48 protein-coding genes (2 of these 48 cut by a window edge) are annotated in these 55,411 nt (G+C 69.9%); 25 read left to right on the top strand and 23 right to left on the bottom strand.

The genetic code is table 11. The features are described 5' to 3' along the window. Nucleotides 1–433 carry the 5' portion of a tRNA epoxyqueuosine(34) reductase QueG gene (gene queG / locus AB3X08_RS09360; RefSeq protein ID WP_369937813.1) on the bottom strand. 695 nt of this gene lie to the left of the window's left edge, so only the first 433 of its 1,128 coding nucleotides appear in the window; it begins with the start codon at nt 431–433; its stop codon lies off the left edge, out of view. A 23-nt stretch (nt 434–456) separates the two neighbouring features. Between queG and AB3X08_RS09365 the strand changes: the two genes are divergently transcribed. The 6 genes from AB3X08_RS09365 (at nt 457) to AB3X08_RS09390 (ending at nt 8,051) form a co-directional block, all read left to right on the top strand. Further along, complete coding sequence (locus AB3X08_RS09365; RefSeq protein ID WP_369937815.1) at nt 457–1,941, top strand: NAD(P)H-hydrate dehydratase; 1,485 nt, start codon at nt 457–459, stop codon at nt 1,939–1,941. Further along, the gene (gene tsaE / locus AB3X08_RS09370; protein WP_369937816.1) at nt 1,938–2,417 is read left to right on the top strand and encodes a tRNA (adenosine(37)-N6)-threonylcarbamoyltransferase complex ATPase subunit type 1 TsaE; all 480 of its coding nucleotides are present in this window, start codon (nt 1,938–1,940) and stop codon (nt 2,415–2,417) included. The genes AB3X08_RS09365 and tsaE overlap by 4 nt, the downstream gene beginning before the upstream one ends. 81 nt (nt 2,418–2,498) lie before the next feature. Beyond that, nucleotides 2,499–4,127 carry an N-acetylmuramoyl-L-alanine amidase gene (locus AB3X08_RS09375; protein ID WP_369937817.1) on the top strand — a complete coding sequence of 543 codons (1,629 nt, stop codon included), beginning with the start codon at nt 2,499–2,501 and terminating at the stop codon, nt 4,125–4,127. Nucleotides 4,128–4,274: 147 nt separating this feature from the next. Next, nucleotides 4,275–6,140: a DNA mismatch repair endonuclease MutL gene (gene mutL, locus AB3X08_RS09380; protein WP_369937818.1), complete on the top strand. Its 1,866-nt coding sequence runs from the start codon at nt 4,275–4,277 to the stop codon at nt 6,138–6,140. Further along, a complete protein-coding gene (locus AB3X08_RS09385) occupies nt 6,140–7,069 on the top strand; it encodes a DUF1684 domain-containing protein (RefSeq protein WP_369937820.1) in 930 nt (309 codons plus the stop codon). Before mutL ends, AB3X08_RS09385 begins: the two co-directional genes overlap by 1 nt. A 16-nt stretch (nt 7,070–7,085) precedes the next feature. Beyond that, nucleotides 7,086–8,051 (top strand): TraB/GumN family protein, encoded by a 966-nt coding sequence (locus AB3X08_RS09390; RefSeq protein ID WP_369937822.1) that lies wholly within the window; start codon nt 7,086–7,088, stop codon nt 8,049–8,051. Between the two features lie 206 nt (nt 8,052–8,257). Here AB3X08_RS09390 and AB3X08_RS09395 read toward each other — a convergent pair whose 3' ends face one another. The 4 genes from AB3X08_RS09395 to gluQRS all read right to left on the bottom strand — a co-directional run bounded on the left by AB3X08_RS09395 (nt 8,258) and on the right by gluQRS (nt 11,512). Next, the gene (locus AB3X08_RS09395; protein WP_369937824.1) at nt 8,258–8,890 is read right to left on the bottom strand and encodes a VOC family protein; all 633 of its coding nucleotides are present in this window, start codon (nt 8,888–8,890) and stop codon (nt 8,258–8,260) included. A 196-nt stretch (nt 8,891–9,086) separates the two neighbouring features. Next, nucleotides 9,087–9,602, bottom strand: coding sequence for a polyhydroxyalkanoate synthesis repressor PhaR (phaR, locus tag AB3X08_RS09400; RefSeq protein ID WP_369937827.1), 516 nt, complete (start codon nt 9,600–9,602; stop codon nt 9,087–9,089). A 204-nt stretch (nt 9,603–9,806) separates the two neighbouring features. Beyond that, entirely contained in the window at nt 9,807–10,547 is a 741-nt protein-coding gene (phbB, locus tag AB3X08_RS09405) for an acetoacetyl-CoA reductase (RefSeq protein ID WP_184410257.1), read from the bottom strand. Nucleotides 10,548–10,603: 56 nt separating this feature from the next. Next, nucleotides 10,604–11,512 carry a tRNA glutamyl-Q(34) synthetase GluQRS gene (gene gluQRS / locus AB3X08_RS09410; protein ID WP_369937829.1) on the bottom strand — a complete coding sequence of 303 codons (909 nt, stop codon included), beginning with the start codon at nt 11,510–11,512 and terminating at the stop codon, nt 10,604–10,606. Between the two features lie 103 nt (nt 11,513–11,615). On the opposite strand from gluQRS, the gene htpX reads away from it, so the two are divergent. Continuing rightward, complete coding sequence (gene htpX, locus AB3X08_RS09415; RefSeq protein ID WP_369937830.1) at nt 11,616–12,500, top strand: protease HtpX; 885 nt, start codon at nt 11,616–11,618, stop codon at nt 12,498–12,500. Between the two features lie 188 nt (nt 12,501–12,688). Here htpX and AB3X08_RS09420 read toward each other — a convergent pair whose 3' ends face one another. The 3 genes from AB3X08_RS09420 to AB3X08_RS09430 form a co-directional block, all read right to left on the bottom strand. Beyond that, nucleotides 12,689–14,761: an EAL domain-containing protein gene (locus AB3X08_RS09420; protein WP_369937831.1), complete on the bottom strand. Its 2,073-nt coding sequence runs from the start codon at nt 14,759–14,761 to the stop codon at nt 12,689–12,691. Nucleotides 14,762–14,963: 202 nt separating this feature from the next. Next, nucleotides 14,964–16,160 carry an NAD(P)/FAD-dependent oxidoreductase gene (locus AB3X08_RS09425; protein WP_369937833.1) on the bottom strand — a complete coding sequence of 399 codons (1,197 nt, stop codon included), beginning with the start codon at nt 16,158–16,160 and terminating at the stop codon, nt 14,964–14,966. Next, the gene (locus AB3X08_RS09430; RefSeq protein WP_369937834.1) at nt 16,157–16,702 is read right to left on the bottom strand and encodes a YaeQ family protein; all 546 of its coding nucleotides are present in this window, start codon (nt 16,700–16,702) and stop codon (nt 16,157–16,159) included. The genes AB3X08_RS09425 and AB3X08_RS09430 overlap by 4 nt, the downstream gene beginning before the upstream one ends. 42 nt (nt 16,703–16,744) lie before the next feature. Here AB3X08_RS09430 and AB3X08_RS09435 point away from each other — a divergent pair, with 42 nt between their 5' ends. The 3 genes from AB3X08_RS09435 (at nt 16,745) to AB3X08_RS09445 (ending at nt 19,353) form a co-directional block, all read left to right on the top strand. After that, the gene (locus AB3X08_RS09435) at nt 16,745–17,650 is read left to right on the top strand and encodes a pseudouridine synthase (RefSeq protein ID WP_369937836.1); all 906 of its coding nucleotides are present in this window, start codon (nt 16,745–16,747) and stop codon (nt 17,648–17,650) included. A gap of 570 nt (nt 17,651–18,220) precedes the next feature. Next, on the top strand, nt 18,221–18,430 hold the full coding sequence (locus AB3X08_RS09440) for a cold-shock protein (RefSeq protein ID WP_033483465.1): 210 nt from the start codon (nt 18,221–18,223) through the stop codon (nt 18,428–18,430). 227 nt (nt 18,431–18,657) lie between these two features. Further along, entirely contained in the window at nt 18,658–19,353 is a 696-nt protein-coding gene (locus AB3X08_RS09445) for a glutathione S-transferase family protein (RefSeq protein ID WP_369937838.1), read from the top strand. Between the two features lie 69 nt (nt 19,354–19,422). On the opposite strand, the gene AB3X08_RS09450 is transcribed toward AB3X08_RS09445, so the two are convergent. Continuing rightward, on the bottom strand, nt 19,423–20,319 hold the full coding sequence (locus AB3X08_RS09450) for an alpha/beta hydrolase (RefSeq protein WP_369937840.1): 897 nt from the start codon (nt 20,317–20,319) through the stop codon (nt 19,423–19,425). A gap of 591 nt (nt 20,320–20,910) precedes the next feature. Here AB3X08_RS09450 and AB3X08_RS09455 point away from each other — a divergent pair. Then, on the top strand, nt 20,911–22,464 hold the full coding sequence (locus AB3X08_RS09455) for a protein adenylyltransferase SelO (RefSeq protein ID WP_369937842.1): 1,554 nt from the start codon (nt 20,911–20,913) through the stop codon (nt 22,462–22,464). Nucleotides 22,465–22,591: 127 nt separating this feature from the next. Here AB3X08_RS09455 and AB3X08_RS09460 read toward each other — a convergent pair whose 3' ends face one another. Further along, complete coding sequence (locus AB3X08_RS09460; RefSeq protein WP_369937843.1) at nt 22,592–23,296, bottom strand: TetR/AcrR family transcriptional regulator; 705 nt, start codon at nt 23,294–23,296, stop codon at nt 22,592–22,594. Nucleotides 23,297–23,358: 62 nt separating this feature from the next. Here AB3X08_RS09460 and AB3X08_RS09465 point away from each other — a divergent pair, with 62 nt between their 5' ends. From AB3X08_RS09465 to AB3X08_RS09480, 4 genes are all read left to right on the top strand, one after another. Beyond that, entirely contained in the window at nt 23,359–24,513 is a 1,155-nt protein-coding gene (locus AB3X08_RS09465) for an efflux RND transporter periplasmic adaptor subunit (RefSeq protein WP_369937845.1), read from the top strand. A gap of 6 nt (nt 24,514–24,519) precedes the next feature. Then, a complete protein-coding gene (locus AB3X08_RS09470; protein ID WP_369937847.1) occupies nt 24,520–27,633 on the top strand; it encodes an efflux RND transporter permease subunit in 3,114 nt (1,037 codons plus the stop codon). A gap of 81 nt (nt 27,634–27,714) precedes the next feature. Beyond that, nucleotides 27,715–28,272: an adenine phosphoribosyltransferase gene (locus AB3X08_RS09475; RefSeq protein WP_369937849.1), complete on the top strand. Its 558-nt coding sequence runs from the start codon at nt 27,715–27,717 to the stop codon at nt 28,270–28,272. 744 nt (nt 28,273–29,016) lie between these two features. Then, nucleotides 29,017–29,361: a hypothetical protein gene (locus AB3X08_RS09480; RefSeq protein ID WP_369937851.1), complete on the top strand. Its 345-nt coding sequence runs from the start codon at nt 29,017–29,019 to the stop codon at nt 29,359–29,361. Between the two features lie 123 nt (nt 29,362–29,484). Here the strand turns inward: AB3X08_RS09480 and AB3X08_RS09485 are convergent, their stop codons facing one another. The 4 genes from AB3X08_RS09485 to AB3X08_RS09500 all read right to left on the bottom strand — a co-directional run bounded on the left by AB3X08_RS09485 (nt 29,485) and on the right by AB3X08_RS09500 (nt 32,740). Further along, nucleotides 29,485–30,003 carry a DUF6985 domain-containing protein gene (locus tag AB3X08_RS09485; protein ID WP_369937853.1) on the bottom strand — a complete coding sequence of 173 codons (519 nt, stop codon included), beginning with the start codon at nt 30,001–30,003 and terminating at the stop codon, nt 29,485–29,487. Beyond that, a complete protein-coding gene (gene dbpA / locus AB3X08_RS09490) occupies nt 30,000–31,376 on the bottom strand; it encodes an ATP-dependent RNA helicase DbpA (RefSeq protein ID WP_369937855.1) in 1,377 nt (458 codons plus the stop codon). Before dbpA ends, AB3X08_RS09485 begins: the two co-directional genes overlap by 4 nt. A 197-nt stretch (nt 31,377–31,573) precedes the next feature. Further along, complete coding sequence (locus tag AB3X08_RS09495) at nt 31,574–32,263, bottom strand: alpha/beta fold hydrolase (protein ID WP_369937856.1); 690 nt, start codon at nt 32,261–32,263, stop codon at nt 31,574–31,576. A 117-nt stretch (nt 32,264–32,380) separates the two neighbouring features. Further along, a complete protein-coding gene (locus tag AB3X08_RS09500) occupies nt 32,381–32,740 on the bottom strand; it encodes a hypothetical protein (RefSeq protein ID WP_369937858.1) in 360 nt (119 codons plus the stop codon). Between the two features lie 17 nt (nt 32,741–32,757). Here AB3X08_RS09500 and AB3X08_RS09505 point away from each other — a divergent pair, with 17 nt between their 5' ends. Next, nucleotides 32,758–34,647, top strand: a complete 1,890-nt coding sequence (locus tag AB3X08_RS09505; RefSeq protein WP_369937860.1) for an ATP-binding cassette domain-containing protein — start codon at nt 32,758–32,760, stop codon at nt 34,645–34,647. Between the two features lie 779 nt (nt 34,648–35,426). Here AB3X08_RS09505 and AB3X08_RS09510 read toward each other — a convergent pair. Both AB3X08_RS09510 and AB3X08_RS09515 read right to left on the bottom strand, forming a co-directional pair. Beyond that, a complete protein-coding gene (locus AB3X08_RS09510; protein ID WP_369937861.1) occupies nt 35,427–35,924 on the bottom strand; it encodes a barstar family protein in 498 nt (165 codons plus the stop codon). Further along, entirely contained in the window at nt 35,921–36,394 is a 474-nt protein-coding gene (locus AB3X08_RS09515; protein ID WP_369937863.1) for a ribonuclease domain-containing protein, read from the bottom strand. Before AB3X08_RS09515 ends, AB3X08_RS09510 begins: the two co-directional genes overlap by 4 nt. A gap of 332 nt (nt 36,395–36,726) precedes the next feature. Here AB3X08_RS09515 and AB3X08_RS09520 point away from each other — a divergent pair, with 332 nt between their 5' ends. Continuing rightward, complete coding sequence (locus AB3X08_RS09520) at nt 36,727–37,338, top strand: superoxide dismutase (protein ID WP_369937865.1); 612 nt, start codon at nt 36,727–36,729, stop codon at nt 37,336–37,338. Nucleotides 37,339–37,398: 60 nt separating this feature from the next. Here AB3X08_RS09520 and AB3X08_RS09525 read toward each other — a convergent pair whose 3' ends face one another. After that, a complete protein-coding gene (locus tag AB3X08_RS09525) occupies nt 37,399–37,887 on the bottom strand; it encodes a helix-turn-helix domain-containing protein (protein WP_369937866.1) in 489 nt (162 codons plus the stop codon). A gap of 143 nt (nt 37,888–38,030) precedes the next feature. Further along, on the bottom strand, nt 38,031–38,429 hold the full coding sequence (locus tag AB3X08_RS09530; RefSeq protein WP_369974768.1) for a hypothetical protein: 399 nt from the start codon (nt 38,427–38,429) through the stop codon (nt 38,031–38,033). Between the two features lie 183 nt (nt 38,430–38,612). On the opposite strand from AB3X08_RS09530, the gene AB3X08_RS09535 reads away from it, so the two are divergent. Continuing rightward, nucleotides 38,613–41,612 carry a sensor histidine kinase gene (locus AB3X08_RS09535; protein WP_369937869.1) on the top strand — a complete coding sequence of 1,000 codons (3,000 nt, stop codon included), beginning with the start codon at nt 38,613–38,615 and terminating at the stop codon, nt 41,610–41,612. Nucleotides 41,613–41,709: 97 nt separating this feature from the next. Continuing rightward, on the top strand, nt 41,710–42,276 hold the full coding sequence (locus AB3X08_RS09540) for a response regulator (protein ID WP_369938500.1): 567 nt from the start codon (nt 41,710–41,712) through the stop codon (nt 42,274–42,276). A gap of 24 nt (nt 42,277–42,300) precedes the next feature. Here AB3X08_RS09540 and AB3X08_RS09545 read toward each other — a convergent pair whose 3' ends face one another. From AB3X08_RS09545 to AB3X08_RS09555, 3 genes are all read right to left on the bottom strand, one after another. Then, nucleotides 42,301–43,215, bottom strand: coding sequence for an endonuclease/exonuclease/phosphatase family protein (locus AB3X08_RS09545; RefSeq protein WP_369937870.1), 915 nt, complete (start codon nt 43,213–43,215; stop codon nt 42,301–42,303). 64 nt (nt 43,216–43,279) lie between these two features. After that, the gene (locus tag AB3X08_RS09550; RefSeq protein WP_369937872.1) at nt 43,280–46,279 is read right to left on the bottom strand and encodes a glycoside hydrolase family 3 C-terminal domain-containing protein; all 3,000 of its coding nucleotides are present in this window, start codon (nt 46,277–46,279) and stop codon (nt 43,280–43,282) included. A gap of 79 nt (nt 46,280–46,358) precedes the next feature. Beyond that, entirely contained in the window at nt 46,359–48,131 is a 1,773-nt protein-coding gene (locus AB3X08_RS09555; protein ID WP_369937874.1) for a M14 family metallopeptidase, read from the bottom strand. 179 nt (nt 48,132–48,310) lie between these two features. Between AB3X08_RS09555 and AB3X08_RS09560 the strand changes: the two genes are divergently transcribed. Further along, nucleotides 48,311–49,867 (top strand): oligopeptide:H+ symporter, encoded by a 1,557-nt coding sequence (locus tag AB3X08_RS09560; protein ID WP_369937876.1) that lies wholly within the window; start codon nt 48,311–48,313, stop codon nt 49,865–49,867. 9 nt (nt 49,868–49,876) lie between these two features. After that, nucleotides 49,877–50,512, top strand: coding sequence for a rhomboid family intramembrane serine protease (locus AB3X08_RS09565; protein WP_369937877.1), 636 nt, complete (start codon nt 49,877–49,879; stop codon nt 50,510–50,512). A gap of 185 nt (nt 50,513–50,697) precedes the next feature. On the opposite strand, the gene AB3X08_RS09570 is transcribed toward AB3X08_RS09565, so the two are convergent. Further along, nucleotides 50,698–50,898, bottom strand: a complete 201-nt coding sequence (locus AB3X08_RS09570; protein ID WP_369937879.1) for a hypothetical protein — start codon at nt 50,896–50,898, stop codon at nt 50,698–50,700. Nucleotides 50,899–51,197: 299 nt separating this feature from the next. Here AB3X08_RS09570 and AB3X08_RS09575 point away from each other — a divergent pair, with 299 nt between their 5' ends. From AB3X08_RS09575 to AB3X08_RS09590, 4 genes are all read left to right on the top strand, one after another. Next, nucleotides 51,198–51,485: a GNAT family N-acetyltransferase gene (locus AB3X08_RS09575; protein ID WP_369937881.1), complete on the top strand. Its 288-nt coding sequence runs from the start codon at nt 51,198–51,200 to the stop codon at nt 51,483–51,485. 98 nt (nt 51,486–51,583) lie between these two features. Then, on the top strand, nt 51,584–52,417 hold the full coding sequence (locus tag AB3X08_RS09580) for a DUF3298 and DUF4163 domain-containing protein (RefSeq protein ID WP_369938501.1): 834 nt from the start codon (nt 51,584–51,586) through the stop codon (nt 52,415–52,417). Nucleotides 52,418–52,427: 10 nt separating this feature from the next. Continuing rightward, nucleotides 52,428–53,546, top strand: coding sequence for a cyclopropane fatty acyl phospholipid synthase (gene cfa, locus AB3X08_RS09585; RefSeq protein WP_369937882.1), 1,119 nt, complete (start codon nt 52,428–52,430; stop codon nt 53,544–53,546). A 78-nt stretch (nt 53,547–53,624) separates the two neighbouring features. Next, on the top strand, nt 53,625–54,122 hold the full coding sequence (locus AB3X08_RS09590) for a MarR family winged helix-turn-helix transcriptional regulator (protein ID WP_369938502.1): 498 nt from the start codon (nt 53,625–53,627) through the stop codon (nt 54,120–54,122). A 111-nt stretch (nt 54,123–54,233) separates the two neighbouring features. Here AB3X08_RS09590 and AB3X08_RS09595 read toward each other — a convergent pair whose 3' ends face one another. Beyond that, on the bottom strand, nt 54,234–55,411 hold the 3' portion of the coding sequence (locus AB3X08_RS09595) for a M3 family metallopeptidase (RefSeq protein ID WP_369937884.1). Its footprint extends 1,024 nt past the window's final position; 1,178 of the gene's 2,202 nt are visible here — the last part of the coding sequence; its start codon lies beyond the right edge, outside the window; the stop codon is at nt 54,234–54,236.

Consider the following 55,411-nt stretch of genomic DNA (forward strand, 5'->3'; position numbering starts at 1 on the left):
CCGAATCGACGAAGACGCGATGGCCGAACGCGCCGATCTCGGCCTGGATGCGCTCGGCCAGTTTCTGCAGGCGGTTGCGCATCAGCTTGTGGTAGTCGCGGCCCAGCGCGTAACGGGCGACGTAGGCGCGCTCGCCGTCGTGCAGCGTGTCCCAGGCCGAATCGTCGTCGTTGCGCCCGTAGTCCAGGCCGACCGAGATCACCCGCAACGTGCCCGGAATCAATTCGGCCGGCCGCGCGCGCTTGTCCCCATGCTGCGCCATCCACTGCATCGTGCCGTACAGGCCCTGCGCCAGCCAGTCGCGCAGGTGCACTTCGTCCTGTTGCAGCTCGATCCCGGCGATGCCGCAGCGCTGGAAGCCGAACTCGCGCGCCAACGTACGGATGCGCGCGGCAACGGTGGGGGGATCGGCGGGGGCGACGCTGCTGGACATGGCGCAAGTATAGAATCCCGCGCATGTCCGACTCGTTCGATCTCTACGATACCGCCGCCGCGCGGCGCATCGATGCGCAGGCCACGGCCTTGCTCGGCGGCGACGGCTACACGCTGATGCAGCGTGCCGGCCAGGCCGCCTGGCAGGCGTTGCTGCAGCATTGGCCGCAGGCGCAGCGCATCCTGGTGGCGTGCGGCACCGGCAACAACGGCGGCGATGGGTATGTGCTGGCGCGGCTCGCGCATTGCGCCGGACGCCGCGTGCGCGTGCTGCATCTGCCTGGGCGCGGCCCGCAATCGGCGTTGGCGCAACGCGCCTGCACCGACTACATCGGTGTCGGCGGCCGGATCGAGGTGTTCGATGCGGCGCTGGGCCCGGCCGACGTGGTCGTCGACGCGTTGCTCGGCATCGGCCTCAATCGCGCGCCCGACGCCGAACTGGCCGCGCTGCTCGGCGCGCTTTCCGGACTCGGTGCGCCGGTCCTGGCGCTGGACGTGCCCAGTGGCGTGGATGCCGAGCACGGCACCGTGCCGGGCGCGGTGTTGTCGGCGACGCGGACCGTGCAGTTCATCGTCGCCCATGCCGGATTGCATACCGGGGCGGCGCTGAACCATGTCGGCGATGCCGCGCTGGCGACACTGGACGTGCCGGCCGCCGCATTCGACGGCTGTGCGGTGCAGGCGCAGGCCTGGACGGGCACTGCCCTAGCCGCACGCCTGGCGCCGCGCAGGCGCGACAGCCACAAGGGCGATTCCGGGCACGTCCTGTGTCTCGGCGGCAACCTCGGCAGCGGTGGCGCGGTCATGCTCGCTGCCGAATCTGCGTTGCGCAGCGGCGCCGGCCTGGTCAGCGTGGCGACCCGCGATGCGCATGTCGCGCCGTTGCTGGCGCGTTGTCCGGAGGCGATGACGCATGCGGTCGAGGATGCCGACGCGCTGGCGCCGCTGCTGCGCAAGGCGAGCGTCCTCGCGCTGGGTCCCGGACTGGGCCAGGACGCATGGGCGCAGGCGCTGTGGCAGCGGGCGTTGGCGGCCGAATTGCCGGCGGTGATCGACGCCGATGCGTTGAACCTGCTGGCACAGGCGCCGCGCGCATTGCCGGACGCGGTGCTGACGCCGCATCCGGGCGAGGCCGGGCGGCTGCTCGGCCTCGCCACCGCCGATGTGCAGCGCGACCGCTTCGCCGCCGCCGCGGCGCTGGCCGAGCGTTACCAGGCGGTGGTGGTGTTGAAGGGCGCCGGCAGCATCGTCGCTGCGCCGGGGCGGATCCCGCGCGTCATCGCCGCCGGCAATCCGGGCATGGCGGTGGGCGGGATGGGCGATCTGCTGACCGGCGTGATCGCGGCGCTGCGTGCGCAAGGCCTGGCCGGCTTCGAAGCGGCCAGCGTCGGCGCGTTGTTGCATGCGGCCGCCGGCGATCGTGCCGCCGCCGCCGGCCAGCGCGGCCTGCTGCCCTCCGACCTGCTGCCGGCGCTGCGCCACCTGGCCAATCCGGAAGCGAACCGATGATGCGACTTCACCTGCAAGACAGCGACGCCACCGAACGCCTCGGCCAGGTCCTGGCCGCCACGCGCCCGGCGCAGGCGATGGTGCATCTGCGCGGCGATCTCGGCGCCGGCAAGTCGACCCTGGCGCGGGCGTTGCTGCGCGCGCTGGGCGTGCAGGGCGCGATCCGCAGTCCGACCTATACCTTGGTCGAGCGCTATCCGTTGGCCGAAGGCGAGGCCTGGCATCTGGACCTGTATCGCATCGGTGCCGCCGGCGAGTTGGATTTCCTGGGATTGGACGAGGCCTCGGTGACCCTGTGGCTGGTGGAATGGCCGGAACGCGGCGGCGACGTGCTGCCACCGGCCGACTTGGTCGTGGCCCTGGCGCTGCACGACGAGGGACGCGCCGTGCAGCTGCAGGCCAACACCGCGGTCGGCGTGGCCTGGTTGTCGCGGATGGCCGACCGGGACGACTTGCGGGGTTTTTCTGCCGGCTGACACTAGGAAGTGCAGGCAGGTTATGGATTATTAAGGGAAAACCGCTTGTGTTTATGTGCGCGGGATGCTTGAATCGCCTTCATGCGCCTGGGGACCCGTTTTTTCGCCTGTTCCGCCATCGCCGCAGGCTGGTGCCTAGCGGCGCAATCGGCGTTTGCAGGCCAGGTCCAGGCGGTTTCGCTCGGTAACGGCGCCACCGGCACCCGTGCCGAAATCCGGCTGCAGGGCAGCGGCGGCTTCACCACGCTGACCCTGGCCAACCCCAACCGATTGGTCGTCGATCTTCCCGAATCCTCTGCCGCGCAGGGCCTGAAGCTGCCTGCGGGCAACGGTGTGGTCACGGCCGTGCGCACCGGTCACCCGGTCCCCGGTACCTTGCGCATCGTGTTCGACCTGAGCAGCCCGGTGGTGGCGTTCAAGCCGCAGATGCAGACCGTGGCCGGCAGTTCGGTGCTGGTAATCGAGTGGCCGGGCGATGCGCCGTCGGCCAAACCGCTGGCCAATGCCGGCAATGGTGCGGCGTCGCCCACGCCGACGCCCTCCGCGGCGCCGGCCGCGGTGGCGGTCGAACCCAAGCCGGCACCCGATCCGCGGCTGGAAGCGGCGCGCGCGACGGCGGCGCTGACCTCGTCGGTGCTGCAACGCGCAGCGCCGCCGCCGGCACCGGCTCCGGTCCAGCAGACAGCGACCACGACCGCGACGGGCCGTCCAGGCATCGTGCCCGCGCCGGCCGCAGCACCCGCCAGCGCCGTTGCCTCGATGGCGCCGACCGCATCCGCCTCTGCATCGGTTAGCGCTGCCGTGCCGGCGCAGCAAGGCGCTGTCGCGGCCGCGCCGACGTCCGAGCGGCCCGACGCGGCCAGCGACGACGATGTGGCCGTCGCCGCCGCTGCCGAGGCGCGCCCGGTGATGCCGAGCGCATCGTCGCGGGTGACGATGAAGCCGGGCATGCGCCCGTTGATCGTGGCCATCGATCCCGGCCATGGCGGCCAGGATCCCGGCGCGATGGGGCCGACCGGCAAGCGCGAGAAGGACGTGACCCTGGCGATCGGCCGTGAGCTGGCGCGGCAGATCAACGCCACGCCGGGCATGAAGGCCTACATGACCCGCGATACCGACGTGTTCATCCCGCTGCCGATGCGCGCGCAGAAGGCGCGCGCGGCCAAGGCCGACATCTTCATCTCGATCCACGCCGACGCGGCCGAAAACCGCAGCGCGACCGGCTCCTCGGTCTATGTGCTGTCGACCAAGGGCGCGTCCTCGCAGCGCGCGCGCTGGCTGGCGGACAAGGAAAACGCGGCCGACCTGGTCGGCGGCGTGCGCCTGCAGAAGACCGACAGCACCTTGGCCAGCGTGTTGCTGGACCTGGCGCAGAGCGGCCACATGAAGGCCTCCGAGGACGCGGCCGGCCACGTGTTGGGCGGGCTCAAGCGGATCGGCAACAACCACAAGCCGGAGATCGAGCGCGCCAACTTCGCGGTGCTGCGCACCTCGGACATGCCGGCGATGCTGGTCGAGACCGCTTTCATCTCCAATCCGGACGAAGAGCGCCGGCTGACCGATCCCGGCTACCAGCGGCGCCTGGCCGGCGCGGTGCTGGACGGGGTCAATACGTTCTTCACCCGCCAGCCGCCGCCGGGCACGCTGTTCGCCGCGCGCGCGCAGGCCGAGGCGGAAGCGGCCAGCACCGTAGCCGGCGGCGGCCGCTGAGGCGCTCGGCTATCATCGCCGGCTGATCCTGATGGCGGCGTCCGCGCCGTAAGCCGTGCCGATGTCCCGTAACCGTTTCTGTTCTCTCGTTTCCGAGCCCGGCGCGATCGCGCGTCGGCCGCGTCGCGCGTGCGCGCAGGGGCCGGCATGAGCATTCGCCAATTGCCCGAGATCCTGATCAACCAGATCGCCGCGGGCGAAGTGGTCGAGCGTCCGGCCTCGGTGGTCAAGGAATTGGTCGAGAACGCGCTGGATGCCGGCGCGCATCGCGTGGACATCGACCTGGAAGAGGGCGGCGTGCGCCTGATCCGGATCCGCGACGATGGCGGCGGCATTGCGCCCGAGGAACTGCCGTTGGCGGTGTCGCGGCACGCGACCAGCAAGATCGCCTCGCTCGACGACCTGGAATCGGTCGGCACGCTCGGCTTCCGCGGCGAAGCGCTGCCGTCGATCGCCTCGGTCAGCCGCTTCACCCTGGCCTCGCGCCGCGCCGGCGACGAGCACGGCGCCGCGCTGCAGGTCGATGGCGGCAAGGTCGGACAGGTGCAGCCGCGCGCGCAGGCGCCGGGCACTACCGTCGAGGTGCGCGAGCTGTTCTACAACGTGCCGGCGCGGCGCAAGTTCCTGCGCGCCGAGCGCACCGAGCTCGGCCATATCGAGGAATGGCTGCGTTCGTTGGCGCTGGCGCGCCCGGACGTGGAGCTGCGCGTGTCGCACAACGGCAAGCCGTCGCGGCGCTACAAGCCGGGCGACCTGTATTCGGACGCACGGCTGGGCGAGACCCTGGGCGAGGACTTCGCGCGGCAGGCGCTGCGCGTGGACCACAGCGGCGCTGGGCTGCGCCTGCACGGCTGGATCGCGCAGCCGCACTATTCGCGCGCCAGCGCCGACCAGCAGTACCTGTACGTCAACGGCCGCTCGGTGCGCGACCGCAGCGTCGCGCATGCGGTGAAGATGGCCTATGGCGACGTGCTGTTCCATGGCCGGCAGCCGGCCTATGTGCTGTTTCTGGAGTTGGAGCCGTCGCGGGTCGACGTCAACGTGCATCCGGCAAAGCACGAAGTGCGCTTCCGCGATGCGCGGCTGATCCACGATTTCGTCTATCGCACGCTGCAGGGCGCACTGGCGCAGACCCGCGCCGGCAGCACGCCGATCGCGGGCGATGCGGCGCAGGCGGCGCCGCTGGCGTATGCCGGCGGCGCGTTGCCGATGTCCGGCAACCCGAGCGGCGGCGGTTCCGGCGGCCAGGGCTACGGCGCGCAGTGGCGACCGGCGCAGTCGCCGCTGGGCCTGCGCGTCAACGAGGCGCCGGCCGCCTACGCCGCGCTGTACGCCGCGCCGGCGGGCGCCGCAGATGCAACGGCGGGCATGCCGTTGCAGGCTCAGGATGCGGCCGGCGGGCTGCCGGAAACGTCCCCCGACAGCGGCGTGCCGCCGCTGGGCTATGCGATCGCGCAGCTGCACGGCATCTACATCCTGGCCGAGAACGCCGAAGGCCTGATCGTGGTGGACATGCACGCCGCGCACGAGCGCATCGGCTACGAGCGGCTGAAGCACGCGCACGACGGCATCGGCCTGCATGCGCAGCCGTTGCTGGTGCCGATCACGCTGGCAGTGGGCGAGCGCGACGCCGACACCGCCGAACGCGAGGCGGAAACGCTGGCCGCGCTCGGTTTCGAGATCACCCGCAGCGGCCCGCAATCGCTGCACGTGCGCAGCATTCCGGCGTTGCTGGCCCAGGCCGAGCCGGAAGCCTTGCTGCGCGACGTGCTGACCGACTTGCGCGAACACGGCCACAGCCGCCGCGTCGCCGGCGCGCGCGACGAGCTGCTGTCGACGATGGCCTGCCACGGCGCGGTGCGCGCCAACCGGCGCCTCACCGTGCCGGAAATGAACGCGCTGCTGCGCGACATGGAGGCCACCGAGCGCTCCGGGCAGTGCAATCATGGACGCCCGACCTGGGCGCGTTTCACGCTGGGCGAGATCGATCGTTGGTTCTTACGGGGGCGCTGATGGCCAAGTGGGGAAGGGCGGCGGCGCTGCTGGCAGCGCTGCTCGCGTTGGGCGCGTGCGGCAAGCAGGCACCGGTGCCGGCCGCGCCGGCGGTCGCCGACAAGGCGTTCCTGGCCGACCAGCAGCGCTGGCGCGAGCAGCGCAAACAGGAACTGCAGGCCGCCGACGGCTGGACCAGCCTGGTCGGCCTGCACTGGCTGGAACTGAAGGAGCACTACATCGGCAGCGGCCCCGGCAGCGGCATCCGCCTGGCGGTCGGACCGGCGCGGATGGCGCTGGTGTCGCGGGTAGGCGCGCAGGTGTTCCTGACCCCGGAACCCGGCGCAGCGCTGAGCATGGACGGCAAGCCGCTGCAGCGACGCACGCGCCTGTACAGCGACCACGACGCGACGCCGAGCGTGATCGACTTCGAAGACGGCAAAGGCAAGCTGAGTTTGATCGAGCGCGGCGGCCGCTATGCGCTGCGGGTCAAGCATGCCGATGCGCCGACCCGGCTCGGCTTCGCCGGGCTGAGCTACTGGCCGGCGGCCGAATCCTGGCGCATCCGCGGCCGTTTCGTCCCCAACGCGCCGGGCAAGACCCTGCCCATCGTCGACATCATCGGCGTCACCACCGAGTCGCCCAATGCCGGTGCGCTGGAATTCGAGCGCGACGGCAAGCGCTTCCGTCTGGAAGCGATCGGCGAGCCCGGGCGCCCGCTGTTCGTGGTATTCGCCGACCGCACCAGCGGCCGCGGCAGCTATCCGGCCGGACGTTTCCTGGACGTGCCGGCGCCCGACGCCGACGGCAGCGTGGTGCTGGATTTCAACCGCGCCTACAACCCGCCGTGCGCGTTCACCCCGTTCGCGACCTGTCCGCTGCCGCCGCCGGAGAACCGGCTGGACCTGGCGGTGGAAGCCGGCGAGAAGACCTACGCCGCCGCACACTGAACCGAGAGCCCCGACGATGCCGATCCCGCGCCTGCTGCGCTGCCTGCTGTTGTGCCTGACCCTGTTCGCCGCCGTGCCGGCACCGGCGCGAACGCCACCTGCGGCGGCAACGCCCAGCGCGACGCCCGCCCCGCCGACGCCGCTGCTGTGGAAAGTCAGCGGGCCGCGCGGCGCGCTGTACCTGCTCGGTTCGTTCCATCTGCTCAAGCCGGACGACTATCCGCTGGCGCACGAGGTGGACGCGGCCTATGCCGCGTCGCCGCGGCTGCTGTTCGAACTGTCGCCGCAGGACGTGGAATCGCCGCAGCTGGGCGCGCAGATGCTGCAGGCGGCGCAGCGCCAGGACGGCAAGCGCCTGCAGGACGATCTGGACGCGGCCACCTGGCAACGCCTGCGCCGCCACGCCGCTGGCCACGGCCTGCCGCTGGAGCAGATGGGCGGCTTCGAGCCCTGGTTCGTCGGCCTGAGCATCAGCATCGCCCAGATGAAGGCGCAGGGGCTGCAGGCCGATGCCGGCCTGGATCGGCACTTCATGGACATGGCGGTGCAGGCCGGCAAGACGGTCGAGGGCCTGGAAACCGCGCAGGCGCAGATCGCGATGCTCGACGGCATGGAGCCGGTCGAGCAGCGGCAGATGCTGATCGAAGCGCTGGACGATGCCGAACAGGGCGCGGCGCAGACCCAGCGCCTGCACGATGCCTGGCGCCGCGGCGACGAGCGCCTGCTGTGGCAGGACATGGGCATGGAGATGAAGCGCGACTACCCGCGGCTGTACCAGCGCATCAACGTCGAGCGCAACCAGGCCTGGGTGCCGCGGCTGGAACAGCGCCTGCGCGACGGCCAGGGCGACACCCTGGTGGTGGTCGGCGCCCTGCATCTGCTCGGCCCCGACGGCGTGGTCGAGGCCTTGCGCGCGCGCGGCTACAAGGTCGAGCGGATCTGTGCCGGTTGCCGCGCGTCGCAAGCGCCGCGCGGGCGTTGAGCCGATGCGGCCAGGCTAGGGCCTGTCATCAATCCCAAGCAGATCGCGCCACTCCTGCGCGGGCACGCAGGCAAGAAGCGCGAGCATGCGCGGAGGATGCCCCGGCCGGCCGGGGCGATGACCTGGCGCCAGGGGCGCGCAAGCGTGGCCCTGTGGGTTGGGCCTGACAAACCCAACGCGATCTACTCGGGAATCGATGACACGCCCTAGGCGTACTCGACGAACGCGAACACATTGCCGTCCGGGTCGCGCACATGCAGGGTGATCCCGCCCCAGGCTTGCCGGGTCGGGCCCTGCGGCATGTCCACGGCGCGCGCCTGGTATTCGGCGAACAGTGCCTTGATGTTGCCCACCTCGATCGTGGCGAGGATCAGCCCGCACTCGCTAGCGGCGAGTGCGGCGAAGTTCGGCCGTGGCACCAGGCGCAGGTGCAGGCAGGCAAGGTCGCGGCTGACCGCGCCGTAGAACGCGGGATTGCCGTGCAGGAAATCGATGGCGAAGCCCAATTGGTCGCGGTAGAACGCGGCGGAGGCGGCGACGTCGCGCACGAACAGGATGGGGATGGCGGGCCGTGCCGCGACCGCGCCCGCCGCCGGTCGTGGCGTCTTCGGCGCGTCGGCCGCCGCTGCCTTGAGCGCAGGCCAGTCCGCATAGCCGGCCTCGACGGCGACGATTTCCTGGGCCACGGCGAGCGGCATCGGCAGGTCCAGTGCCTGGCGATCGGTCAGGTCGCGATAGCGCGGCAACAGACGTAGCTTGCCGCCGACGGAATAGTTGCCGTCGCGGTGCCAGCGCAGCAATTGCTTGGCGCGCTTACGGTAGGTGTCGAGGGTGGTCATCGGGGCGTTCCGGCTGAGAGGTGTCAGCGGGTGGGCCTGGCCCTTTCGGCGTATCGCCGATGCATCCCGATCAAGCGCGCCGAGTTTGGCGTCGGCAGCGAACGGCTGTCAAGCAGGCCTGCGTGGGCGGCGTCGCAGCCGAAGATGGTGTGGGCGGGCCAGATCGTCCCGCCCACAGCCTGCGGCGTGGCGCGGCTCAGCGCGCCCGCGACTTCGGTGCGGCGCCGGCGGCCGGCGGCTCGCTCGGCTTGGTACCGCCGGCGGCGGGGCGGCCGAAACCGGCGCCCAGGTTGCGCTGGAACTCCTGCCACAGCTCCATGTTGCGCTCGGTCAGCTGGTTCATCATGGTCCACGGGGTCTGCCCGAGCAGATTGCCCATCTGCTGGCGGAACTGCTGCTGCTGGTCGAGGAACACCTGCATGCTGCGCTCCAGGTAGTTGCCCATGAAGCCCTGCAGCGAATCGCCGTAGAAACGGATGATCTGGCTGAGCAGCTGGGTGGACAGCATCGGTTCGCCGTCCTGCTCCTGGTCGGCGATGATCTGCAGCAATACCGCGCGGCTGAGGTCTTCGCCGGTCTTGGCGTCGCGGACCTCGAATTCTTCGCCGTCGATGATCAGCTGGCGGACGTCTTCGATCGTGATGTAACTGGAAATCTCGGTGTCGTAGAGGCGGCGATTGGGGTACTTCTTGATGATGCGGATCTCAGCCATGAAGCGTTCGCTCTTGACGGTAGGCGCGCAGCATGGCGCAGCGCAGCAGGGCTTGCAACCGCCAAAAGCCACGGAACTCGGGCCCGAGGGCAAAAAAAATGCTGCGCAGCACGGACGCGAAGCGCGCCGTGCCTGCCGCAGCATTTTCGGTAGCGTTACCTCGATCGTGCCGCCCATACGCCTGAGCGGTTCAGTCGCCGGTCGCTACCAACCCATGTGGTGGCCGCCGTTGATGTCCAGGTTGGAGCCGGTGATCCAGCCCGCCTCTTCGGCGACCAGGAACGCGACCGCGTAGGCGATCTCTTCGGGCTTGCCCAGGCGTCCGGTGGGGATGTCGGCGATGATCTTGGCGCGCACCTCTTCCGGTACCGACATCACCATGTCGGTGGCCACATAGCCCGGCGACACCGTGTTGACGGTGATGCCGTAGCCGGCGTTCTCGCGCGCCAGGGAAATGGTGAAGCCGTGCATGCCGGCCTTGGCCGCGGCGTAGTTGGCCTGGCCGTACTGGCCCTTCAGCCCGTTGATCGAACTGATCTGGATGACCCGGCCCCAGCGCTGCCGGCGCATGGCTTCGATCACCGGGCGGGTGACGTTGAACACCGAGTTGAGGTTGGTGTTGATGACCTCGTGCCATTGCTCGGCGGTCATCTTGTGGAAGGTGGTGTCGCGGGTGATGCCGGCGTTGTTGATCAGCACCTCGATCGGACCGAGCTGCCGCTCCACCTCCTGCACCAGCGCCTGTGCGTGGTCGGGCGAGGCGACGTCGCCGGCGACGATGGCGATCTCGTGGCCGCGTTCGCGCATGCGCTGCTGCCAGGCGTGCGCCTTGGCCGCGTCGCGGTAGTTGCTGGCAACGCGGTGGCCCTGTGCGGCCAGCCGCTCGCAGATGGCGGTGCCGATGCCGCCGGTACCGCCGGTGACCAGCGCAACGCGTGATGTCATGGATTCGCTCCGGATGGGGAAGAGGAGAGGGCCGCGCCGCAGCCGAAACCCCGATTCTAGTCAGCCTTGGCGTCGCTGGGGATATCGGTTGCGTGCGCCAGCGTCCGATCCTGTGCCGGCAGCCGCGCCGGCTCGAATGCGCGCAGCGCCGCGGCCAGCAGTGCCGCCACCGAACCGGCGCCCGCCAGCGCCGCCGGGGCTTGCCCCAGCAGGGTCCAGGCCAGGCGCAGCGCGGGCAGCGGATCGGCGTCGTCCAGCGGCGTCGCCGCATGCGACTTGGACAGCTTGCGGCCGTCGTCGCCGAGCAGCAGCGGCAGGTGCAGGTAATTGGGCGTCGGCAGGCCCAGTGCGCGCTGCAGCAGGATCTGCCGCGGCGTCGAATCGAGCAGGTCGGCGCCGCGGACCACGTCGCTGATGCCTTGCGCGGCATCGTCGACCACCACCGCCAACTGGTAGGCCCAGCAGCCGTCGGCGCGCAGCAGCACGAAATCGCCGACCTCGGCATGCACGTCCTGTTCGACATCGCCGCGTACGCCGTCGCGAAACCCGACCGTGCTGCCCGCGGCCACGCGCAGGCGCAGCGCCGGCTGCGGCCGCGCCTGCGCGGCCACGCAGCGGTGGTGCACGCCGCCTTGCGCGGCCAGTTCGCTGCGGCTGCAACTGCAGGCGAACGCCCGGCCGCTGTGCAGCAGGCGCTGCGCGGCGGCCCGGTAGATGTCGCCGCGCTCGCTCTGGCGCAGAACCGGGCCATCGGCTTCCAGCCCGCACGCGCGCAGGCTGGCGAGCTGGCGTTCGGCCGCGCCGGGCACGCTGCGCCGCCGGTCCACGTCCTCGATGCGCAGCAACCACTCGCCGCCGGCGTGGCGCGCCAGCAGCCAGCTGCCGAAGGCGGCGAGCAGCGAGCCCAGGTGCAGCGGGCCGGTGGGCGAGGGCGCAAAACGGCCGCGGTAGGGAGACGAAGACATGGGCAAGCTGAATCGTCGGTCAGGTACGCGCTTGAATTCAAGCTGTACGCGCCGCAGATTCGCATCAGCCCTTCATTCTTCCTGGTGCGGAGTCCACGCCTACATGTTCAATCGAATCGCCCTGTTCCTCATCACCAATCTGGCGGTGCTGGTGCTGGCCGGCATTGTCATGTCCGTGTTCGGGATCAATCCCAACCAGATGGGCGGCCTGCTGGTGATGGCCGCGATCTTCGGTTTCGGCGGCTCGCTGGTGTCGCTGCTGCTGTCCAAGTTCATGGCCAAGCGCGCCACCGGTGCGCAGGTGATCGCCGAGCCGCGCAACCACACCGAGCGCTGGCTGCTGGAAACGGTGCGGCGGCAGGCGCAGGTCGCCGGCATCGGCATGCCCGAGGTCGCGGTCTACGACGGTCCGGAGATCAACGCCTTCGCCACCGGCGCCAACCGCAACAACGCGCTCGTCGCGGTGTCCACCGGCCTGCTGCAGAACATGACCGAAGACGAAGCCGAAGCGGTGCTCGCCCATGAGATCAGCCACGTCGCCAACGGCGACATGGTGACGATGGCGCTGCTGCAGGGCGTGCTGAACACCTTCGTGATCGTGCTGGCGCGGGTGGTCGGTGGGGTCGTGGACAGCTACCTGTCCGGCAATCGCGATGGCCGCCGCGGTCTGGCCTACTACGCCATCGTGATGGTGCTGGAACTGGTGTTCGGCCTGTTCGCGACGATGATCGCGATGTGGTTCTCCCGCTACCGCGAATTCCGCGCCGATGCCGGCGGCGCCAGCCTGGCCGGGCGCAACAAGATGATCGCGGCGCTGCAGCGCCTGGAACTCAACCACGGCCAGAGCACCCTGCCGTCGCAGGTGCAGGCGTTCGGCATCGCCGGCGGCCTGGGCCAGGGCCTGCGCAAGCTGTTCATGAGCCACCCGCCGCTGTCCGAGCGCATCGCCACGCTGCGCGCCTCGCACAGCAATGCGACGGTGAGCTGAGGCAGGGAGCGGGCTGTCACGCTCTCGGATGGCGCTTCGGTGGACTTGAGCCATCGACTGCACCTGACAGTCGGCTCGGGCAACGCCAGGCAGGTCACCCTGCCTGGCGTTTGTTTTTGCAGGATCGTGTGGGACGGTCTGGCCGCTGCCGTTGCGAATCCCCAATCCCGAATCCCCACTCCCGGCCGTCAAGCAAAATCGAAGTTCATCCCCGGCCCCGCCAGGCCCACGAATTCGCCCTGCACGTAGTCCACGCCGGCGCTGAACAGCAGGCTCATCGAGGTGGCGTCGGCGACGAACTCGGCGATGCTGCGGATCCCGGCCGACTGCGCGCGCTCGGTGATCTCGCGGATCTTTTCCTGGTGCTCGCGGGTCTGCGCCAGGTCCTGGGTGAAGCCGCGATCCAGTTTCAGGAACGAAGGCTGGAAGTGCGCCAGCAACTGGAACGAATCCAGGCCCGAGCCGAACTGCTCCAGGCCGACCTTGCAGCCCAATGCCGTGGCATCGGCCAGGAACTGCTGGGCGTTGCGCAGGTGAGTGAACACCTTGGCTTCCGGCGTCTGCAGCCACAGCCGCTCGCCGGGCACGCCGTGCGCGACCAGTTCGCGGCGGATCAGCTCCACCATCTGCTGGTCGGCGAAGGCGTCCGGGCTGATCTTGACCAGCAGGCTGGTGGCATGGCCGGCGCGCTGGCGCTCGCCGATCACCGCGATCGCGCGCGCCACCACCCAGCGGTCGATCTCGGCCATCAGCCCATGTTCGGTGGCGATGCCGAGGAACGTGGTCGGGCCGATGATCTCGTCGTTGCGCTCCAGGCGCAGGTAAGCCTCGTACAGTTCGTGCGGCTCGCCTTGCAGGTTCAGTACCGGCTGGTAATGCAGCAGGAAGCCGTTGCCGGCCAGCGCCTCGCGCAGTTGCTGCACCCAGCGCTGGATGCGTTCCTCCTCGACCCGGTCGGCCGCGCCGGGGTCGAAGATCTTGCAGGCGTTGCCGCCCAGTTCGATGGTGGCCTGCACGTTCTCGCTGGCGCGGGCCAGGACCTGGCCGACGGTGGCGATCTTCTCGCCGATCTGCACGCCGCCGATGCTGACGGTGACCGTGGCCGAGCGCTCGCCGACGCTGAACACATGCGCCGCGTAGGCGTTGAGCAGGCGCTCGGCCTGCGCCGAGGTGCGGGCGTAGTCGCCCTGCAGCAGCAGCGCGAAGTTGTGTTCGCCGAAGCGCGCCGCCTGCACGTCGCCGTCGATCGCCGCGGCCAGGTGCTGGGCCAGCGCCGCCACCAGCGCGTCGGCCGAGTCCAGGCCGATGTCGGCCAGCAGCCGCGCATAGTGGTCGGGTTCGACCAGCAGGAAGCCGTAGTGGCCGTCGCCGCGGCCGACCTGGGCCACCGCGTTCTCCAGTGCCAGCATGAAGGTGGGGCGGTTGAGCAGGCCGGTGACCTGATCGCGCTGGCGCAGGTCTTCGACTTCGCGCGCCAGTTCCGGATCGAACTCCTCGCGGCGGCGGAACACCACCTGCACGCAGGCCTCGCCTTCGTAGCTGGCGGTGGCGAATTCCATCGTCGCCGGGAAGCTCTCGCCCTCCAGGGTGCGCGCGTCGACCTGGTACTGCGCCGGCGGCGGTTCGCCCTTGCCCAGCGACTTCAGCAATTGCTTGAATTCCTCCACGTGCTGCGGCGCGACCATGTCCAGCAGCGAGACGCCTTCGACGTCGTCGAACGACTCGAAGCCGAACATCTCCAGGTAGGCGTCGTTGGCGCGGATGTGCATGCCTTCGTGGATGTAGGCGATCGGATCGCGCGAGGACGCGATCAGCGCATCGCAACGGCGCTCGGTCTCGCGCATCTGCGCCTCGATCCGGCGCAGGCCGCGGCGGGCGTGCAGGTCGGCCCAGGTGTTGCGCACCACCGACAGCAGGTGCTCGGGACGCTGGCGCAGCGCGATCGCGCGCGCGCCGCCGGCCACCGCCTCGACCCATTCGTTCTCGTCGATGCTGTCGGCGAGCAGGATCACCGGGATGTCCTTGCCGCTGGCGCCCACCCGCTGCAGCACCTGCGGCAGCGGGATGGCCTGCGAACGCGCGCTCAGCACCAGGTCGATCGGCTGCGCCGCGAGCATGGCGGCCAGTTCCTCTGCGTGCTGCGGCCGCGACGGCCGCACTGCGATACCGCTGTTGCGCAGGCTGCTGACGATCGCTTCGGCGTCTTCACCGCTGTCGTCGACGATCATCAGGCGCAGGGTGATGTCTTTGCCTGTTTGCATGAAGCCTCCCGGAGACGGGGTTTAATACACGATGCCCGCAGCGGCGTCCATGTGCGAGGGGCTGGGATTAGGGATTCGGGATTGGGGATTGGCTAAGGCGTGCTCCGCTCGTGCTGGTCGCCTCGGCTGATTCGCGACCATCCAGCCGTCACGAACCCGCCTTTGCCAATCCCCAATCCCCACTCTCCAATCCCGGCGGCGGTCACGCCGCCAAGCCAGCGGCGTGGCCCGAGGCCCAGGCCCACTGGAAGTTGTAGCCGCCCAGCCAGCCGGTCACGTCCAGCACCTCGCCGACGAAGTACAGGCCCGGCACCTGGCGCGATTCCATGGTCGCCGACGACACCTGGGCGGTGTCCACCCCGCCGAGGGTGACCTCCGCGGTGCGGTAGCCCTCGGTGCCGCTGGCCACCAGCGGCCAGGCGCCGAGCAGGGCGGCAGCGGCGCGCAGCTGCGGTTCGTCGAGCTGGCGTATCGGCTTGTCCGGCAGCCAGACCTCGCACAGGCGCTGCGCGAAGCGCCGCGGCAGGGCATCGCCCAGCACCGTGCGCAGCTCGGCGGCGCCGCGCAGGCGCTTGTGCTCGCGCAGCCACGCGGCCGCGTCCTGCCCGGGCAACAGGTCCAGGCGCAGGTCGTCGCCCGGCTGCCAGTACGAGGAGATCTGCAGGATCGCCGGGCCGCTGATGCCGCGGTGGGTGATCAGCATGAAGTTGCGGAAGCTGGCGCCATTGCAGCTGGCTTCCACCGGCAGCGCCAACCCCGACAGGTCCTGCAGGCGTTCCTGGTGCTTGCCGCTGAGGGTCAGCGGTACCAGCCCGGCGCGGGTCGGCAGCACCGCGTGGCCGAACTGGCGGGCCAGTTCGTAGCCGAAGCCGGTAGCGCCCAGGCTGGGAATGGACAGCCCGCCGCTGGCCACCACCAGCGAGGCGGCCTGCACCGGGCCGTCGTCGGTGGCGATGCGGAAGCCCTCGCTGCCGCGCTCCACGCCGCGCACTGCGCACTGGGTGCGGATGGTCACCCCGGCCGCGTCGCATTCGTCCACCAGCATGCGCACGATCTGCTTGGAGGAGATGTCGCAGAACAGCTGGCCCAGTTCCTTCTCGTGATAGGCGATGCCGTGGCGCTCGGCCATCTCGATGAAATCGGACGGGCGGTAGCGCGCCAGGGCCGACTTGCAGAAGTGCGGGTTGGCGGACAGGAAGTTGCCCGGACCGGTGCCGGTATTGGTGAAGTTGCAGCGCCCGCCGCCGGACATCAGGATCTTCTTGCCGACCTTGTTGGCGTGCTCGATCACGCGCACCCGGCGCCCGCGGCGGCCGGCGGTCAGCGCGCACATCAGCCCGGCGGCGCCGGCGCCGATGACCGCGACGTCGACCCGGATCGGCTCGGCGTGCGCGCTCATGCCGCGGCTTTGCGCACCGTCGGGGTGAAGGTGGCGCTGCCCTCGTCGCCGAGCAGCTGCACTTCGCCGTCCTGGATCACCACGTCGAAGCGCATGCTGCGCTGGATCAGCTCGGCCGCCGCGGCGACCGCTTCGGCCGGCAGGTCGATCACCTGCAACTGCTTGAGCTTGAGCAGGGCGGAGGCGTTCTTCTCCCACCAGATGTCGGCGGCGCGGCCGCCGTAATTGACCACCACCACGTCGCGGGCGCGGCCGCAGGCCTTGCGCACCCGCGATTCGTCGGGCTGGCCGACCTCGATCCACTGCTCGATCGCGCCGGTGTAGTCCATCCGCCACAGGTCCGGCTCGTCGTCGCTGCTCAGGCCCTTGCCGAACAGCAGCCGCTCCTCGGCGAACAGGGCGAAGGTCAGCAGCCGCGCCATCAGCCGCTGGTCGGTTTCGGAGGGGTGCTGGGCCAGGGTCAGCGAATGCGCCGCGTAGTAGCCGCGGTCCATGTCGGAAATCTGCAGCTCGGCCTTGCGGAGGGTGGCGGTGAGGGCCATGCGGCTACCGGGATCAAAGGGCGGCCATGATAATGCGTGGCGATGTCAGATCCCCGCCCACCGTCCGCACCGGCTCCGGCCGCGAGCCGCTGGCAGCTGCCGCCAGGACCTTGGCCGACGCTGCTGGACGGCTTGTGCGCGCGCTTCCCGCAGGTATCGCGGGCGCAGTGGCAGGATCGCTGCGCCCGCGGCCGCGTGCAGGACCTGCACGGGCGGCCGTTGCCGGCGTCGCTGCCGTACCGCGTCGGGCTGGACGTGCGCTATTTCCGCGAGGTCGCTGACGAGGCGCCGATCGCCGGGGTGGAGCGCATCGTCCATGCCGATGCGCACCTGGTGGTGGCCGACAAGCCGCACGGGCTGCCGGTGACCCCGTCCGGACGCTATGTGTGCGAGACTTTGCTGGCGCGGCTGGTGGCGCGGTTGGGCAATCCGGCACTGGTGCCGCTGCACCGGCTGGATCGCGCCACCGCCGGGCTGGTGCTGTTCTCGGCCGCGCCGGGCAGCCGCGCGGCCTACCAGGCGCTGTTTCGCGAGCGGCGCATCGCCAAGACCTACCAGGCGCTGGCCCCGGCCTTGCCGGGGCGGGCGTTTCCGCTGCTGCGCGCGAGTCGGCTGGTACGCGGCGAGCCGTTCTTCCGCATGGCCGAGGCCGACGGCGAGGCCAACAGCCTGACCCGGATCGCGGTGCTGGATGCGCCCGATGGACCGCTGTGGCGCTACGCGCTGGAGCCGGTGACGGGACGCAAGCACCAGTTGCGCGTGCACATGGCCGCGCTGGGCGCGCCGATCCTGGGCGACACGCTGTATCCGCAGCTGCGCGCGGAAGAGGAGGGCACCGCCACCGATGTGCTGCAGCTGTTGGCGTGCGGCCTGGCGTTCGCCGATCCGCTCAGCGGGCGGGCGCGCCGTTTTGCCAGCGCGCAGGCTTTGTCCTGGCCGTCGGCGTGACGGCTAGGGCAAGGTCGGCGAGGCGCTTCGCGCCGGACTCACCCCAGCGCCTCTCCCGGTGGGAGGGGGCTAGTGGCTGTTCCCTTCTACCCTCGGGACGATGGCCCCCTTTTCGGGGGAAGGTGCCCGCAGGGGCGGATGAGGGTACGGGGCCAGCCTGGTGCACCCAACTCCACGAGACGCTGCGCGACGTCCTTGCCCTCGGTCTCGAGTGTCCAAGGTGGATTACGGTTGGCACTGGCACGCTATTCAGTTGTCTGGGTAGCGAGGGCAGGGTGCCCAACTTGCGTAGAACGGCAGAGGTATCGACCGGGCTGGCACGAACTTTAGGGCTGGGTTCAGCATCTTTGTGGGCGATCTCGGTTTGTCTACACAAACTTGTCGCTTTTTGCGGACGACCCGCGTATGGTAGGCCCCACTGTGTTTGCTAGGGTCACCGTGAATCGTGGCCTGGTGCAGTTGATCTCGCGATCCGCTTCATCGTTCCGCTTTACCAACGCCTGCAACTCAGTCTCGGCCCCGATACCCGGTGGCTGCGATATTCTTCAATTAATGTTTCAGGAGTTAGTAATGAGCGAGCGTCAGGGCGGTACCGTGAAGTGGTTCAACGATGCCAAGGGCTTCGGCTTCATCACCCCGGAAAGCGGCCCGGACCTGTTCGTGCATTTCCGCGCGATCCAGGGCACCGGCTTCAAGTCGCTGCAGGAAGGCCAGAAGGTGACGTTCGTCGCCGTCCAGGGCCAGAAGGGCATGCAGGCTGACCAGGTGCAGGCCGTCTAATTTAGACGCCAGCTACCGCAAGGTTGCCAGAACGCCGAGAGCGCAAGCTCTCGGCGTTTTTATTTGTGCGTATGTGTAGCGACGGCGCCGTGTGCAGCCGCGCTCGCGTTGGCCGTCAGGCGCATCTGCCGCCGCGTCGGCACCCGGAGCTTGCGCGATCCTTCTAGTCGCGATCCCCATGCGGGCCCGGCTACCATGGCCGCCCCCGTCCCCTCGAAGCGTCGCCGATGATCACCGTCCACCACCTCAACCAGTCCCGTTCCCAGCGCGTGCTGTGGCTGCTGGAGGAACTGGCGCTGCCGTACCAGGTGGTCAAGTACCAGCGCGACAAGCAGACCATGCTGGCGCCGCCGGAACTGCGCGCGATCCATCCGCTCGGCAAATCGCCTGTACTGGTCGACGACGGCCACGTGCTGGCCGAATCCGGCGCGATCCTCGATTACCTGGTGGAGCGTTACGACACCGAACGCGCGCTGTCGCCGTCGCCGCAGCCGCTGGAGGCGCCCGAACGCCTGCGCTACCGCTACTGGATGCATTACGCAGAGGGCTCGGCGATGCCGCCGTTGCTGATGAGCCTGGTGTTCGGGCGCATTCGCTCGGCGAAGATGCCGTTCTTCGCGCGGCCGATCGCCCGCGCCATCGTCGACAAGGCGATGCACGGCTTCGTCGCTCCGCAATTGAAGCTGCACCTGGACTGGATGGAGCGCGAACTGGCGGCCACCGGCTGGTTCGCCGGCGACCGCTTCACCGCCGCCGACGTGCAGATGAGCTTCCCGGTACAGGCCGCGGCCGCGCGCGCCGGCTTGCAGGCCTATCCGAACCTGGCCGGCTTCGTGCAACGCATCGAGCAGCGTCCGGCCTACCAGCGCGCGTTGCAGCAGGGCGGGCCGTTCGAATTGCTCGGCAGCGGCAAGGCGGGCTAGGGCGGCTGCTTGGTCCAAGGGCGGATCGCGGCGCGCGGCGAGTGCGTTCGATACGCTGCGCCAGTTGCTTCACGGTTGCGGCGTGCGCGGCGGGCACTGGCGCACGAAGGCGATGCTGTCGGCCATGACCGGCAGCGCCGGATCGTCCTTGCGCAGCGCCAGCACCAGGCGCAGATGGCCGACGCCTGGATAGATCTTCAGCTCGGCGGGAACGCCGACCCGTTGCAGCGCCGCCTGCAGCGAGCGGCTGTCGCGCGGCTCGACCACGCGGTCGTCGGCGCCGTGCAGCAGCAGCGCCGGCGGTTCGTCGCCATCGACGAAGGTCACCGGCTGCGAGCGCCGCTGCTGCGCCGGGTCGCGGCCGAACATGCCGATCAGATCGGTTTCGGTCAGCGGCAGGAAGTCGTAGGGGCCGGCCAGGCCCACCAGGCCGCACAGTTGCCGTGGCGACAGGCCCTGCGCCTGCAGCCAGCGGCCGTCGGTGGCCAGCAGCGCGGCCATGTGCGCGCCAGCGGAGTGGCCCATCAGCACCAGCCGGCGTGGATCGCCGCCGTGCGCGGCGGCATGGCGCTGGGTCCAGGCGACCGCGGTGGCGGCGTCTTGCATGAAACCGTCCAAGGTCACCTGCGGGTACTTGCGGTAGTCCGGCACGACCGCGACCACGCCATGCCGCGCCAGCGCTTCGCCGGCCCAGCGGTATTGCCGGCGGTTGCCGGTCTTCCAGGTGCCGCCGTGGAAGAACACCACCACCGGCGCGTTCTGCGCCGCGACCGGGCGATAGACGTCCAGCTTCAGGCCATGCGCCGCATCGAACACGATCCCGCGCTGCTCGCTCAACCCCTGGCGCGCGGAGCCGGCATTGAGGCCGCCGAAGAACACGCTGCTGCAGGCGGAGACCAGCAGGGAGGACAGCGCGACCAGCAGGTGGCGCGGCCAGCGCGGCGGCAACGGCGAACGTTCGGACATGGACGGTACCTGCGGGGAAGGAGCGGGAGCATGCCGCATGCGTGTGTCGGCAGCGAGTGCATGGCGTTGGCGGCGCTGTCGTCTAGTACGCGCAAGATGCGGCTGCGGATGCGCGGGGTTGGCTGCGGTTCGTTGTTCCTTCTCGCGCCGGGAGCATGGGCGCTCTTTTTTCACGAGGTGCCTTGCAGGGTGGATGAAGGTGGGGAAGCCTTGTGCACTCAACTCTGCGAGACGCTTCGCGCCGTACCCTCACCCCAACCCCTCTCCCGAGGGGAGAGGGGCTCGCGCTGTTCCCTTCTCCCACCGGGAGAAGGTGCCCCGCAGGGGCGGATGAGGTACGGGCGCAGCCTCGTGCACCCAAATGCCGCGAGACGCTTTCGCGCCGTACCCTCACCCCAACCCCTCTCCCGAGGGGAGAGGGGCTCGGCTGTTCCCTTCTCCCATCGGGGCCGTGGCCCCCTTTTCGGGGAAGGTGCCCGCGGCGGATGAGGGGCCGTGCAGCCGCGCGCACCAAACGCAGCGAGACGCTTCGCGCCGCGCCCTCACACCCAGCTCATCTCCCGCTAGCAGGGGCGCTGTAAGCTGGCGCGCATGCCTGCATTGCGCTTTGACAACCGCTTTACCGCCGAGCTGCCGGGCGATCCCGAGCACGGACCGCGCCTGCGCGAGGTGCTAGGCGCGCTGTGGTCGGAGGTCGCGCCGACTCCGGTGGCTGCGCCACGGTTGCTGGCCCATTCGCGCGAGATGGCGGCCATGCTCGGCTTGTCGGAGCAGGAGGTGCTGGCGCCGCGGTTCGCCGAGGTCTTCGCCGGCAACGCGCTTTACCCAGGCATGCGGCCGTACGCGACGAACTACGGCGGTCACCAATTCGGGCATTGGGCCGGTCAGCTCGGCGATGGCCGCGCGATCGCGCTGGGCGAGGCGTTGGGTGTGGACGGGCAGCGCTGGGAACTGCAGCTCAAGGGCGCCGGGCGCACGCCGTATTCGCGCGGCGCCGATGGCCGTGCGGTGCTGCGCTCGTCGATCCGCGAATTCCTGTGCAGCGAGGCCATGCATCACCTCGGCGTTCCGACCACGCGCGCGCTCAGCCTGGTCGCCAGCGGCGAGCGGGTGGTGCGCGACATGTTCTACGACGGCCATCCGCGCGCCGAGCCGGGCGCGGTGGTATGCCGGGTGGCGCCGTCGTTCGTGCGCTTCGGCAGTTTCGAGTTGCTGGCCGCGCGTGGCGAGACGGGCTTGCTGCGGCAACTGGCCGATTTCGTGATCGATCGCGATTTCCCCGCGCTGCGCGCAACCGGCGCGACGCGTCACGCCGATTGGTTCGGCGAGGTCTGCGCGCGCACCGCGACGATGATCGCGCACTGGATGCGGGTCGGCTTCGTGCATGGGGTGATGAACACCGACAACATGTCGATCCTGGGATTGACCATCGACTATGGCCCTTACGGCTGGATCGACGACTACGATCCGGACTGGACGCCGAACACCACCGACGCACAGGGCCGCCGCTACCGTTTCGGCACCCAGCCGCAGATCGCGCACTGGAATCTGACCCGGCTGGCGCAGGCGCTGGCGCCGCTGTTCGACGACGTCGCGCCGCTGCAGGCTGGGCTGGCGCGTTTTCGCGAGACCTACGCCCAGGCCGAACGCGACAACATCGCCGGCAAGCTTGGCCTGGCCGCATGCGGTGAGACCGATCTGGCGCTGATGCAGGATCTGCTGCACCTGCTGCAGCAGGGCGAGGTGGACATGACCCTGTGGTTCCGCGGACTGAGCGCTGAGCAGCTGCCGACGCTGACGGACCTGGCCATTGCGTTCTACGACCCGGCCAAGCTTGCCGCGCAGGCGCCGGCATTCGACGCCTGGCTGGCGCGCTATGCGCAGCGGCTGCGCGACGATCCGCTGCCGGCGGCCGCACGCGTGGCGAAGATGCGCGCGGCCAACCCGCGCTACGTGCTGCGCAATTACCTGGCGCAGCAGGCGATCGACCGTGCCGAGCAGGGCGACGCCGACGGCATCGCCGAATTGCTGGACGTGATGCGACGGCCCTATGACGAGCAGCCGGGACGCGAGGCGTTCGCGGCGCGGCGCCCGGACTGGGCGCGCGAGCGCGCCGGTTGTTCGATGCTGTCGTGCAGCTCCTGATCCGCGAAGCACTGCAGCGGGCGCTTTGGCCCCAGCCGTTCGCCTAAAGACATCGGTGTTGAAGCGCCGTCAGCAGAAGCTCGGCGTCGCCGCAATGTCCGATTCGCCTCGACCGGCCCGGCGGGCGTCAGCGCGGCGACGCGGCGCGATACTGCCAGGCGGCGAGGAAACTGGTCACCACTTCCGATGCCAGCGCCTGCTGGCCGTCGAGATCCGGGGCCTGCCCGTTGAGCATCGCGCCGGGGTAGGCGTAGCCGATCGCCGCGCCGATGAAGGCGCTGGCGGCCAGCACGGGCGAGGCCACGCGCACGTCGCCGCGCGCGTCCAGCATCTGCAGCAGGTCGCTCAGGCGCTGGCGCAGGCGCCCGGTGCGGCGCTGATGCATCGATTGCAGCAGGTCCGGCATCTGCGCGCTGGCCTGCACCAGCAGCCGGTGCAGGCGCAGCGAGGACGGCGCGTACAGGTGCGCCTGCACGGTCAGCGCGATCTGCTGCAGCGCGCGCGGCAGGTCCTGCGAGGCCGCATCGCCGATGTTCTCCAGCTGCGCCTGCAGTTCTTCGTTCAATGCCTCGAACACCTGCATCAGCAGGTCGGCCTTGCTGGAAAAATGGTTGTACAGGCTCTGCCGGGTGAGCCCGGCATGCAGCGCGATCTGCTCCAGCGAGACATCCAGGCCGCGCTCCAGCAGCAGCTCGCGGGCGGCATGCAGCAACCGCGGCCGCGCCAGCGCCGGCCGCCCGCGTTGGCGGCCGGCCGACGCAATCGCCTGCGTTTCCGCCGTCGCCGCAATGGCGCGGGGCGGCGTGACGCGGACGATTGTGCGATCCTTCATGCTTATTTATTTGTCTTTAAGTAAATTAAATGATCCTCCCCCCAGCTTCCAGGATCAAGCGCATGCCCGCGCCTTTCGTCCAGCGTTCCCGCCGCGCGCTGTCGTTGCTGCTGTCCGTCGCCTTCGTCACGCTCGTTGGTTGCAAGGGCGAGCGCAGCGCGCCGCCGGCGCAGGCCAAGACCGTGGGGGTGGTGACCTTGCAGCCGCAAAGCGTGGCGCTCAGCGCGGAACTGGCCGGGCGTACCGCCGCCTCCGAAGAATCCGAAGTGCGGCCGCAGGTCGGCGGCATCCTGCGCAAGCGGCTGTTCGAGGAGGGCGCGATGGTGCGCGCCGGGCAGCCGCTGTTCCAGATCGAGCCTGTGCTGTACCAGGCGGCGGCCAACGAGGCGCAGGCCAACCTGGCCACCGCCGAGGCCACGCTGGCGACCGCCAAGCTGCGCGCCGAGCGCTATCGCGAGCTGGGCAAGACCCGGCTGGCCGCGCAGCAGGACGTGGACGACGCCCAGGCCACCTACAAGGAAGCGCTGGCCAGCCGCGACGCCAACCGCGCCGCGCTGGATACCGCGCGCACCCAGTTGCGCTTCGCCACGGTGGAGGCGCCGATCAGCGGCCGCATCGGCCGCGCGCGGGTGACCCCGGGCGCGCTGGTCACCGCCAGCCAGGCCGATGCGATCGCCAAGATCCAGCAGCTGGACCCGATGAACGTAGATATCACCCAGTCCGGCAGCCAGTTCCTGGCGCTGCGCCGCGCGATCGCCGACGGCGGGGTGCAGCCGGCGACCGCCGAAGTGCGGCTGAAGCTGTCCGACGGCAGCGACTATCCGCTGCCGGGCACGCTGCAGTTCGCCGACATCGACGTGGAGGAAACCACCGGCAGCGTGACCCTGCGCGCGCGCTTCCCCAATCCCGACGCGCAGCTGCTGCCGGGCATGTACGTGCGTGCGATCGTCGGCCAGGGCGTCCGCCAGCAGGCGCTGCTGGTGCCGCAGGCGGCGGTGGACCGCACCCCGCGCGGCGATGCGCAGGCCTGGGTGGTGGGCAGCGACAACATCGTGCGCCAGCGCCAGTTCACCACGCTGCGCGCGGTCGGCGACCGCTGGCTGGTCGGCGACGGGCTCAAGCCCGGCGAGCGGGTGGTGGTGGAAGGCCGGCAGGGGCTCAGCGACGGCGCCAAGGTGACGGTCAAGCCGGCCGCGGCCGCCGCCGGTCAGGGCTGAGCCGGCATGCTCGCGCGCTTCTTCATCGCCCGCCCGATCTTCGCCTGGGTGCTGGCGATCTGCATCATGGCCGCCGGCGCCATCGCCGTGTTCACCCTGCCGGTGGAGCAGTATCCGGACATCGCCCCGCCCGGGGTCAACGTCACCGCCACCTACAACGGCGCCTCGGCGCAGACGGTGGAGGACAGCGTCACCCAGGTGATCGAGCAGCAGATCAAGGGCATCGACCACCTGCTGTACTTCTCCTCGACCAGTTCCTCGTCCGGGCAGGCGCGGATCAGCATCACCTTCGACCAGGCCGCCAATCCCGACATCGCCCAGGTGCAGGTGCAGAACGCGGTCAACCAGGCGCTCAACCGCCTGCCGCAGGAAGTGCAGCAGCAGGGCGTGACCGTGTCCAAGTCGCAGGGCGACAGCCTGATGGCCGTGGCGCTGTACGACAGCACCGACCGGATGGACAACGTCGACATCTCCGACTACCTGATCAGCACCCTGCAGGATCCGATCAGCCGCATCAACGGCGTCGGCGAGATTAACGTGTTCGGCGCGCAGTACGCGATGCGCATCTGGCTGGACCCGCACAAGCTCAACGCCTACAACCTGATGCCCGGCGACGTGCGCAGCGCGATCGAGGCGCAGAACACCCAGGTCACCGCCGGCGAGCTCGGCGCGCTGCCCACCGGCGCCGACCAGGCGCTCAACGCCACGGTGACCGCGCAATCGCGGCTACAGACCCCGGAGCAGTTCCGCGGCATCATCCTGGCCACCCAGGCCGACGGTTCCAGCGTGCGCCTGGGCGACGTGGCGCGGGTGGAGATCGGCGCGGAGAACTACCAGAACAGCGCCACGCTCAACGGCCATCCGGCGTCCGGCTTCTCGGTGACGCTGTCCTCCGGCGCCAACGCGGTGGCCACGTCCGATGCGGTGCGCGCCACCATCGAACGGCTCAAGCCGACCTTCCCGCCGGGCATGGAAGTCGCCTACCCGCGCGACAGCACGCCGTTCGTGCGGATCTCGATCCAAGGCGTGGTGCACACCCTGGTCGAGGCGATCGTGCTGGTGGTGGTGGTGATGTTCCTGTTCCTGCAGAACGGCCGCGCCACGCTGATCCCGGCGATCACCGTGCCGGTGGTGCTGCTGGGCACGTTCGGCATCCTCGCCGCGGCCGGCTTCACCATCAACACCTTGACCCTGTTCGCGATGGTGCTGGCGATCGGCCTGCTGGTGGACGATGCGATCGTGGTGGTGGAGAACGTCGAGCGGATCATGCACGAGCAGCATCTGCCGCCGCGCGAGGCGACCGAGCAGTCGATGGGCGAGATCACCGGCGCGCTGATCGGCATCACCGTGGTGCTGGGCGCGGTGTTCCTGCCGATGGCGTTCTTCGGCGGTTCCACCGGCATCATCTACCGCCAGTTCTCGATCACCATCGCCTCGGCGATGGCGCTGTCGGCGCTGGTCGCGCTGACCCTGACCCCGGCGCTGTGCGCGACCCTGCTCAAGCCGGTGGAAAAGGAACGCCAGCTCGGACGCTTCTTCCGCTGGTTCAACCGCGGCGTGGAGCGCAGCCAGCACGCCTACCAGCGCCGGCTCGGCACGCTGCTGCGGCAGCCGCGGCGCTGGATGGCGCTGTACGTGGTGATCGTGCTGGCGATGGTCGCGCTGTACGCGCGCATGCCGACCGGCTTCCTGCCGGTGGAAGACCAGGGCCAGGTGCAGATCCAGTTCACCACGCCCGAGGGCACGCCGCTGGCCAAGACCGAGGCGCTGGGCCGGCGCATCAACCAGTACTTCATGGCCCACGAGAAGGACAACATCACCGCGGTCTTCATGGTGATCGGCCGCAACAACGCCGGCACCGGGCAGAACGCCGGCCAGGCCTTCGTCGCGCTCAAGCCGTGGGGCGAGCGCAATCGCGACAACACCGCGCAGGCGATCATCGATCGCGCCAATGCGTATTTCCGCGGCACCGCCGACGCCAAGATCAGCGTGCTGTCGCCGCCGGCGGTGCGTGGCCTGGGCCAGTCCAGCGGCTTCGAGCTGTGGATCCGCGACAGCGACGGCGCCGGCCGTCCGGCCCTGCTGAAGGCGCAGCAGCAGGTGCTGCAGGAGGCCGGCGACGATCCGCAGCTGACCGCGGTGCGGCTGAACGGGCTGGGCGACAAGGCGCAGCTGCAGGTGGACATCGACCAGGCCCAGGCCAGCGCGCTGGGCCTGGCGCAGAGCGACATCAATTCCACGCTGTCCACGGCGTGGGGCGGCAGCTACGTCAACGACTTCGTCGACCGCGGCCGGGTCAAGCGCGTCTACGTGCAGGGCGATGCGCCGTACCGCGCGTTGCCGGACGACATCGGCCAGTGGTACGTGCGCGGCAAGGACGGGCAGATGGCGCCGTTCGCCAGCTTCGCCAGCACCCACTGGACCCGTGGGCCGCAGCTGCAGCAGCGGTTCAACGGCCTGCCAGCGTCGCAGATCCAGGGCGGCGCCGCGGCCGGCAGCAGTTCCGGCGAGGCGATGCAGCGGATGCAGGCGCTGGTCGCCAAGCAGAAGGGCTTCGACCTGCAGTGGAGCGGCCTGTCCTACCAGGAGCAGCTGTCGAGCAACCAGACGCTGTGGCTGTACACCGCCTCGATCGTGTTCATTTTCCTATGCCTGGCGGCGCTGTACGAGAGCTGGTCGATTCCGGTGGCGGTGTTGCTGGTGATCCCGTTGGGCGTGCTCGGCACGGTCACCGCAACCACGTTGGCCGGCTTCGTCAACGACATCTATTTCCAGGTCGGCCTGCTGACCACGATCGGCCTGTCGGCGAAGAACGCGATCCTGATCGTGGAGTTCGCCGAAGCCGAGCAGCGCGCCGGGCGGCCGCTGCTGGAGGCGGCGCTGGAAGGCGCGCGACTGCGCCTGCGGCCGATCGTGATGACCTCGCTGGCGTTCGTCGCCGGCGTGCTGCCGCTGGCGCTGTCCACCGGCGCCGGCGCGTCCAGCCGCCGCGAGATCGGCGTCAGCGTGATCGGCGGCATGCTCTCGGGCACGCTGCTGGCGGTGCTGCTGGTGCCGTTGTTCTTCGTGCTGGTGCGGCGCCTGCTGCATGGCCGGGCGGCGGACGCGCAGGCCGGGTAGGCCGTAGACGGGCGATGCGGTGCCGCTGCGCGGCGCCGCATTGCGCCTAAAATGAGCGCCTTCTCACGCTGCGATGCCCCGATGAACGATTCCTCCTGCTGCGGCGCGCCCGGCGACGCACCGGCCCACTGGTCCGGCCGCATCCGCGATATCGCCGATTTCCCGAAGCCTGGCATCGTGTTCAAGGACATCACCCCGCTGCTGGCCGACGGCCCGGACTTCGCCTCGGCGGTGGACGAGATGGCGCGTCCCTGGCGCACCACGCCGCTGGACGCGGTGCTGGGCATCGAGTCGCGCGGCTTCATCCTGGGCGCGGCGCTGGCGCACGAACTGCGCACCGGGTTCGTGCCGATCCGCAAGCCGGGCAAGCTGCCGGGCAGGACGGTGAGCCAGGACTACACGCTGGAATACGGCAGCGACCGCATCGAGATGCACGCCGACGCGTTGCCCGCCGGCGCGCGGGTGCTGATCGTCGACGATGTGCTCGCCACCGGCGGCACCTTGCGCGCCGCATTGTTGCTGGCGCGGCAACTGCAGTTGGAGATCGTCGGCGCGGTGGTGCTGATCGAACTGCAGGCGCTGCAGGGGCGCGAGCGCTGGAGCGATGCAGTGCCACTGTTGGCGACACTGGCCTATTAGCGCGAACCGGGGGGCGGATGGCCGGCGTCGCGCGCGGGCGCGGTCCGGCGCGCATGGCGATGGCGACTGGCTACCGCGGCAGTTTCCCTGTAGGAGCGGCTTCAGCCGCGGCGAACGAAGCCATGACGCTATCCCGCCTCGGTGGCAGTCGGGACTGAAGTCCCTCCCACAGTGCACCCAGCCGGCTCGCCACGAGCCCTTGTGCCAGCGACTTCAGGGCACCACTAATAACTCCATTCCTGAAGCCGCACGCTGCGCGTGGCGATGGCGTGTTCCTCCTTTCTGTCGCGGCTGAAGCCGCTCCTATAAGAGCACGGCGCGCATGTGTAGGAGCGGCTTCAGCCGCGACAGGAGAACGAAGTGGCCGTGATGCCAAGGCGTTCATGAAAAACGCGGCCGCAACGCCACCGTCTACTGCCAATGCGCCTTTGCCACTCATGGCATCTGGAACATATCGATGCCAGAACCTGCAGGCTGGGCGTATCGGCATCTCGCACGTGCATCGCCATGCTTCTGGGGGTTATTAGAGGTGCCCTTCAGTCGCGATGAGCGGAGCTGTCCAGTTGCCGGGCTTCGAAAGCGATCGTGACGGATGCGCCGATGGCGCCGCAGGCAAACGCGCGCCGCCGAGGCAGTGATGTCGTTGCGCGGCTGAATGTGTCAACCGCGCGCATTCGCCGGCGAACTGCACGGCTTACCGTCTTGCGCATGCGATCTGCATGCGACGCGACGGGTGGTGGCACGATGAACGGACAAACGCTCCTGCTGGCCGCGGCGGCCGCATTCGCGTCGGCCAAGCTGGTTTCGGCGTTGCTGGTGGCGATCTGGCCGGGCGGCATGGCGGCGATCGCCGCATCGCGCCTCGGCCGCTGTGTCTACGCCAGCGGCAGGACCACGCCGGTGCTGCTGGCGCTGACCCTGCTGCTGTATGCGGTGCTGTTCCAGCCGCCGGCGCAGCTGCGCGCCTGGTTGGCGCTGGCCTTGCTGCTGTGCGCGGCGCTGGCGCTGCCGATCCATCTGCGCCGCAGCCGGCGCGGCGCGGGCGGGGCATATCCGCGGCAGTGGTCGCGGTTCGTGCGGCTGCGCTGAGCCCGTCGAGCGCGAAGCACCGACGTCCCGTACGCCTTGGGCCGATCGTTGATGGGCGACCGGCCGTCGCGGCAACGTGCTCGCAGGCCCAGGTCGCGATCGTGGCCGCGCCACGTCGCTGCGTCAGTGCGGATAGACCACCGTTTCCAGGCTGGGGTCGGCATAGGCGTCGGCGTGGCTCAGGTGCCCATCGAACGGGCCGACCTTGCAGATCCGGCCTTCGTGCGTGAACACCAGTTGCAGTCCGTGTTCCTGTTCCCAATCGCAGTTGCATTCCAGGCTGATGCGGATGCGGCCGTCGCGGTAGCGGCTGGCATAGGCCTCGCTGCCTAACTGGACGTGCTGCCAGACCTGTGCCGGTCCGTCGATGTGGGGCGAGGGCAGGCCGTGTTGCGCGTACACCGCGTGCATGCGCCGGTAGTAGGCGAACACGTCCGCCGCGGCGGCATCCAGGACCGCCTGGTCGATGCGCAGGAACGCGGCGATGGCGGCGCCGAAGTCGGCCTGCGCCGCATCGGCGGCATAGTCCTCGAGGACGAAGCTGCAGTCGTGGCGCAGCCATCGCACCGGCACCGCGGCGCTCCAGGCGCTGCCGTCCTCGTCTTCCTCCAGCGAATCCAGGATCTGCGCCAGCGCGGTCACAGCTTGCCGACCCGGAACCGGCGGCCCTTGATCTTGCCTGCCTGCAGCTGGGCCAGCGCCCGGCTTGCGTGCTCGCGGGCGATGGCGACATAGGAGCGGGTGGCGTAGATCGCGATCTTGCCGATCGCCGCGCCAGACAGGCCGGCGTCGCCGGTCAGCGCGCCGAGGATGTCGCCGGCGCGCAGCTTGTCGGTCTTGCCGCCGTCGATGCGCAGCGTGACCATCGCCGCCTGCGGCAACTGCGCCGGGCGCGCGGTGGCCAGCGGCGCGCGCGACCAGCGCAGCGGCTGGCCCTGTTCGGCCTCCAGCGCCTGCGCGCGCGCCAGCTCGCGCGGCGCCACCAGGCTCAGTGCCAGGCCATGCTTGCCGGCGCGCGCGGTGCGGCCGATGCGGTGGCGGTAGGTTTCGGTATCGGTCGGCAGTTCGTAGTTGAGCACCGCCGCCAGGTCTTCCACGTCCAGCCCGCGCGCGGCCACGTCGCTGGCGACCAGCACGTTGCAGCTGCGGTTGACGAAGCGCACCAGCACCTCGTCGCGGTCGCGCTGTTCCATGTCGCCGTGCAGCGCCAGCGCCGAGAAGCCGAACTGCTGCAGCGAGCCGGCGACCTCGTCGACCTCCTTGCGGGTGTTGCAGAACACCACGCTGGATTCGGGGGTGAAGCGCAGCAGCAGTCCGGCCACCGCCTTCTGCCGGTAGGTGGGGTCGACTTCGAAGAACTGCTGCTCGATCTCCGGCGCGCTGTCGGCGCCTTCGATGGTGATGTCCACCGGTTCCTTCAGCAGCTCGCGCGCCAGGGTGCGGATCGCCTCGGGAAAGGTGGCCGAGAACAGCAGACTCTGGCGGTGCTTGGCGCAGCGGCTGGCGATCTCGCGGATCGGCTCCTCGAAGCCCATGTCGAGCATGCGGTCGCCTTCGTCCAGCACCAGCGTGCGCACCCCGCCCAGATGCAGCGCGCGCTTGCGCGCCAGCTCCTGGATGCGGCCGGGCGTGCCGACCACCACCTGCGGGTCGTGCGCCTCCAGCGAGGCCAGCTGCGGACCCAGCGGCATGCCGCCGGTCAGCACCACCAGTTTCATGTTGGGAATGCCGGTGGCCAGCTTGCGCAGCTGCTTGCCGACCTGGTCGGCCAGTTCGCGGGTCGGGCACAGCACAAGCGCCTGCGCGCGGGTCAGTGCCGGATCCAGCTTGTGCAACAGGCCCAGGCCGAACGCCGCGGTCTTGCCGCTGCCGGTGGGCGCCTGCACGATGACGTCCTGGCCGGCCAGGATCGGCGGCAGGCTCTGCGCCTGCACCGGGGTCATCGTGGTGTAGCCGAGCGCGTCGATGCCCGGCGCCAGCGCCGGGGAGAGGGACAGGGTGGCGAAATCGTTCATGCGGCATTTTAGCCATTGAACGGCCGGGATTCGGGAGTGGGGATCCGGGATTGGTTGCTCCTGCGACGCAGGGAGTCGCGCGTTGCCTTCGTAGGAGCGGCTTCAGCCGCGACAGGCAGTCCGGTGAGGCCTGTCGTGGTGAAGCCTGGAAAGGCGCCAGGAACCGCTCCCGCAACACGTGTCGCCGCTGGTGGCGCTCAGCCCAGCGTGTCCAGCCAGTCGGCGATGGCGCGTGCGCTGGCGGCAGGCGCGGTCTGCAGCAGCAGGTGCGGACCGGGCAATTCGATGCACCGGGCGCCGGCGATGCCGGCGAGGATCAGGGTGCCTGCCGAGCGATGCATCAGCCGGTCGTGACTGGCGCGCAGGTACAGGGTCGGCACGGCGACGTCGCCGAGGCGAGCGCTGACGTCGACGCGCAGCGCGCTGGCCGCGCGCTCGCGCAGCACCGCAGGTGCGATCCGGCGCAGCGCACGTATCAGTTGCGTTTCCAGCTCGGGCGTGGACCAGCGTCCCAGCAGCGACCAGCGCAAGGCAGCCATGGGCAGGCGATGCGTGGGCGCCAGGCGGGTCAGCGCCGCGAACGGCGCCAGCACCGGGACCGGGTTGTGGGCAAAGGTGGTGGACAGCACCAGACCGGCCAATCCAGCCGGGCGTTGCGCGGCGATCGACAGGGCGACGGGGCCGGAGAACGATTCGCCGAGCAGGACGAAGCGCTGCTGCGGCAGTGACTGCCATGCCAGTTGCTCCAGCTCCGCGTACGTCGCCGATCGGTCGCTCGGATACGCCACCACCGTCACCTGCGCGAAGTAGCGCCGGGCTTCGGCGGCGAAGGCGCTCAGCAGGGCCGTGGTGCCGTCCAGGCCTGGCAGGATGACGAGCGCCGTCATCGCCGAGACGGCATCCGGCAGACGGCCGCAGCAGGACGGCGACGGAGCGGGGGCACGGCGAACAAGCGGACAGCTCCAGGCGCGGGGAGGGCGCAGTCTAGCGGGTTGCCGACCGCCCTAATCCGCTTCCGGCGCCAGGCCGAGTTCGGCCACCTTGCGCACGAAGGCGCGATAGCTGGTCTCGGCGATCCCGGTCACTGCGCCGGCCCTCGGCGCAAGATCCGCCGGCCCGTCGTCCAGGTGCAGCAGCAACCGATGGAACCAGGGATTGGGGTGGTGGATGTCGAGTTCGGTGTCCACCCGGTAGCCCTGGTCGCCGCAGCCCGCATGCAGAAGTTCGATCAGCGCGTCGCAGGCGTCGTCGATGTTGCCGGCGCCGAACTGCGCCTCGATCCGCTCCATCGGGATGCGCAGCGTGCGGCGGCGGTGGCCGCTGCGCGGGGCCGGCGACGCGTTCGGGTTCGGCGAAGGGCGCATCCACGTACAATAGCCCAATGCCTCTCATCACTCTGCAGAACGTCGACTACAGCGTCGGCGGCCCCTTGTTGCTGGAAAAGACCGAACTGTCGATCGAACCGGGCGAGCGTATCGCCCTGATCGGCCGCAACGGCGCCGGCAAATCGACCTTGATGAAACTGATCGCCGGCGAGCTCAAGCCCGACGACGGCGAGATCCGCGTCCAGCAGGGCGTGCGCATCGCGCGGCTGGAGCAGGAAGTGCCGCACGGCGCCGCCGGCAGCGTGTTCGATGTGGTCGCCGATGGCCTGGGCGAGCTCGGCCACTGGCTGGCCGAGTTCCATCGGCTCAGCCATGCCGCCGAGTTCGACGGCGATGCGCTGGGCGCGGTGCAATCCAAGATCGACGGCGCCAACGGCTGGGCGCTGGACCAGCGGGTCAGCGAGACCCTGACCCGGCTCGACCTGGACGGCGACGCGGAGTTCGCGCGCCTGTCCGGCGGCATGAAGCGGCGCGTGCTGCTGGCGCGCGCGCTGGTGTCGGCGCCGGACCTGCTGCTGCTCGACGAGCCGACCAACCACCTGGACATCGAGGCGATCGACTGGCTGGAAGTGTTCCTGAAGGGCTGGAACGGCAGCGTGGTGTTCGTCACCCACGACCGGCGCTTCCTGCGCGCCCTGGCGACGCGGATCGTCGAGATCGACCGCGGCCAGGTCAGCAGCTGGCCCGGCGACTGGGCCAATTACGAGCGCCGCCGCGAGGAGCGGCTCAATGCGCAGGCGCAGGAAAACGCACGCTTCGACAAGCTGCTGGCGCAGGAAGAGGTGTGGATCCGCCAGGGCATCAAGGCCCGCCGCACCCGCGACGAAGGCCGTGTGCGGCGCCTGGAGGCGATGCGCCGCGATCGCACCCAGCGCCGCGAGCTCGGCGGCAACGTACGTATGGAAGCGGCGCAGGGCGAGTCCTCGGGCAAGAAGGTGATCGAGGCCAAGGACCTGAGCTTCGCCTTCGGCGCACGGACCATGGTGCGCGATTTCTCCAGCACCATCCTGCGCGGCGACCGCATCGGCCTGATCGGCCCCAACGGCAGCGGCAAGACCACGCTGCTGAAGCTGCTGCTGGGCGAGCTGGCCCCGGACAGCGGCGAGGTGCGCACCGGCACCAACCTGCAGGTGGCCTATTTCGACCAGTACCGCGCCACCTTGCGCGAGGACTGGAGCGCGATCGAGAACGTCGCCGAGGGCCGCGACTTCATCGAGGTCAACGGCAAGCGCAAGCACGTGCACGGCTATCTGCAGGACTTCCTGTTCACCCCGGAGCGCGCCCGCGCGCCGATCACCCGCCTGTCCGGCGGCGAGCGCAACCGCCTGCTGCTGGCGCGGCTGTTCGCGCAGCCGTCGAACCTGCTGGTGATGGACGAACCGACCAACGATCTGGACGTGGAGACGCTGGAGTTGCTGGAAGAGCTGCTCGGCGACTACACCGGCACCTTGCTGCTGGTCAGCCACGACCGCGACTTCATCGACAACGTGGTCACCTCGACCATGGTCATGGAAGGCGATGGCCGCATCGGCGAATACATCGGCGGCTACAGCGACTGGGTGCGCCAGCGCGCCGCGCCGCCGGCCAGCGCGATGGCGGTGGCCAAGGCGTCGGCGACCGCGGCGGCAACCGCGCCCTCGGCGGCAGCGGCCGCTGCACCGGCGGCCAAGCGCAAGCTCAGCTACAAGGACGCGCGCGAACTGGAGCAGTTGCCGGCGCGGATCGAGACGCTGGAGCAGCAGGTCGCGGCATTGACCGCGGCGATGACGGAGCCTGCGTTCTATCAGCGCGATGCGGCGGCGGTGACCGCGCATACGCAGGCGCTGACCCAGGCGCAGGCCGAGCTGGACGCGGCCTATGCCCGCTGGAGCGAGCTGGATGCGTAGCGGCGCTTGGTGGTGCCGGGTTTTTGCTACAGGTGCTAGCCATTGGATGGCCGAGTGCACTGTAGGAGGGATCTCAGTCCCGACGGCATCCGAAGCCGGAGAGCCCACCGCTTCGCTCGTCGCGACTGAAGGGCGCCTCTAACAACTCCATTCCGGAAGCTGCACGCTGCGCGAGGCGATGGCGTGTTCCTTTTTTCTGTCGCGGCTGAAGCCGCTCCTACACATGCGTGCCGTGCTCTTGTAGGAGCGGCTTCAGCCGCGACAGGAGGACGAAGTGGCCATGATGCCAAGGCGTCCATGAAAAACGCGGCCGCGACGCCACCAAGTCCACCGTCAATGCGCCTTTGCCGCTCCATGGCATCGCGAACGTATCGATGCCCGAACCTGCGGGCTGTGCGTGTCGGCGTCTCGCAAGTGCATCGACATGCTTTTGGGGGTTATTAGAAGCGCCCTGAAGTTGCTCCCACAGGGAGCTCGCGCCGAGTTGGGCAGGTGCACTGTGGGAGGGATTTCTGACTCGACCCGATTCGGTTGCAGCGACTTCGCCATTTCGTTTGTCGCGGCTGAAGCCGCTCCTACAAAGGCGCGCGGCCAGTGCGCCGGGTGCACTGTGGGAGGGACTTCAGTCCCGACGCGACCCTGTCGGGGCGACTTCGCCAGCGCGTTTGTCGCGGCTGAAGCCGCTCCTACAAAAGCTCGTGGCCGGCGCGTCTGGTTTGCCCCGGGGGACTGCAGTGGCGAAGAGGCGCCAGTCGCGCAATTGCGCTGCCGGCCTTGGCTCAGCGCGAAGCGGCTTGCTGTCCGTCGTTTCGATCCAAATCTTCGCGCTGGCCGTCGTGCTCATCGTATTCGGCCTCGTCACCGGTCAGCAGACCGACGAAGGCGACGAAGACGATGCCGTCCTGGGCCCATTCCTTGGCCACGTCGTCGAGCAGTTCCAGCAGCACGTCGAACTCCTTCTTCGCCACCGACTGCAGCTCGGCCGCGTCTTCCAGCAGCAGCGCATAGCCGCCCTTGGCCGGCAGCCACGACAGGTCGCGCAGGCCGTCCATCAATGCATCCCAGTTGCGGCCAAAGCCGATGGGGAAGTCCAGCTGCGCGGCCAGCCGCATCAGCAGCATCGGCTTGCTGCTGCAGCCTTGCAGGTCGATCCGGCACAGCCGCAGGCCCGCATCGCGGCCGAGCGCGGCGATGCTGTCCAGGTCGCCGTTGGCGACGCGGTAGACGCCCGAGGCGGCCGGCTCGGCGAGATTCAGGGAAAAATTGAAGGTTTTCATGGCGACGGCCTCCCGGAGGCGATGCTGAAACTGCGGAAACTGGCGTAGTGGTCGTCGCTGTAGTACCAGACGTCCGGCGGGGTGCCGCCGGTGACGATGCGCCGCGTCCCGCGGTGCTCCAGCCCCGGCGTGTCGACGGTGTATTCGCGATAGTAGCCGCGCGGGCGTGACGGCAGCCGGTTTTCGCGGTTGCCGAACACGCTGCCGTCCTGGCGGTGCGGGAATGGGCCGCCGCGCTGGATCAGGGCGATGGTGGTGCGCGCTTCGGGCGGCAGGAACGCCGGCAACGTGGCGTCCGCGCTCGCGGCCGGGGCAGCCGGCGGCTGCGCCGGTGCAGGCGCGGACAGCGGAGCGGGATTGGTGAGCGAGGGCGCGAACTGCGGATGCGGCGGTTGCTGCAATGCGCGGATGCCCCACAACCCGGCGGCGAGCAGCACGATCGCGGCGATCAGTAAGACGGGCTTGCGCATCGGGGAAAGCTCCAGCGAGAACGGCGGCGCCGCGCTCCGGCGCAGCAACGGCACAGTATGGGCGAGCGTGGCTGTTCGTGCTCTTAACCACGCGCAAGCAATGCCGGCCCGGCATCGCAGCGGCGCTGCGGGCGCTGCTGCAACACGCGATTCACATTCGACTAACCGGGTGCTGGCGCATGGTAGCCGCCGATCCGCGGCGTCGGCCGCCGCCGCCGCTGCGCGATGGGACGATGTTTCCCCAACGCCGGTCTTGGTATGGTCGCCGGTCGTCCCTACCATTCATCACGCAACGTCCGTCCTTCCGGCGGGCGAAAGTCCAGGAGAACCACATGGCCTACACCCTCCCCAAGCTGCCTTACGCCTACGACGCGCTGGAACCGCACATCGATGCGCAGACGATGGAAATCCATCACACCAAGCATCACCAGACCTACATCAACAACGTCAATGCCGCGCTGGAAGGCACCGAGTACGCCGACCTGCCGGTCGAGACGCTGGTGTCCAAGCTGAAGTCGCTGCCGGAGAACCTGCAGGGCCCGGTGCGCAACAACGGCGGCGGCCATGCCAATCATTCCCTGTTCTGGACGGTGATGGCGCCCAACGCCGGCGGCACGCCGGTCGGCGACGTCGCCAAGGCGATCGACAGCGAGCTGGGCGGTTTCGACAAGTTCAAGGAAGCCTTCACCAAGGCCGCGCTGACCCGTTTCGGAAGCGGCTGGGCGTGGCTGAGCGTGACCCCGGACAAGAAGATCGTGGTCGAAAGCACCGCCAACCAGGACAGCCCGCTGTTCGAGGGCAACACCCCGATCCTGGGCCTGGACGTGTGGGAGCACGCCTACTACCTGAAGTACCAGAACCGCCGCCCGGATTACATCGGCGCGTTCTTCAACGTGGTGGACTGGAACGAAGTCGAGCGCCGCTATCACGCCGCGATCGCCTGATCGCGCCAACAGCGCCGTTGATCGGAAGGCCGGGTTCGCCCGGCCTTTCGTTTTGTGCGCTCAGGCGGCCGGCAGGCACAGCCTGGCGGCGCCGGACACGCGCTCGGCGTCGTTGTCCGATACCGCGCCCGGCCTATCGGCGCCGGCGCTGTCGCGGTTGTGCCGCGCATACCAGCCCGGGGTCGCGCCGGTGACGCGGCGGAAGCTGTTGACGAAATGGCTCTGGTCGAAGAAGCCGAGTTCGTAGGCCACGGTGCTGACCGAGTGGCGTCCGCTCAGCAGCAGTTGCCGGGCGCGTTCGATGCGCCGCTGCAGCAGGTACTGCATCGGGCTGTGGCCGGTGCTCAGGCGGAACATGCGCGCGAAGTGGTAGCGACTGACGCAGGCGGCGTTGGCGATGTCGGCCAGGCCGATGCGCTCGGCCAGATGGTGGTCGATGTAGCGCTGGGCGCGGGCCAGTGCGCACGGGCGCAGGCCTTTGCCGGCGGCGCCGGCGGGCGGGCGATCGGTGGCGGTGGAGCGCGGGGCGGAAGCGTGGGGGTGGGGCATGGCGTGTCTCCTGGGAAGCGCCGGAAACGCATGCGCGCGATCTCGGCTGGCGCCTGCGGCATGCGCGTGGATGCATTTCCGGGACCTGTCCATGCTGCTGCCGGCGTCGCAGCGCGGCCACCCCATTCCGGCAGAGCGGATGCTCACCCGTTCGGGGGATTCCGTTGCGTGGGCTTGCCCGGTTCGCGCGGCAACACCAGCAGGCGCCGGCCGAAACAGCGCGCGTCGAGCGAATAGGCGCCGGGCCCGAGCAGCGCCAATGCCAGCGCCGGCAGCACGGCCAGCAGCGCGCTGCCGGCCGCGGTCGTGCCCTGCCACAACGCCAGCGCCGGCACGGCGCAGGCCAGCGCGGCGGCGAGCGGAGTAAGCGCGCCGGCCACCGTCAGCAATGCCAGCGTCAGTGCCGCCCAATGCCAGTGCGGCGGCGCTGCCCAGGCACCGCTGGCGGTGGACGGCCACAGGCTCAGCGCCACGAACAGGCGCAGGGCCAGCAGCCCGAGTCCGGCGCTGCCGCCTGGGAACATGGAGTAAAGTCGTTGCATGGCCCTCAGGCTAAGGCCGGCGCAGCACGCCGGCCTAGCCGTATTCGGGGCAGCGCAACATCCCTCGATCGGGGTGTTGGCGGGTTCGGCGCAGCCGCCGAAAATCCGGTTTTTTCCTTTTTGCGAGCGAGAGAAAGCGCAGTGCGAAGTCTGCGAAGACGGCTTTGGGCGGGTGCCGTGCTGGTGCTCGGCCTGGCTTTCGCGGCGACGCCAGTCGCGGCCACGCCGGCGCCGTTGCGGCCCACGCCGCTGCACAACACCGCTTGGCGGGTGGAGCAGGGCGCGCCGGCGGACGTATGGGCGCTGGCGCAGTCGGGCGACGGCTATCTGTGGATGGCCACCGGCTTCGGCCTGTACCGCTTCGATGGCGAGCGCTTCGAGCGCCGCGAGCCGGCGCAGGGCGCGCACCTGCTGTCGCAGAACGTGACCGCGCTGACCGTGCTGCCGGACGGGCGCATGTGGCTGGGCTATTTCGATGGCGGTGCCAGCCTGCTGCAAGGCGACCGGGTGCAGAACTACGGCGCGGCCGAGGGCTTCCCGGCCGGACCGGTGGCGCGGCTGGACACGGACGGGCAGGGCGCGCTGTGGGCGGCGACCTGGGCCGGGCTGGCGCGCTTCGATGGCCGCCGTTGGCAGCATATCGGTGCCGACTGGGGATATCCGTCCGCGCGCGCCGACTGGTTGCTGCGCGACCGCCGCGGCGTGCTGTGGGTGAGCAGCGGCGACAGCGTGCTGCGGCTGCGCCCGGGCGCGCGCCGCTTCGAGCCGACCGGCATCGCCACCATGCTGTACGCGGTGCTGGCGGAAAGCCCGGACGGCCGCATCTGGTTGTCGGACCGGCGCGGCGGCACCCGTGTCATCGCCGCGGCCGACGGCACCCTGCTGCCGGCGGCGGCGCAGGTCGCCGCGCCGGCGCTGCGCGGCCTGGCGGCACGGCGCATGGGCTTCACCCGCGACGGCAGCCTGTGGCTGTCCGACTTCGATGCGCGTGGCGCAGTGCGGGTGGTGCTGGACGATCCGCAGGCGCCGCGGGTGGAGCGGTTCCGCCGCAGCGACGGGCTGGCTTCGGACTACGCCGCGCCGGTACTGGAGGACAAGGAAGGCAATGTCTGGGTCGGCAGCACGCTTGGGTTGAATCGCTACCGCCAACGCAACGTGATGGCGCTGCCAGGCCAGCCGGGCGCGCAGGCCGGCGAGGTCGAAGTGCATGCGCAGCCCGACGGCAGCGTGCTGGTTTCCGATCCGCAGGGCATGTTCCGCGCCGACCGCGCCGCGGCCGAGCGGCTGCTGCGCGGCGCGCCGCTGGCGCAGGAATATGCGCGGCTGCACGACAGCGGCTGGGTGCTCGGCGCCGACGCCATCGAGCGCCTGCGCCACGGACGCCGCGAGACGGTCGCGTTGCCGGCCGGGTTCGCGCCGCGGCAGGCGCGCGCGTTCCTGTCCGACCGCGCGGGCGATGCCTGGGTCGCGGTCGCCGAGCACGGCGTGTTCCGCTACCGCGACGGGCAGTGGGCGCGGCAGGCGCAGCTGCCGCTGGCGACCTGCACCGCGATCGCCGAGGACGCGCAGGGCCGCTACTGGTTCGGCTACGCCTCCGGCGAGGTGCGCCAGTTGCAGGGCGAACGGGTGCGCACGTTCGCGGCCGGCGAGGGCGTGCAGGTCGGACGGATCAATACCATCCATGCCGGCGCCGGCGCACTGCTGGTGGCTGGCGAACTGGGCATCGCGCAATGGCAGGGCGCGCGTTTCGCGACGCTGCCGCCGTCGCGCGCGCCGGGCTTGCGCGGCATCACCGGCATCGCCGAGAGCGAGGACGGCGAGCTGTGGCTCAACGGCGCGGTGGGCGTGACGCGGATCGGCCGGCGCCAGCTCGACGCGGCGCTCGGCGCCGCCGCGGCGACGCTGCAACCGGCCTACTACGGTGCCGCCGACGGCTTGCCCGGCCTGGCGGTGCAGGCCAGCCGCAGCGGCACTGCGGCGCGCGACGGCGACGGCCTGGTCTGGCTGGCCACCAGCCAGGGCCTGGCCTGGATCGACACCCGGCGCCTGTGGCGCAACCCATGGCCGCCGCAGGTGTTCGTGCGTGCGTTGTTCGGCAACGAGCGGCCGATGCCGCTGGACGCGCCGCCGCTGCTGCCCAAGGGCACCACGCGGGTGCAGATCGCCTACACCGCGACCAGCCTGACCTCGCCAGAACGCATGCGCTTCCGCTTCCGCCTGGATGGCGTGGACGACACCTGGCGCGAGGCCGGCGCGCGCCGCGAGGCGTTCTACACCAATCTGCGCCCCGGGCAGTATCGCTTCCGGGTGATCGCCGCCAACAATGACGGGGTCTGGAACACGCGCGGCGCCACGCTGCGCTTCCGCATCGCGCCGCGCTTCGTGCAGACCCCTGCGTTCTGGCTGCTGTGCGCGCTGGCGCTGATCCTGGCGTTGTCGGCGCTCTATCTTCTGCGCATGCACCAATTGGCCACGCGGCTGCGACTGCGGCTGGAGGAGCGCTACCAGGAGCGCGAACGCATCGCCCGCGAGCTGCACGACACCTTGCTGCAGGGCTACCAGGGACTGATCCTGCGCACCCACGCGGCGTTGGGCACGTTGCCGGCCGAGGCGCCATTGCGGCGCGAACTGGAGAGCACGCTGGATCGCGCCGAACAGGCGCTGGAGCAGGGCCGTGACCGGGTCGAGGGCCTGCGCGCCAGCGCCGGCAACACGCCCTCGCTGCCGACCGCCTTCGCCGACATGCTCGAGGAACTGGGCGCGCAATCGCAGGTGCAGCGGCGGGTGCTGGTCGAAGGCGCGCCGCGGCCGCTGCAGCCGCTGGTCGCCGACGAGCTGTACCAACTCGGCCGCGAGGCGCTGCTCAATGCGTTCCGGCATGCGCAGGCGAGCAGCATCGAGGTCGAGATCGCCTACGGCCGCGATGCGCTGCGGCTGCGCTTGCGCGACGATGGCCGCGGCATCGAGCCGCAGGTGCTGGCCGCCGGCGGCCGCGCCGGGCATTGGGGACTGACCGGCATGCAGGAGCGCGCGCGGCGCATCGAGGCGCGGCTGGACGTGTGGTCGCGGCCGGGCATGGGCACCGAACTCAATCTGCGCCTGCCGGCGCGTCGCGCCTACCGCGAACTGGTGCGAAACCGGCTATGGTGCCGCCTGCGCCGGTGGCTGCCGGGAACCAAATGAAGTGAGCGACTGAAGTGAGCGAGCCGAAGTGAACGAGGTGCCGTCCGTGCCGATCCGCATCCTCGTCGTCGACGACCATCCGCTGCTGCGCGAGGGCATGGCCGCGGTGCTGGCCGCGCAGCCGGATCTGCAGGTGGTCGGCGAGGCCGCCGACGGCCTGCAGGCGCTGCAGGCCTATCGCACGCTGCGTCCGGACCTGGTGCTGCTGGACCTGCAGTTGCCCGGCCTCGGCGGCATCGAGGTGATCGTCGCCTTGCGCAAGGAATTCCCGCAGGCGCGGATCGTGGTGGTCACCGCCTCGCGCGGCGACGTGCAGGCGGTGCGTGCGCTGGAAGCCGGCGCCAGCGGCTATCTGCTCAAGAGCGGGCTGCGCCGCGAACTGGTCGAGACGGTGCGCGCGGTGCACCAGGGCCGGCGCCAGGTGCAGGCCGAAGTGGCCGCGGGAATCGCCGAACACCTGCTCGGCGACAGCCTGTCGGCGCGCGAGATCCAGGTGTTGCAGAGCGTGGCCGCGGGCAACTCCAACAAGGCCATCGCCGCGCTGCTGTCGATCGCCGAGGAGACGGTCAAGGCGCACATGAAGAACATCCTGTGCAAGCTCGGCGCGCGCGATCGCACCCACGCGGTGGCGATCGCGGTCAAGCGCGGCATCATCGAACTGTAGAACGGCGCGCGCCGCAGCGCGCGCTCAGGGCACCGGCAACGGCGGCACCGCGTCTGCCGGCGGCGGATCCAGCGGCTGCAGCGCCACCAGCAGGCCGCGCGGGTCGGTGCCACGCGCGGCGCCCGGCGTGCGCTGCAGAACTCGCGCGCTGCGCAGCGGACGGAAGCGGTCGCGTTCGAAGAACACATGGTCGGCCTGCGCGGCCAGCGCGAACAGGTGCGGATCCAGGCCGTTGCGCGCGGCATCGCCGCCTGCGCCGCGCAGGCGCGCGTCGCTGTCGCCGAAGCGCGCGGCCAGCGGTGCCAGGTCCGGCGCGTCGGCGGCGGCGTAGAAACCGCCGGCCAGCAGCGAGGGCACGCCCTCGGCGGTGGCGTCGATCCATGCCATCAGGTCGTCGGCCTGTTCGCGGCGGCTGGCGCCACCGTCGCGCTCGGCATGCAGGCGGGTGAAGTACAGGTTCACCGGTTGCCCGTGCAGGTCCACGCGCACCAGGCCCGCCACGCTGTAGTCCTCGAACGGATGCAGCAGCGTCTCCGCTTCCTCCAGGACCGGCAGCCGGGTCAGCAGCGCATTGCCGCGGCGTTGCGGCCGGCTCGGCGGATCGGGGCTGATGAAGTGGCAGTGGTAGCCGAGCTGCGCGGCCAGCCACTGCGCCTGGTTCGGCAACTCGGGGGTCTGCAGCACTTCCTGCAGCGCGATCGCATCGGGTTGCAGCCGTTGCAGCGTATCGACCAGACGCACGCGGCGCGCGGGCCAGTCGTTGCGGTCCTGTTCGAGATTGAGGCTGACCACGCTGAGCGTGGCCGCAGGCGCCGGCGGCACCGATGGCGCCACCGGCAGGCCGGCGGGCAGCGCTTGCGCGCCCGCATGCGTCACCAGGGCCAGCAGCAGCCAGCCGAGGCGATGCCGTCGTCGTGGGGTCGCGGTCGTGCGCGTCATGCGCCGGATGCTAGGGCGTACGGCTTCAGCGCCGCGTGTACGCAGACACGCGGCGCTGCAGTTTCTAGCGCGGCAGCACGCTTTCCTGTAGACGCAACGGCACGCTGGCCGCGGCCTGCGTCGCCGAGCGGCCCAGCACCAGTTCGTAGTCGCCAGCGGCGATGCGCCACTGGCGCTGCGCCGGGTCGTAGTCGGCCAGGGTCTTGGGTTCGGCGACGATGCTGACGCGGCGGGTTTCGCCGGGCTTGAGCGTGAGCTTGTCCCAGCCGACCAAGCGGATCGGCGTGTGGTGGCCCTGCGGCAGGCGCAGGTACAGCTGCGGGACGTCGGCGCCTTCGCGTTCGCCGCTGTTGCGCACGTCGAAGCTGGCGATCACGGTGCTGCCGTCCACCTGCACGCTCAGATTGGCGTAGTCGAAGCGGGTGTAGGACAGGCCGTGGCCGAACGCGTACAGCGGCTCCAGGCCGCGCGCGGCGAACCAGCGGTAGCCGACGTTGGCGCCTTCGATGGCGTAGTCGACATTGCTGCCGGCCGGCTGCGCGGGCTTGAAGCCCAGTCCCGGAATCGACGGCCGCGGCAGCTGCGCCATGTCGCGCAGCCAGGTCACCGGCAGGCGCCCGGACGGATTGGCATCGCCCAGCAGCAGCCGCGCCAGGCCTTCGCCGCCGCGGATGCCCGGGTACCACGCTTCCAGCACTGCCGGTACCTGCTGCAGCCACGGCATCGCCACCGGGCCGTTGGTTTCCAGCACCACCACCGTGCGCGGATTGGCCTTGGCCATCGCCGCGATCAGCGCGTCCTGCCTGCCGGGCAGTTTGATGTCGGGCAGGTCCACCGATTCGGCCGACCACTGCGTGGCGAACACGATCACCGCTTCGGCGCCGCGCGCCAGCTTGGCCGCGGCGGCCACGTCGTCGCCGCTGGCGTAGTCGATCTGCGCATCCGGCAGGGCCTTGCGCAACGCCTGCAGCGGCGAGGACGGATGGAACATCACCGGGCCCGGCCAGGTGGTCGGGGCCAGCCCCGGTACCGCGTTGCCGCCGTTGACGGTGTAGCCGACCATCGACGAGCCGCCGCCGCCGATCACGCCCTTGTCGGCGTGCCCGCCGATCACCGCGATGCGCCGCAGCGTGCGCGGCAACGGCAGCGTGTCGCGCTCGTTGCGCAGCAGCACCGTGCCTTCCTCGACCACCTTCTGCACCGCGTCGCCGCCGGCGGCGTCGTCGATCGGCTGCCGCTGCGGCGGATGGTCGAAACTGCCGGTGGCGATGAACGCGCGCAGGATGCGCCGCACCATGTCGTCCAGGCGCGCCTGCGGCACCGTGCCGCCGGCCACCGCCAGGCGCAGCGGCTGGTCGAAGTACACCGCCTTGTCGAACACTTCGCCTGCCGATTGCTGGTCCAGGCCGGCCAGCGCCGCCTTGGAGCCGCTGTGCACGCCGCCCCAGTCGGACATTACGTAGCCGGGGAATTTCCATTCCTGCTTCAGCACTTTGTTGAGCAGGTAGTCGTGCTCGCAGCCGTAGATGCCGTTGATGCGGTTGTAGGAGCACATCACCGAACCGGGCTCGCCGATCTGCAGCGCCAGCTCGAACGCCAGCAGGTCCGATTCGTGCATGGCCTGCTCGCCGATGTCGGCGCTGTGGGTGTTGCGCCCGGTCTCCAGGTCGTTCATCGCGAAGTGCTTCATCGTCGACACCACGCGCTGGCTCTGCACGCCGCGGATCGACTCGCCGACCATCACCCCGGCCAGCAGCGGATCTTCGCCGGCGTATTCGAAGTTGCGGCCGTTGCGCGGATCGCGCTGCAGGTTGACGCTGCCGGCCAGCAGCACGTTGAAGCCCTGCTGCCACGCTTCGCGGCCCATCGTCGCGCCGCCTGCGAAGGCCAGGTCGCGGTTCCAGGTGGCGGCGGTGGCCGGGCCGGACGGCAGCGCGGTGGCGTGGTCGCCAGGGCGCACGTTGCCCGGATTGGTCACGCCAACGCCGGCATCGGCCAGCTGCTGCGCGGCGATGCCCAGGCGTTCGATCGCCGGCACGAAGCCGGCCGAGCCGAGCGCGCCCGGCGGCAGCGGGCCGCCGTCCTTGCCCAGGCCGAAGTAGCTGTGCAGCATCTGGAACTTCTCGTCCTGGGTCATCGCCTGCACCAGCAACGCGGCGCGGCGGTCCGGCGCCAGCGCGCGATCGGTCCACGGGCGCTGCGCGTCGGCGCTGGCGCTGGGCGCCAGACGCAAGGTGCTGACCAGGCCGAAATGGTCCGAGGCCCACACGCCGTTGGCGTCGGGCTTCTGGAACAGGATGCGGCTGCTCACCGGCACGAAGCGCTCGCGCTGGAAGAACACGTGGTCGATGCGCCTGGGCGGATTGAACTTCGGGTTCAAGGTGCTGTCGGCGCGGCGATCCTTGGCGCCGTGCAGGCGGCCGTAGCTGTCGTCGTAACCGGCGCGCAGCGCGGCCAATTCCGGCGCGTCGGCGCTGGCGTTGAAGTCGCCGGCCAGCAGCGACGGCGCGCCGTCCGAGGTCTTGTCGACCCAGGCCAGCAGGTCCTGCAACTGGCGCTCGCGCAGCGCGCCGCCGGCCTCGGTCCAGTGCAGGTGGGTGACGTAGAGATTGACCGCGCGGCCGTCCACGTCCAGGCGCAGGCGTCCGGCGGTGCGGCTGTCGTCGAGCGGGTTCAGGCGGATCTGTTCGCGCGCCAGGATCGGGCGCCGGGTCAGCAGCGCGTTGCCGTAGCGCTGCGCGGCGCCGGGCGGGTCGATGCTGGTGAAGTACCAGTCGTAGCCGAGCTGCTCGGCCAGCCATTGCGCCTGGTTCGGCAGTTTGTCGTGCTGCAGCACTTCTTCCAGCGCGATCGCGTCCGGGCGCAGTTCGCGCAGGGTCTGCACGATCTGGGTGCGCCGACTCGGCCAGTCGAGCTTGTCGTGATACAGGTTCAGCGTGACCACGCTGAGCGTCGGAGTGTCCTGGTCGGTCGCGGGTGCAGGCGCAGGTGCAGGTGCAGGCGCGGCGAAGGCCGGCCAGGCCAGCGCGAGCGCCAGGCAAAGGAATCCTGAAAACGTTTTCATAGCGGGGCGTGAGGCCTCTCTAGCAGCGAAGGGATTGCGCATCGGGGGGAGTCGGGGGGAGGGGAGAACCGGTGAAGCGCTAGGAGGGCGCTTCGTCGCTACGCAGCACCGGATACAGCCGGTACTGCGCATCCCAGGAGGAATGGCGGCGGTGGAAGAATTCCAGCCGCGCATGCGGATCCTTGGCGAAGTCGGCGTCGTGCTCGAGCTTGCTCTCGAATTCGGCCTTCAGTGCCGGATCGCTGGCCAGCATCTGCCGCGCCACGTCTTCGGCGACGTAGTCTTCCATGTATTCGGTGCGTTCGAAGGCGCTGTTGAACTCGCCCCATTGCAGCAGCGAGTCCGGTGCCTGCGGTTCCAGCAACGCCATCAGCAGCCGCGCCTTGGGCTGGGCGATCGGCACGAACAGGGCGCCTGCGCCCACGGCGCGCGTTTCCGGTGTCCAGGCGCCCTGCACGGTGAGCCGCTGGTGGCCTTCGGACGAGCGCGCGGCAAAGCTGGCGTCGTCGGCGCGGAACGTCTGTACCGGCAGCGTGGCGGCGTGGTCCAGGGTGCGGAAGGCGATGCCGTGCTGGCGCAGCTTGGCACCGACCAATGTCGCCTGCGCGGCCGGCACCAGATAGCCGGCGCGCGGTGCCGCGACTTCGACGCTGGGCACGATGTGATCGCGCAGCGGCACCCGCCAGACTTGCGGAGTGCGCTCGTCGTAGCGGGTCATCAGCGCGCCGGACACCGGCGACAGCGTGCGGGTATAGGCGTAGCCGCGGAAATCCACCAGCCGCGACTGGTCGGTGGTGCGGTAGTCCAGCGCCAGCGTCTTCCCGCCCAGCTGCTGCGCGCGCGCGTCGGCGGCCAGCGCGTCGGCGCGCCAGCGGCTGCCGTTGCGCGCCACCTGCTGCAGCACCGAGACGATGGTGTTGCGGGTGATGCGCACGCGTTGCGGATAGGGCTTCCACGAATGCGTTTCCACCAGCATGCCGAAGCGGTTGCGCAGCTGGAAATAGCCGTGCGAGAAGCGCGGCGTGGCCACGCCGTCCTCGAAGCCGGAGGCCGGATCGTCGTTGACCACGAACGAGGGGTAGTAGGGCAGCGGCAGCGAGCCCTGCCGCTTCAGGTCGGCGAGCACGCCGTCGCGCAGGCGCAGGCCGTCGCCGCGCAGTGCGGCGTCGCCGGCGTGCAGCGGTTCCACCTGCACCGACACGTCGTGCTCGAACTGCGCGCCGTCGGTGACGTGCAGATCCACGTACAGCAGCGGATCCCACTGTTCGACCAGGCGCAGCATCGCTTGCATCTCCGGCGCGTCGGCCTTGACGTAGTCGCGGTTGAGGTTGAGGTTCTGCGCGGTGGTGCGCCAGCCCATCTGCTCCGGGCCGCGCTGGTTGGGCCGGTTCCAGGCGCCGAAGCGCTCGTGGCCATCGACGTTGAACACCGGCACGAACAGCCACACCTGCTTGTCCAGCGCGCCGCGCGCGGCCTGGCCGTCGAGCAGCTGGCGCAGCGCCAGGAAGCCGGCGTCCTTGCCGTCGATCTCGCCGGCGTGGATGCCGCCCTGGATCAGCACCACCGGCAGCTTGCGCGCCCGCGCCGCGTCGGCATCGAGCGCGCCGGAAGTGGACACGGCCAGCGCCTTCATCGGCCGGCCCTCGGGCGTGGTGCCGAAGTCGAAACAGCGCACCGCCTGCGGATAGCGTTGCGCGAAGGCATCGCACAGGGCGATGGTCTCGGCATAGCGTCCGGTGCGCACGAAGCCGCTGCGCTCGGCCTCGGTGGACAGGCCCGCATCGCTGGCCAGCAATGGCATGCTGCACAGCAGCATCGACAGCAGGAGGGGGACCAGCCAGGGTCGGATCATTGCGGCACCGTCGCGGGAGAGGCCCCCATGATGCGTGCAGCGCGCCGATTGCGAAAGCACCTGCGTGCCGCCGCGGCCGCTGCGGGCGGTTCGATTCGCCCGGAACGATCGGGTAACCTTCTGAAAATTTTGCCTGGACCACGGCCTGTGACGAGCGAACGAGCGACGAGGAATTGCGGATGAGTGCGGCGAACGCAGACGCCGGCGCGCGGATGCCGCGGCAGATCCCGTACATCATCGGCAACGAGGCCTGCGAGCGTTTCAGCTTCTACGGCATGCGCAACATTCTGGTGCAGTTCCTGATCACCTCGTTGCTGCTACAGGAAGTGACCGCGCCCGGCCGCGAGGCCGAGGCCAAGCACGTCATGCACAGCTTCATGGTCGGCGTGTATTTCTTCCCGCTGCTCGGCGGCTGGCTGGCCGACCGCTTCTTCGGCAAGTACACCACCATCCTGTGGTTCAGCCTGATCTATTGCGCGGGCCACGCCTGCCTGGCGCTGTTCGAGGGCAGCCGCGAGGGCTTCTTCGTCGGCCTGGGGCTGATCGCGCTGGGCGCCGGCGGCATCAAGCCGCTGGTGGCTTCGTTCATGGGCGACCAGTTCGATCAGTCCAACAAACATCTGGCCAAGGTGGTGTTCGACGCCTTCTACTGGATCATCAACTTCGGCTCGCTGTTCGCCTCGCTGCTGATCCCGCTGGCGCTGAAGAACCTGGGCCCGGCCTGGGCGTTCGGCATTCCCGGCCTGCTGATGTTCGTGGCCACGCTGGTGTTCTGGGCCGGCCGCCACCGCTACGTGCGCGTGCCGCTGCCGCCGAAGGATCCGCACGGCTTCGCCCAGGTGGTGCGCAGTGCGCTGTTGTCGCACGCGCCGGGGCAGGGGCGTCCCGGCCTGGCGCTGGCCGCGATCGCGGTGCTGCTGGCGCTGGCCAGCTTCGCGCTGCTGCCGACCCTGGGCATCGTGATCTGCCTGTGCCTGGCGCTGGTGCTGCTGCTCGCAGGCATCGGCGGCGGTACCTGGTGGCAGCTGGAGCGCGCCCGCGCAGAGCATCCGGACGCGGCGGTGGACGGCGTGCGCGCGGTGCTGCGGGTGCTGGTGGTGTTCGCGCTGGCGACGCCGTTCTTCTCGCTGTTCGACCAGAAGGCCTCGACCTGGGTGCTGCAGGGCCAGCAGATGCAGATGCCCGACTGGTTCAGCGCCTCGCAGATGCAGGCGCTGAATCCGGCGCTGGTGATGCTGCTGATCCCGTTCAACAACCTGGTGCTGTATCCGCTGCTGCGCCGCGGCGGCTACGAGCCGACCGCGCTGCGGCGGATGACCGCCGGCATCGCCTTCAGCGGCCTGGCCTGGATCGTGGTCGGCACGCTGCAGGTGGCCATGGACGGCGGCGATGCGCTGTCGATCGCCTGGCAGATCCTGCCGTACGCGCTGCTGACCTTCGGCGAGGTGCTGGTGTCGGCGACCGGCCTGGAGTTCGCCTACAGCCAGGCGCCGCAATCGATGAAGGGCGTGGTGATGAGCTTCTGGAACCTGACCACCACGGTCGGCAACCTGTGGGTGCTGCTGTCCAATGCGGCGGTGCGCAACGACACCGTCACCGCGCACATCGGCAGTACCGGGCTCAGCGAAGCCGCGTTCCTGATGTTCTTCTTCGCCGCCTTCGCCTGCGTCGCCGCGCTGTTGTTCGGGCTGTACGCGCGCCGTTACCGCATGGTCGACCATTACCGCACCGTCTGAGGCCCCCGCATGCCGTCCGTCACCCCCGTCAACCTGATCCTGATCGTGCTCACCGTGCTGGTGTCGTGGGCGGCGTTCAACAACCGCAAGCTGCTCGACCGCTTGATCCTGTGGCCGCCGGCGATCGACCGGCACAAGCAGTACGACCGGCTGGTGACCCACGGCTTCATCCACGCCGATTTCCCGCATCTGCTGTTCAACATGATCACGCTGTATTTCTTCGGCGGCCCGATCGAGCGGCTGATGGAGCGGCTGACCGGCAGCATGCTGACCTATCCGCTGTTCTACCTGGCGGCGCTGGTGGTGGCGATCCTGCCCAGCTACCTGAAGAACCAGAAGAACCCGAACTACTTCAGCCTGGGCGCCTCGGGCGCGGTCTCGGCGGTGCTGTTCGCCTACATCCTTCTGGCGCCGTGGACCGGGATCTATTTCTTCTTCATTCCGATCCCGATCCCGGCGATCCTGTATGCGGTGTTCTACGTGGGCTACAGCATCTGGATGGACCGCCGCGGCGGCGACAACATCAACCACAGCGCGCACCTGGCCGGTGCCGCGTTCGGGGTGATGTTCCTGCTGATCATGGAGCCGTCGGTGCTGCAGCACTTCCTCGACCAGCTGGCGCAGCCGCGCTTCGGTCGCGGCTGACGCCCGCGCGGATCGGCGAACGCCGACGGCGAGGCCGTCGCTCCAGCCGGGTGTGCGAGGCACAGCTGCGGCCGAAAACGAAATCCGGCCGCCAGCGGGCGGTGTGCGCTGCGGCCGGCTGCTCGAATCGCCCGGCATGCAACGCTTTGGCGGCCCGCGTCGCGGGCCGCAGCGTGAGGCCGGGCTCAGGCGGCCTGCTGGCCGCGCAATTGCACGTTGGCGCTGCCGACGGCGGCGTGTTCGTAGGTTTCCTTCAGCCGGTCGTAGACCTCGCTGTTGAGCTGGTCGAATTCCCAGCCCTGGGTGTGGCCGCTGACCACCAGTTGGTACAGCCCTTCCAGCAACGACGCATCGTGGTCGCCATGGATCTGTTCGTTGTCGCTCATGCGCATCGCCCCTGTTCGATTACACCGTGATGGATTTCGCAAGTCCCGTGCCAGATGCCCACGGTGGTATGCGCTAGGTAGCGGCCGCATGCGGCAGGACTTTAGAGTCCATCTCCGGTTCGCCCAGCGACTGCGGGCGTCGTCCCGCTCCATGCGCCGCGATGTGGTCGACCGCCGGTCCGGCCCAGGCCGGAAGTGACGCAACGCGTCGGCTGCGGGTGACGCGGCGCGGCGCGCGGCTTCACATCGTCGCCGCGCGCACGCGACCAGACTGCGCATTCCGTCGCATGAGCCAGGCCATGAGCGCAGCGCCCCTCCCACCGATCGAGCACGATTCGCAGCGAAAGCGCTTTGCGCTGCAGCTGGACGGCCATGAGGCCGAACTGGACTATCTGCTGCAGGACGGCCGCCTGGTCATCACCCATACCGGTGTGCCGACCGCGATCGGCGGCCGTGGGGTGGCGGCCCGGCTGGTGACCGCGGCGCTGGAGCATGCGCGGGCGCAGGGATGGAAGGTGGTGCCGGCATGTTCGTACGCGGCGGTGTTCATGCAGCGCCATCCCGCCTACGCCGACCTGCTCGGCTGAGTGCGCACGACGCGGCGACGGCGCGATAATTCGTCATCACACACACGCAAGACGCAGGGGAAACGGACGTGAGGCACAGGGTACAGACGGGGCGGAACATTCCATGTCCATGGCGGTGGACGGCGCTGGCATTGGCGGCGACCTTGGCCGTGGCAGGGTGCAAGCGCGAGGCGGCGCCGGCCGCGGAATCGACGCCCGCGCCGGCTCCGGCACCCGCCGCCGCGGCGGCGCCCGCGGCGCCGGCCCCGATGGAACTGAAGGACGTGATCGAGCACAGCCCGAGCTACGTGGTCGGCATCACCTTCCCGCCGGCGCTCAACCGCTACCCGGGTCTGGCCGAGGTGGTCGGCCGCTACGCGCAGGCCGCGCGCGGCGAGCTGATGGAAGCGGTCGGCGGCCTCGGCAACGATCGCCCCAGCGCGCCCTACGAATTGTCGCTGCAATTCGAGATGCTGCTGGAACGGCCGGACCTGGTCGCGGTGGCGGCCGACGGCAGCCGCTATACCGGCGGCGCGCATGGCGAGCCGCTGGTGGCGCGCTTCGTGTGGCTGCCGCAGCAGCAGCGCATGCTGACCGCCGAGACGCTGATTCCCGATCCCAAGGGCTGGGCGCAGGTGGCCGACTACGTCGCCACGCAGCTGCGCCAGGCGGTGCAGGCGCGGGTGGATGCCGAGCAGTTGCCGCCAGAGGACCACGACGAACAGGTCCGCAGCGCTGACAAGATGATCGCCGAAGGCACCGAGCCGCAAGCGGAGAACTTCAGCCAGTTCCAGCCCCTGGTCGACGCCGCCGGCAAGATCGTGGCGTTGCGGTTCGTGTTCCCGCCGTATCAGGTGGGACCGTATTCCGATGGCACGCAGTCGGTGGACGTCCCGGCCAGCGTGTTGCGCGGGTTGGTGGCGCCGGAATACGCGGAGCTGTTCGCAGCCTAGCGGGTGCGGCATGGCCGGGCCGCTGCAGCGCCGTGTCGTCGACCTGCTCGCCAGTGCCGACGTGCGCGTAGGCGGCACGCGCGCCCACGACATCGCGGTGCACGACCCGCGTTTCTATGCGCGGGTGCTGGCGCAGGGATCGCTGGGCCTGGGCGAAAGCTACATGGACGGCTGGTGGGACGCGCCGGCGCTGGACCAGACCCTGGCGCGGCTGATCGATGCCCGGCTCGAGCAACGCGTGCACGGCATTGCCGACCTGGCCTACGCGGTACGCGCGCGCCTGTTCAACCTGCAGCGCGGGCGCCGCAGCTACGAAGTCGGGCGCCGCCATTACGACCTGGGCAACGACCTGTACCGGGCGATGCTCGGCCGCCGCCTGGTCTACAGCTGCGGCTATTGGGCCAACGCTGCCGATCTGGACGCGGCGCAGCAGGCCAAGCTGGACCTGGTCTGCCGCAAGCTGCACCTGCGCCCGGGCATGCGCGTGCTGGACATCGGCTGCGGCTGGGGCGAGGCGCTGAAGTTCGCCGCCGAGCGCTACGGCGTGGCCGGCGTCGGCGTCACCGTGTCGCGGGAACAGGCCGATTACGCGCGGCAGCTGTGCCGCGGCCTGCCGATCGAGATCCGTCTGCAGGACTACCGCGCGCTGGACGAGCGTTTCGACGCGATCTTCTCGATCGGCATGTTCGAGCACGTCGGCGACAAGAACTATCGCAGCTATTTCGCGCGGGTACGGCAGTGCCTGCATCCGCAGGGGCTGTTCCTGCTGCATACCATCGGCAGCAACGTGTCGCGGCACCGGACCGATCCGTGGATCGCGCGCTACATCTTTCCCAACTCGATGCTGCCGTCGGCCGCGCAGATCGCCGCGGCGCTGGAAGGCCGCTTCGTCTGCGAGGACTGGCACAATTTCGGCGCCGACTACGCGCGCACGCTGCAGGCCTGGCGCGACAACGTCGAGGCCGCCTGGCCGGGACTGGATGCGCAGCGCTACGACCTGCGTTTCCGCCGCATGTGGCGCTTCTATCTGGCCGGGTCGATGGCCACCTTCCGCTGCCGCCGCGCGCAGCTGTGGCAGCTGCTGCTGTCGCCCGAAGGTGTACGCGGGGGATACCGCGCACCGCGTTGAGCGACGCCGGATGGTTGCCGTTGCACAACAGCCGGTAGCATGGGCGGCACCAACCCCCGACGTGCGATTGCATCCCCCATGGGAAGTTTCGACCAGACCGAGCGGCGCGTAGCCTTCACCTGCGAGCGCTATCCTGCCTTCCCCCGCGAACCGGCGGTGCTGGTCAGGCTCGTCAAACACCTCTACAAGCGCGTCCACGCCAATGCCTGCGTGCTGCTCAAGGCGCACGGGATCAGTCCGCCGGAATACGAGATCCTGATGATGCTGTACGGCACGCCGGGGCAGTGCATCACCCCGACCGAAGTGGCCGAGGCGGCGAGCGAGAAGCCTGCGAACATCACCCGCCTCACCGACAACCTGTGCAGCAAGGGCCTGCTGTTGCGCTCGGCCAGCCCCGAGGACCGGCGCAAGATCACCTTGACCCTGCAGCCGGCCGGGATCGCGCTGATCGACCGCATGCTGCCGCAGGTGTGCACGTTTCTGGAGGAGGAAACCGCCGGCCTGGACGAGGCCGAGCAAGTGCAGCTGGAGACGTTGCTCAAGAAGATGCTGGCCGGGATCGACCGGGCCGCCTGACCGCGCCACTTCTGCATCCACGCTTGCCGCCGAACGCCGGGCAGCAAGCGCCCTAAACGACGACGCCGCCCGGCAATGCGGGCGGCGTCGGGGTCGGCATGGCGTCGGAGGTCAGTCCTTGCCGGCCGGCGTCTGCGGCAAGGCGCCGTCGCCGCCGCCCGGGGTCAGGCCGCGCTTTTCCAGCAACGGCTCGATCTGCGGCGCGTGCCCGGCGAAGTCCTGGAACAGCTGCATCGCATCGACGCTGCCGCCGCGCGAGAGCAGGGTCTGGCGGAAGCGGTCGCCGTTGGCGCGGCTGAGCCCGCCATGCTGCTTGAACCACTGCTGGGTGTTGGCGTCCAGCACCTCGGACCAGATGTAGGCGTAGTAGCCGGCCGCATAGCCGCCCATGATGTGGCTGAAATAGGGCGTGCGGTAGCGCGGCGGCACCGGCGCGTAGGCGATGCCGTCGGCGGCCAGCGCCTTGGCCTCGAAGTCCATCACCCCCGATGCCGGCGGCACCTGGTCGGCGCCGAGCTGGTGCCAGCGCTGGTCGAGCATCGCCGCGCCCAGGTATTCGGTGGTGGCGAAGCCCTGGTTGAACTTGGCCGCGGCCACCACCTTGTCCAGCAAGGCCTGCGGCATCGGCGCGCCGCTCTGGTAGTGCTTGGCGTAGTGCTTGAGGATGGCCGGGTTGTCCGCCCACATCTCGTTGACCTGCGACGGGAACTCGACGAAATCGCGCGGCACGCTGGTGCCGGAGAAGTACGGATACTTCACGTCGGAGAACATGCCGTGCAGCGCATGGCCGAACTCGTGGAACGCGGTGGTGACCTCGTCCCAGGTCAGCAGCGTCGGCTGGCCGGCCGGCGGCTTGGGAATGTTGAGGTGGTTGGCGACCACCGGCTTGTAGCCGGTCAGCGCCGACTGCGACACGTAGGAGTTCATCCACGCGCCGCCGCGCTTGGATTCGCGCGCGTACATGTCGGCGATGAAGATCGCCAGCTGCTTGCCGTCGGCATCGAACACGTCGTAGACCAGCAGGTCGTCGCGGTAGGTCGGCAGGTCGGTGCGCTGCTTGAAGGTCAGCCCGTACTCCTGGTTGGCGGCGTAGAACACGCCGTTCTCCAGCACGTTCTTCAGTTCGAAGTAGGGCTTGAGCTGGGATTCGTCGAAGTCGTACTTGGCCTGGCGCACCTTCTCGGTGTAGTAGGCCCAGTCCCAAGCTTCGAGCTTGAAGCTCGGCTTGCCGGCGGCCTTCTGTTCCTTGTCGATCATCGCCTGCAGGTCGGCGGCCTCGCGCTTGGCGT

Source organism: Xanthomonas sp. DAR 34887, from assembly GCF_041245805.1.
GTDB classification, from domain to species: Bacteria; Pseudomonadota; Gammaproteobacteria; order Xanthomonadales; family Xanthomonadaceae; genus Xanthomonas_A; species Xanthomonas_A tesorieronis.

What these genes read in the sequence shown, in the direction of transcription:
- AB3X08_RS09365 (WP_369937815.1), top strand. Translation starts at nt 457, where the DNA reads ATGTCCGACTCGTTCGATCTCTACGATACCGCCGCCGCGCGGCGCATC.
- tsaE (WP_369937816.1), top strand. Translation starts at nt 1,938, where the DNA reads ATGATGCGACTTCACCTGCAAGACAGCGACGCCACCGAACGCCTCGGC.
- AB3X08_RS09375 (WP_369937817.1), top strand. Translation starts at nt 2,499, where the DNA reads ATGCGCCTGGGGACCCGTTTTTTCGCCTGTTCCGCCATCGCCGCAGGC.
- mutL (WP_369937818.1), top strand. Translation starts at nt 4,275, where the DNA reads ATGAGCATTCGCCAATTGCCCGAGATCCTGATCAACCAGATCGCCGCG.
- AB3X08_RS09385 (WP_369937820.1), top strand. Translation starts at nt 6,140, where the DNA reads ATGGCCAAGTGGGGAAGGGCGGCGGCGCTGCTGGCAGCGCTGCTCGCG.
- AB3X08_RS09390 (WP_369937822.1), top strand. Translation starts at nt 7,086, where the DNA reads ATGCCGATCCCGCGCCTGCTGCGCTGCCTGCTGTTGTGCCTGACCCTG.
- AB3X08_RS09395 (WP_369937824.1), bottom strand. Translation starts at nt 8,890, where the DNA reads ATGACCACCCTCGACACCTACCGTAAGCGCGCCAAGCAATTGCTGCGC.
- phaR (WP_369937827.1), bottom strand. Translation starts at nt 9,602, where the DNA reads ATGGCTGAGATCCGCATCATCAAGAAGTACCCCAATCGCCGCCTCTAC.
- phbB (WP_184410257.1), bottom strand. Translation starts at nt 10,547, where the DNA reads ATGACATCACGCGTTGCGCTGGTCACCGGCGGTACCGGCGGCATCGGC.
- gluQRS (WP_369937829.1), bottom strand. Translation starts at nt 11,512, where the DNA reads ATGTCTTCGTCTCCCTACCGCGGCCGTTTTGCGCCCTCGCCCACCGGC.
- htpX (WP_369937830.1), top strand. Translation starts at nt 11,616, where the DNA reads ATGTTCAATCGAATCGCCCTGTTCCTCATCACCAATCTGGCGGTGCTG.
- AB3X08_RS09420 (WP_369937831.1), bottom strand. Translation starts at nt 14,761, where the DNA reads ATGCAAACAGGCAAAGACATCACCCTGCGCCTGATGATCGTCGACGAC.
- AB3X08_RS09425 (WP_369937833.1), bottom strand. Translation starts at nt 16,160, where the DNA reads ATGAGCGCGCACGCCGAGCCGATCCGGGTCGACGTCGCGGTCATCGGC.
- AB3X08_RS09430 (WP_369937834.1), bottom strand. Translation starts at nt 16,702, where the DNA reads ATGGCCCTCACCGCCACCCTCCGCAAGGCCGAGCTGCAGATTTCCGAC.
- AB3X08_RS09435 (WP_369937836.1), top strand. Translation starts at nt 16,745, where the DNA reads ATGTCAGATCCCCGCCCACCGTCCGCACCGGCTCCGGCCGCGAGCCGC.
- AB3X08_RS09440 (WP_033483465.1), top strand. Translation starts at nt 18,221, where the DNA reads ATGAGCGAGCGTCAGGGCGGTACCGTGAAGTGGTTCAACGATGCCAAG.
- AB3X08_RS09445 (WP_369937838.1), top strand. Translation starts at nt 18,658, where the DNA reads ATGATCACCGTCCACCACCTCAACCAGTCCCGTTCCCAGCGCGTGCTG.
- AB3X08_RS09450 (WP_369937840.1), bottom strand. Translation starts at nt 20,319, where the DNA reads ATGTCCGAACGTTCGCCGTTGCCGCCGCGCTGGCCGCGCCACCTGCTG.
- AB3X08_RS09455 (WP_369937842.1), top strand. Translation starts at nt 20,911, where the DNA reads ATGCCTGCATTGCGCTTTGACAACCGCTTTACCGCCGAGCTGCCGGGC.
- AB3X08_RS09460 (WP_369937843.1), bottom strand. Translation starts at nt 23,296, where the DNA reads ATGAAGGATCGCACAATCGTCCGCGTCACGCCGCCCCGCGCCATTGCG.
- AB3X08_RS09465 (WP_369937845.1), top strand. Translation starts at nt 23,359, where the DNA reads ATGCCCGCGCCTTTCGTCCAGCGTTCCCGCCGCGCGCTGTCGTTGCTG.
- AB3X08_RS09470 (WP_369937847.1), top strand. Translation starts at nt 24,520, where the DNA reads ATGCTCGCGCGCTTCTTCATCGCCCGCCCGATCTTCGCCTGGGTGCTG.
- AB3X08_RS09475 (WP_369937849.1), top strand. Translation starts at nt 27,715, where the DNA reads ATGAACGATTCCTCCTGCTGCGGCGCGCCCGGCGACGCACCGGCCCAC.
- AB3X08_RS09480 (WP_369937851.1), top strand. Translation starts at nt 29,017, where the DNA reads ATGAACGGACAAACGCTCCTGCTGGCCGCGGCGGCCGCATTCGCGTCG.
- dbpA (WP_369937855.1), bottom strand. Translation starts at nt 31,376, where the DNA reads ATGAACGATTTCGCCACCCTGTCCCTCTCCCCGGCGCTGGCGCCGGGC.
- AB3X08_RS09495 (WP_369937856.1), bottom strand. Translation starts at nt 32,263, where the DNA reads ATGACGGCGCTCGTCATCCTGCCAGGCCTGGACGGCACCACGGCCCTG.
- AB3X08_RS09500 (WP_369937858.1), bottom strand. Translation starts at nt 32,740, where the DNA reads ATGCGCCCTTCGCCGAACCCGAACGCGTCGCCGGCCCCGCGCAGCGGC.
- AB3X08_RS09505 (WP_369937860.1), top strand. Translation starts at nt 32,758, where the DNA reads ATGCCTCTCATCACTCTGCAGAACGTCGACTACAGCGTCGGCGGCCCC.
- AB3X08_RS09510 (WP_369937861.1), bottom strand. Translation starts at nt 35,924, where the DNA reads ATGAAAACCTTCAATTTTTCCCTGAATCTCGCCGAGCCGGCCGCCTCG.
- AB3X08_RS09515 (WP_369937863.1), bottom strand. Translation starts at nt 36,394, where the DNA reads ATGCGCAAGCCCGTCTTACTGATCGCCGCGATCGTGCTGCTCGCCGCC.
- AB3X08_RS09520 (WP_369937865.1), top strand. Translation starts at nt 36,727, where the DNA reads ATGGCCTACACCCTCCCCAAGCTGCCTTACGCCTACGACGCGCTGGAA.
- AB3X08_RS09525 (WP_369937866.1), bottom strand. Translation starts at nt 37,887, where the DNA reads ATGCCCCACCCCCACGCTTCCGCCCCGCGCTCCACCGCCACCGATCGC.
- AB3X08_RS09530 (WP_369974768.1), bottom strand. Translation starts at nt 38,429, where the DNA reads ATGCAACGACTTTACTCCATGTTCCCAGGCGGCAGCGCCGGACTCGGG.
- AB3X08_RS09540 (WP_369938500.1), top strand. Translation starts at nt 41,710, where the DNA reads ATGGCCGCGGTGCTGGCCGCGCAGCCGGATCTGCAGGTGGTCGGCGAG.
- AB3X08_RS09545 (WP_369937870.1), bottom strand. Translation starts at nt 43,215, where the DNA reads ATGACGCGCACGACCGCGACCCCACGACGACGGCATCGCCTCGGCTGG.
- AB3X08_RS09550 (WP_369937872.1), bottom strand. Translation starts at nt 46,279, where the DNA reads ATGAAAACGTTTTCAGGATTCCTTTGCCTGGCGCTCGCGCTGGCCTGG.
- AB3X08_RS09555 (WP_369937874.1), bottom strand. Translation starts at nt 48,131, where the DNA reads ATGATCCGACCCTGGCTGGTCCCCCTCCTGCTGTCGATGCTGCTGTGC.
- AB3X08_RS09560 (WP_369937876.1), top strand. Translation starts at nt 48,311, where the DNA reads ATGAGTGCGGCGAACGCAGACGCCGGCGCGCGGATGCCGCGGCAGATC.
- AB3X08_RS09565 (WP_369937877.1), top strand. Translation starts at nt 49,877, where the DNA reads ATGCCGTCCGTCACCCCCGTCAACCTGATCCTGATCGTGCTCACCGTG.
- AB3X08_RS09570 (WP_369937879.1), bottom strand. Translation starts at nt 50,898, where the DNA reads ATGAGCGACAACGAACAGATCCATGGCGACCACGATGCGTCGTTGCTG.
- AB3X08_RS09575 (WP_369937881.1), top strand. Translation starts at nt 51,198, where the DNA reads ATGAGCGCAGCGCCCCTCCCACCGATCGAGCACGATTCGCAGCGAAAG.
- cfa (WP_369937882.1), top strand. Translation starts at nt 52,428, where the DNA reads ATGGCCGGGCCGCTGCAGCGCCGTGTCGTCGACCTGCTCGCCAGTGCC.
- AB3X08_RS09590 (WP_369938502.1), top strand. Translation starts at nt 53,625, where the DNA reads ATGGGAAGTTTCGACCAGACCGAGCGGCGCGTAGCCTTCACCTGCGAG.